Below are 55,714 nucleotides of genomic sequence, written 5' to 3'. Positions count from 1 at the left end.
CCGGTACTCGTCGGCGCGCAGCCCGACCGAGGCCGCCTTCACCCGCAGCGGCATGTCCTTGCTCACCAGGGTCACGTCCCGCCCCTCGGCGGCCAGGTTGAGCGCGACCGAGAGGATCCGGGCGTCGTTGGACTCGTTGCGGAAGCCGGGCGGCAGCACGCCGTCGTCGGTGTGGTTCAGCTCCACCCGCAGGGTGCCGCCGGCGTCGTTGGCGGGCACCGGCCGGTCCAGCCGGCCGTGGCGCACGCGCAGCTCGTCCAGCATGCGCAGGGACTGCCGGGCGAACCAGCCCAGCTCGGGGTGGTGCCGCTTGCCCTCCAGCTCGGAGATGACCACGAGGGGCAGGACCACCTCGTGCTCGGCGAACCGGTGGAAGGCCGCCGGGTCCGAGAGCAGGACCGACGTGTCCAGGACGAACGCCTGGCCGGCTGGTCGGGGCTCCTCGGGCTCGACCGGGGTCGCCGCGCGGCGGCTCCGGGTGGCGCGGCGGGTCGTGGCAGTCGCGGCCGGGGTCTGGTCGGCACCGGCGGGGGTACGGCGAGTCGTCACAGGCCTGCTCCGGCGAATGGGCACCCGGCCATCCGCGTTCCGCCTCGTCCGGTGCCCGGGGACACGGGGTCGGATGCGGGCCCCGTGCGCGAGGTCGCAGATCCGGGCTGGCCGGCTGGCCCGGGGGGAATCCCGCGCCATGACTAGACGCTAGCCGCGCCACGGCGTCCCGGCTAGAGGTTGACCCGTGGATCTCGGGAGTCGGACCGGTGAACGGGCACGGCGGACCGGCCGGGATGCATGCCCCCTGCGCGCATCCCGGCCGGTGGGACCACCGTCACCGGTCTGACGTGGCCCCGGCGGTGCGCGTCCGCCGCGGACGTCGCACCGGGTTCGTCGGCCGGCTCAGTTCTGCCACCGGACCAGGACGGCGGGGTGCCGGCCGCCGACGGCCGCCGTGGTCCCGGCCGTCGCCCGGACAGCGGCGGTCGCCGTGGTGGCGACCGCGACGGCACCGGCCGGGTGCGCCGGCGGGCCGGGGACGGGCGCCGCGGAGACGGCGGGCGCGGCGGAGGCGGCGAAGGCGGAGCCGGTGTACGTGGTGCCCTGCCGCGCGGTCGGGCCACGCCGGACGGCCTGCGGAGGGCCGGCGAGGGCCGAGGCGATCGCGGCCTGGGCCTCCCGGCGGCGGCGGTTCCAGGCGCCCCGGTCGCCGTCGAAGTAGCCCTGCCGGTAGCCGAACCGGTAGCCGATGCGGTAGCTGAGCTGGCCGTGCAGCCGTCCGGCGGCGTAGCTGGCCGAGCCGAGGACGAGGACGAGGACGACTGCGACGAAGGGGCTCACCGCTCCTCCGGTCCGGTGCCGGCGGGGTCGGCTCCGGGATTGGTGGGGCCGGCTCCAGGGCCGGCGGGGTCGACCTCGGGGTCGGCGGGGTCGGCGGTCAGGAGCCGCTCCAGGTCGTCCGTGCTGACCTCCTCGACCAGCTCGACGCTGATCCGGCAGCCGTCGAGCACGAGCTCGGCGACGGAGCAGCGGCGGATCTCGCCGCCGGCGTCGTAGACCCGGACGCTGAGCTCCGGGCAGTTGAGGTGGGTCCGCCAGGCGTCCCACTCCGCCCGGTCGCCCACGTTGAGCGACAGGTAGCGGCAGCCGCGGGCGAGGTAGAGCCGCCAGGGGGCGTTCAGCCCCGCGGCCACTCCCTCCGCGACCAGGCCGAACGCCTGCTCACGGGTGGCGAGTTCGGTCACCGCGCCCCCCTGAGGACGGGGAAGGGACGCAGGCGAGCACCAGTCGTCTCGTGCACGTGACACACGGTAAACTGTCCCATGGGCGTGACAGTATCAGCTTTTCGTCCGATTACCCCGCCACTGACGTGCTCCTATCCTGCGCAGGTGATACGCCTTGAAATCGCCCTCACGAAGGGCCGGGAACGGCCAGTTACGCGTGTCTCATTCACGTGACATAGGCGTGCCCGGCGTCCCCAGTGGATCCGGCTGGCCGTACCGTCACGGGGTGACCGAGAGCGCTCACGCCAGGAAGATCGCCTTCGCCGCCTTCGTCCGCCGGGCCCTCGACGACGCCCGGGCCATGCGCGCCTGGAGCGGCACCGAGGTCTCCCGACGCACCGGGGTCTCCCGGCAGACCATCAACCGCTGGGTGCGCGGCGACTGGGCCAGCGACCCCGAGGCCGAACGGGTGGTCGCCTTCTGCGAGGGGCTCGGCCTCAACCCGACGGCCGCCTTCGCGGCCCTGGGTTGGGAGCGCGCCGCCACCCCACGGGCGGCCACCGCACCGCCCCCGATGGACCCGGACGTGGAGGCGCTGCTGCGCCGGCTGGTCGACCCCAACGTCTCCGACGCGGAGAAGTTCCACATCCGAGAAACCATTAGATACCTCGCGTATCGCCCAAGTCTCCCGGTAGATGTCCGAAAAAGGGGTAATCGGGCGGGCTAGTTCCTCAGATGGCGAAAGAACGGCAAGCCGTACCCAATCGTTTCGCTCCGGGGCCGGAACGGGCACGCTAGCGTCCTATCCGTACTGCTTGGGCTCGTCGTCGGCGGGGGGACGGGACAAGGCCGAACCCAGCCCTGCGGGACAGAAGGAGGGGTCTGTCGATGACCCTGAAGTGGTTCGCAGTCGTGGTCGCGGCGGTGGCGCTGACCTCGGCCGTGACCGGCAACGTGGTGATCGGCGTGGTCGGCGACGGGGAGCTTCCCGTGGTCGCCAACCTCCTCGCCCTCACCACCGCCGGCACCGCGGTCGTCCTGGCCGTCGTCGCCGAGCTGCACGAACGGCTCAACGACCGGATCAGCGCGCTCACCGAGTTCCTGGTGGCCCGGCTCACCGAGATCGAGACGCGCACCGGCGACCGCAACGCCGGCTTCGTGGAGGGCTACCTGCTCAGCCACGGCCAGGACGCCGAGGTCCTGCCGTTCGGGCGCCGGGGCCGGGGGGCCGCCGAACGCTGACCTAATCCTGGCCGTAGCGCCTCGTCTCGACCACGAATGAGTGGCCCGCGCCGGGGTACGCTGTCGCGCGTGCCGCCGTTGAATCTGGGCAACCAGCAGCCGAAGACCCCGCTGGACGCCGACCAGGCCTGGCAGGCGACCGCCGGCCGGGCGTCCGACACCGTCCTCTTCTTCGACTTCGACGGCACACTCGCGCCCGTCGACGACGACCCGACCGCCGTGCAGCCCGCGCCGAAGGTGCTGGCCGCGATCGAGGCCCTCGCGCCGCTGGTGCGCCGGGTCGCCATCGTCTCCGCCCGCCCCGTGGAGTTCCTCCGCGACCACCTCGGCGGGCTGGCCGGCGTCGACCTCTACGGCCTCTACGGCCTGGAGCACAGCCACTCCGGCGGCGAGACCGTCACCGAGCCCGCGGCGCTGCCCTGGGTGCCGACGATGCAGGAGCTGGCCGACCTCGCCCGCGCCGAGCTGCCGCCCGGCGCGCTGGTGGAGTTCAAGCGGCTCTCCGTGGCACTGCACTGGCGCACCGCCCCCCAGCTCCGCGAGGTCGTGGAGAAGTGGGGGCAGGCCCAGGCCGAGCGGCTCGGGCTACGCGTGCAGGCCGGCCGGATGGTGCTGGAGATCAAGCCCCCGGTCGACCGCGACAAGGGCATGGTGATCGGCGAGGTGGTCCGGGACGCCGGCGGGGCATGGTATTTCGGCGACGACGTCTCCGACATCAAGGCGTTCGCGGCGCTGCGCGCCCGCGCCGCGGCGGACCCGGAGTTCCTCGGGGTCTGCGTGGCCGTGGCCAACCCGGAGACCGGCCACGAGGTCGCCGAGGCCGCCGACCTGACGATCGACTCCCCCGCCGCCCTCGGCGACTTCCTCACCGAGGCCCTGCCGCGCCTGCGGTGAGCCCGGCCCCGCCCGGTCGGGCTCGGGGCCGGGCGGGTCACACGCCGAAGCGGCGCTGCCGGTTGGCGTACGAGCGCAGGGCGCGCAGGAAGTCGACCCGGCGGAAGTCGGGCCAGTTCAGCTCGCAGAAGTAGAACTCCGAGTGGGCCGACTGCCAGAGCATGAAGCCCGACAGGCGCTGCTCGCCGCTGGTCCGGATGATCAGATCCGGGTCCGGCAGGCCCCGGGTGTAGAGGTGCTCGGAGATGTGGTCGACGTCGAGGGTCTCGGCCAGTTCCTCCAGCGTGCCGCCGGCCGCCGCGTGCTCGTGCAGCAACGAGCGGACGGCGTCGGCGATCTCGCGCCGGCCGCCGTACCCGACGGCGATGTTGACCTGCGCGCCGCCGGTGCGCTGCCGGGTGCGTTCCTCTGCGGCCTTGAGCGCCGCCGCGTGGTGCGCCGGGAGCACGTCGAGCGCGCCGACCATGCGCAGCCGCCAGGGGTTGCCCTCCTCGGCCAGCTCGGTCGACAGATCCTCGATGATCTGCAGCAGCGGGTCCAGCTCCTCCGCCGGGCGGGACAGGTTGTCCGTCGACAGCAGCCACAGCGTCACGTGCCCGACGCCGGCGGCGTCGCACCAGCGCAGCAGCTCCTTGATCCGCTCCGCGCCCATGCGGTGCCCGTCGTTGGGGTCGACGAAGCCCATCTCCCGCGCCCAGCGACGGTTGCCGTCGCACATGACGCCCACGTGCCGGGGCACCGGCTTGCCCGCGAGCGTGGCCGTCAGCCGCCGCTCGTACACGGAGTAGAGGAGATTCCGCAGAGTCATCACTTGCAGAGTAGCGACCCCGCGCGCGCTTCAACCCTTCGGTGGCCGATGCCGCGCCGAGAGACCGGCACCGATCATCGCGAGGGTCCGCGCGTCCAGCCGGCCGTCGCCGAGGCCCAACTCGACGACGGTGCCGAAGACCCGCTCGTCGCGCCGGGCCGCCCGCACCGCCGCGTCGACGACCCACCGGCGGCGGGCGAGCCAGGCCGCGGCCGAGCTGTGCCGCAGGTGTACGCCGAGGCGGCGGCGCAGCGCGGCGACGTAGTCGCGGGCGGCGTGGGCGGGGTCGCCGGCCGCCGCCGCGCCGGCCAGCGCGCCGGAGAGCAGCGCGTAGAAGATCCCCTCCCCGGTGAACGGGTTGATCAACGACAGGGCGTCCCCGGCGAGCAGCAGCCGCCCCCGGCCGGGCGGCGGGCGGTGCGTGGACAGCGGCAGGTGGTGGGCGCGCAGCCCGGTCACCGTCGCCGGGTCGACGTCGGGCAGCAGCGCGGCCAGCCGGTCCAGCAGGTGCGCCCGGGTCAGCGGCTCGCCGCGCAGCACCTCCCCGTACCCGACGTTCGCCCGCCCGTCGCCGATCGGGAACGACCAGGCGTACGCCGGCCAGCGCGGGCCGGAGGTGACGATGAGCTGCTCGGGCGGGCCGGGGCGGGCCGGCGCGTACCCCCGGATCGCCAGGGCCAGGTGGCGGTCCGGGTTCACCGGGTGGCCGAGCGCCCGCCGCAAAACCGACGACGCGCCGTCCGCCCCGACCACGGCCCGCGCGGTGATCTCGCCGTCGAGCACCACCCGCCCGCCGCGCGGCTCGACCCGCCGCACGGCGTGCCGGCGCAGCTGCGCGCCGGCCGCGACCGCCGCCGCCACCAGCCGGGCGTCGAACACCTCCCGGGGCACCGTGTACGCCGGCCGGGGCAGTGCCCGCGCCACCGCGTCCCCGCCGGGGCCGACCAGCCGGATCCGGGGCAGCGGCGCGTACCCGTCGACGGCCCCGGTGACGCCCAGCCGGGCGAGGACGTCCAGCGCGTGCGCGGCGACGCCGTCCCCGCACGCCTTGTCCCGGGGGAAGTCGGCCCGGTCCAGCAGCAGCACCCGGGCACCGGCCCGGCGGGCGGCCAGCGCGGCGGCCGCACCGGCGGGACCCGCCCCGACCACCGCCACGTCGTACTCGTCGCTCATGGCGCCTCCCCTGTCCCCGGGCGGCTCACCCCCGGTGTCGGCGTGGCCTCCGCCCGGCCGGCGCGCCACAACCCGTACAACGCCAGGACGGCGGCGGCGAGCAACGGGGCGCCGTCGCGGACCAGGCCGTCGACGCCGAGCAGCCACCAGCACAGCGGCAGGTCCACGGCGAGCACGCCGAGGGTGACCGCCACCAGCAGGCGGCGGGCCCAGCGCCGGCCGCGCAGCAGGAAGGCGGTGCAGAACAGCACGACGTAGCTGACCGCGATGCCGGCGGCGAACCAGAACAGCACGGCGGGGACGGCGGCCGGCCGGCCGTCGAACACGACGCCGACGGCCACCAGGGCCGGGACGAGCATCAGCGGGCTGTACGTGAACGCGGCGGCCCGGCTGGTGAGCAGCCAGCCGGTGACCGGGGGCCGCTTCGGGGCGACCTCCCGCCAGGCGATTGTCCCGCCCTCGACGACAAGGCCCCTGCGGTGCCGGACGAGGTGGCCGGCGACGGCGTCGGAGCGGTACAGCAGCCAGACCACGGCCACGCAGAGCGCGGTGAGCAGGGCGAAGCCGAGCAGCCCCGGCAGCGGCGGCACGCCCTGCCTCGGCACGACCAGCCGGCCGACGGCGAAGACGGTGGTGACGGCGAGGATCAGCCCGAACGGCCGGGCCACGGTGCGGCCCCGGTTCACGTGCCCGATCAGCAGCAGGAAGCCCAGCGAGCGCAGCATCGCCCAGCCGGTGCGCACGGCCAGCCCGAAGCCCTGCTCCGGGGCGTACCACCAGTTGAGCAGCTCGACCACGACGGTGGCCGCCGCCGTGACGGCCAGCAGGGTGGTCAGGGCCCGGACGGCGGACGGCCGCCGGACCTCGGTGGTCGCGGCGGCCGTCCTCATGGCATCCGATGGTGCCCGGTGCGGGCAAGCGTCACACCTACCGGCGGGGCTGTTCCTGGTCGAGCCGGGCGCGCAGCGCGTCGAGCTCGGCCCAGAGGACGCCGGGCAGCTTGTCGCCGAACTTCTCGAACCACTCGGTGATCAGCGGCAGCTCCTCGCGCCACTCGTCCGGGTCGACCTTCAGGGCGATCCGGACGTCCTCCGGGGTCATGTCGAGGCCGTCGACGTCCAGCGCGTCCTGCGCGGGAACCATGCCGATCGGGGTCTCGACGGCGTCGGCGCGGCCCTCGATCCGCTCGATGACCCACTTGAGCACCCGGGAGTTCTCGCCGAAGCCCGGCCAGAGGAAGTTGCCCTCGGCGTCCTTGCGGAACCAGTTGACGTAGTAGACCTTGGGCAGCTTGGCCTCGTCGCCGTCGGTGCCCTTGCCCATCTCGATCCAGTGCCGGAAGTAGTCGCCGGCGTGGTAGCCGATGAACGGCAGCATCGCCATCGGGTCGCGGCGCACCACGCCGACCGCACCGGACGCGGCGGCGGTGGTCTCCGAGGACAGGGTCGCGCCCAGGTAGACGCCGTGCACCCAGTCCCGGGCCTCGGTGACCAGCGGGATGGTGTCCCGCCGCCGGCCGCCGAACAGGATCGCGTCGATCGGCACCCCGTTGGGGTCGTAGTAGTCGTCGGCGAGGATCGGGCACTGCGTGATCGGGGTGCAGAACCGGCTGTTCGCGTGCGAGGACAGGCCCTCGCTCTGCGGCGTCCAGTCGTTGCCCTTCCAGTCGACCAGGTGCGCCGGCGGCTCACCCATGCCCTCCCACCAGATGTCGCCGTCGTCGGTGAGGGCGACGTTGGTGAAGATAGAGTTGCCCCGGTCGAGGGTGCGCATCGCGTTCGCGTTGGTCTTCCAGTCGGTGCCCGGGGCGACGCCGAACAGGCCGTACTCCGGGTTGACCGCATAGAGCCGGCCGTCCGGGCCGAAGCGCATCCAGGCGATGTCGTCGCCGATGGTCTCGACCTTCCAGCCGGGGATGGTCGGCTCCAGCATGGCCAGGTTGGTCTTGCCGCAGGCCGACGGGAACGCCCCGGCGACGTGGTAGACCTTCCCCTCCGAAGAGGTGATCTTGAGGATCAGCATGTGCTCGGCGAGCCAGCCCTCGTCCCGGCCCATCACGCTCGCGATACGCAGCGAGTAGCACTTCTTGCCGAGCAGCGAGTTTCCGCCGTAGCCGGAGCCGAAGGACCAGATCTCCCGGGTCTCCGGGAAGTGCGAGATGTACTTCGTCTCGTTGCACGGCCACGCCACGTCCTGCTGGCCCGGCGCGAGCGGGGCGCCGATCGAGTGCAGGGCGTACACGAAGTCCGCGTCGTCGCCCATCGCGGCCAGGACCTTCGCGCCCATCCGGGTCATGATGCGCATCGAGGCGACCACGTACGGGCTGTCGGTGATCTCGACGCCGAACATGGGGTTCTCGGCCTCGACGGGGCCCATGCAGAAGGGGATGACGTACATGGTGCGACCGCGCATGCAGCCGCGGTAGAGCTGCGTCATCGTCCGCTTCATCTCGGCCGGCGCCATCCAGTTGTTGGTGGGGCCGGCGTCCGCCTCGTCCACCGAACAGATGAACGTGCGCTCCTCGACGCGGGCGACGTCGGAGGGGTCGGTGCGGGCGTAGAACGAGTTCGGCTTCTTCTCCGGGTTGAGCCGGATCAGGGTGCCGTTGGCGACGAGTTCGTCGGTGAGGCGACGCCACTCCTCGTCGGACCCGTCCACCCAGACGACCCGGTCGGGAGTGGTCAGTTCCGCTACCTCACGGACCCAGGCGAGCAGTTTGGGGTGGGACGTCGGGGCCTGATCGATCCCCCGAACGGTGGCCGGAGCAACCATGACACATCTCCTTGTGGTCGACGCTGACCGGACTGCGGCATGCACGAGTGGTGACGGCGCGAGGCGTCGCCTTCGTGGAAACCTGGGATTGGCCTCAGCGTAAACCGGGCGACGTCGCGAGTCAGTGGGACTGGTTGTGAAGAACTGCACAAGGTGCGGTCACGCTGCGGCATCGCGATCTGATACCCGCTTTCACGCGCAGTTTCACGCAAATTCTTCCGCGACCTTCGCCGAGGTCCGGGCCCTGCGGGAACCGAAGGGCCGCGCGCGACGGGTGGTGCGGATGAGGGTTGCGGTGACATCGGCGAAGTGCCGACGGAATGCGCGAAGCTGTGCGCGGATGCGCATTCCCGAAACGATCCGCGAATAATCACCCGGCCGGTTACGCTCCGCCCGGCCCCGGCCCGCCCGGTCACGCCACCGGCCCGCCCGGTCGCTGCTACACGCCCGCGCAGCGGGCAACCGGTACGCTCAGCGGGTGGCCGCGACGATGACCGGTGACCAGCCAGGGTCCCCGCCGACCCGACCCGGCATGGTCCGTGCCCTCATCGACCGCTTCGGTCACCTGATCCGCGAGCTGAGCAAGTTCGCCACCGTCGGCAGCGTCGCGTTCGTCGTCGACATCGCGCTGTTCAACTACCTCGCCAACGCCCGGGGCGTCGAGCAGGTCACCGCGAAGACGATCTCCACGGTGATCGCCGCGAGCGTGGCCTTCGTCGGCAACCGGTTCTGGACGTGGCGGCACCGCCAGCGCTCCAACCCCGCGCGCGAGTACGCGCTGTTCTTCTTCTTCAACGGCGTGGGCATGGGCATCGCGGTGGCCTGCCTCGCCATCAGCCGGTACGGCCTGGGCGCCATCTGGCCCGGTGTCTTCCAGACCGCCCTCGCCGACAACATCGCCAGCTTCGTCGTGGGCACCGGGCTCGGCACGCTGTTCCGGTTCTGGTCGTACCGACGGTTCGTCTTCGCCGAAGCGGGAACCCCGAAGGTCGCGGAAGCGGGAACCCGGACGGCCACGGAGGCGGCGACCGACCGGGATCCTCCGGCGTGACCCGCCGCCCATCTCGTCCGGCCGGACCGGCCCGGCCCGCCCACTCGCCTAAGGTGTTGCGCATGCGTCTTGTCCGTCTGCTGCCTGAGCGCTGGCAGAAGTTCATCCACGAGGCGCTCAAATTCGGCGTCGTCGGCGGCATCAACACCGCCATCAATTACGCGGTGTTCAACGCGCTGGCACTCACGGTGTTCCGCGACGGCCAACTCAAGGCGACCGTCGTCGCCACCATCGTGGCGACGATCACGTCGTATCTGATGAACAGGCACTGGACGTACCGGGATCGCCCGAAATCGGCATTGCGTCGCGAGTACGCCCTTTTCTTCCTGTTCAACGCGACCGGCCTCCTCATCGAACTCGGCGTTCTGGCGGCGGCCAAGTACGGCCTCGGCATGACCAGCCTGCTCGCCCTCAACGTGGCGAAGACCGGCGGTGTGCTGCTGGCCACCCTGTTCCGCTTCTGGTCCTACCGGACGTTCGTCTTCCAGCCCGCCCCCGCCGAACCGGCGGCCGACACCTGGCACACCATCCCGCGCGACGAGTGGGACACGATGGCCGAGCTGGACCCGGTGGCCGAGCTGGCCGAGTCCGTCACCGAGCTGGAGGAGTCCGAGCCGAAGCCGGGCCCCGCCGGGCGGCCGGCGGTCGGCCCCGACGAGCCCGCCACCGCGTACGGGGTCCCGACACCCGCCCAGGGCCGGCCCGCGCCGGCCGACGCGGGGCTCGGCAACACGGGGCTCGGCAACGCGCTCGACGGCGAGCTGGCGGCCGAACTCGCCGAGGAGATGCACGCCGGCACCCGCCGACGCCGGCGCTGAGTGAGGTGGCAGAGGTGACGAGGGTGACCGCAGCTCCCGAGCCGACCGCGCCCGCCGGGGCCGCAACCGCTCCCGAGCAGGCCGCAACTCCCGGACCGACCGCACCTCCCGAGGTGACTGCGGCTGCCAAACCGGCCGTGGCTCCCGAGCAGGCCGTGGCTCCCGAGCAGGCCGTGGTTTCCGAGCAGGCCGTGGTTCCCGCACCGGCCGGGGGGAACGGGGCGGTGGCCCCGAACGAGGGGGCGGGCGCGACGGAGACGACGGGAGCGAACGAGGCGACGGGCCCGGCGGAGGTGACCGGACCGGCCCGGTCGGGCACCGGCGCGCCGGCCGAGCTGTTCTTCGAGGACCTGACGCCCGGGCGCACCTTCGACCTCGGCGAGGTGCGCGTCGACGGCGCCGAGATGGTCGCCTTCGCCCGCCGGTTCGACCCGCAGTGGTACCACGTCGACGCCGAGCGCGCCGCCGCGAGCCACCACGGCGGGCTGATCGCCAGCGGCTTCTACACGGTCAGCCTCTTCATGCGCGCGTACGTCGACCACGTGCTGGCCCGGGCCGCGGCGGACGCCTCCCCCGGCCTGGAGGAGCTGCGCTGGCTGGCCCCCGTCCGCGCCGGCGACCGCCTGGCGGCCCGCCTCGACGTGATGGGCGCCCGCCCGTCCACCGCCCGCCCCGGGCTCGGCACCGTCAGCCTCAGCGGCACCATGTTCCGCCTCGGTCCCGACGGCCAGCCGGCACAGGAGGTGCTGCGCACCCGCTTCCGCGGCTGGTTCACCCTCCGTCCCGGCTGACCGCCTCCCGCCCTCCGCTCAGCGCGGCGGCGGGCAGAGGCGGCGGGATCAGGCCGACGGGTCCCGCAGCGGCTTGCCCTCACGCATGTCCGCGAGGATGTCGCGCATCTCGCCGTCGCCGAGGGAGTGCCGGTCGTGGTGCGCCTCGACCAGCTCGTACAGCTTGGTCTGGACCTTGTCGACGTGCGGGACGTCGGTCAGCACCGACTGGCCCCGCTCCCCGGCCGACTCGATGGTCAGGGTGCCGCAGCCGAGCAGCCGCTCGACGAAACGCTGGCTCATCGCGTGGTCGTTGATCCGGGTGAGCGGGATGTCCCGCCGGTCCCGGGAGAGGACGCCCTGCTGGAGCAGCACCCGTTCGTTGGTGAACAGGTAGTGGGTGCTGCGCCAGACCAGGAACGGCCAGAGCCCGAACCAGAGCACCAGCAGCACCGCCAGCCCCGCGAGGACGTACAGCGCGATGGTCGCGGCGTCACCGTCCGGGAGCAGGATCCAGCCCGCCACCACCGCCGCGACGGCGAGCACCAGCACCAGGACCGGACGCACCACGGCCTTCCAGTGCGGGTGCAGGTGCAACACGACGTGCTCGTCCTCGGTGAGCACGTCTTCGGGAAACGCCACGCCGAACCTCCTCGCCAGAAACCGGACGAGCTGACCGTAGCGGGTCGACGCCCCCGCGCGGATCACCCGGTGCGGTGGTTCCCGGACGGGCCGACCTTCCCTTCACCGCAGATGCAGGACGTCGCCCGCCGCCAGGGTGCGCGGGCCGGCCGGCGTGTCGACCAGCAGCCGGCCGTCGGCGTCCACGCCGGTCGCCGTGCCGGTCACCTCCTGCCCGCCGGGCAGCAGCACCCGCACCGACCGGCCGACCGTCGCGCAGGCCGCCACGTACGCCTCGCGCAGCCCGCTGCCCACCGCGTCGCCGCCGGCGCAGCGCCAGCGGTCGTACCAGTCGGCGACGGAGCGCAGCAGGGCGCGCAGCAGCGGGTCCCGGTCGGTGGCGACGGCACCGGCGAGCTGGAGCGAGGTGGCCGGCAGGCCGGTCGGGTTCGCCGGCAGCTCGTCGGCGCGCAGGGTGACGTTGAGGCCGATGCCGAGGACGATCGCCGGGGGCTGCTCCGGTGTCGGGCCGGGCACCGCCTCGGCCAGGATGCCCGCGCACTTGGCGTCGCCGATCAGCAGGTCGTTGGGCCATTTCAGGGCGGCGTCCAGCTCGGCGAGCCGGGCCACCGCCTCGACGAGCGCGACGCCGGCGAGCAGCGGCAGCCAGCCGTACCCGGCGGCGGGGACCGCCTTCCAGCCGCGCTCCGCGACGGCCTCGCCGGGCCGCAGCAGCACGCTGGTCGCGATGCCGGCGCGGGCCGGCGACTGCCAGACCCGGTCGCGGCGCCCTCGGCCGGCGGTCTGCCGCTCGGCGACCACCACGAGGCCCTCCGGCTCGCCGGACCGGGCGGCCTCGGCCACGTCCGCGTTGGTCGATCCGGTCTCGGCGCGCAGCTCCAGCCGGGCCCACGGGCCGTGCGGGGCGGTCAGCGCGCGGCGCAGCCGGGCCGCCGACAGCGGCGGGCGGTCCAGGTCGGTGTACGGCGAGCCGGGCATCCCGCCAGCCTACGGCCCGCCGGTGCGCGGCGGCGCGTGCCGGCCGTTCGGCGACGGGTGCCGGCCGGCTGTTCGGTGGCGGACGCCGGCCGCGTGCGGGTGCGGTGCTGGTCCGGCGCGGTTACTGAGGCGTACTGCACACCGTCGGCCACCTGAACCATCGTTATATTCCGTGGGTGACCAACGAGACCGGGATCAACATCCACAGCACGGCGGGCAAGCTGGCGGACCTGGAGCGACGGGTCGACGAGGCGGTGCACGCCGGGTCGGCGCGCGCGGTCGAAAAGCAGCACGCCCGGGGCAAGAAGACGGCGCGGGAGCGGATCGAGCTGCTGCTCGACGAGGGGTCCTTCGTCGAGCTGGACGAGTTCGCCCGGCACCGGTCCACCAACTTCGGCCTGGAGCGCACCCGCCCGTACGGCGACGGGGTGATCACCGGCTACGGCACGGTCGACGGCCGGCAGGTGTGCGTCTTCGCGCAGGACTTCACGGTCTTCGGCGGCTCCCTCGGCGAGGTGTTCGGCGAGAAGATCGTCAAGGTGATGGACCTCGCCATGAAGATCGGCTGCCCGGTGATCGGCATCAACGACTCCGGCGGGGCCCGCATCCAGGAGGGCGTGGCGTCCCTCGGGCTCTACGGCGAGATCTTCTTTCGCAACGTGCGGGCCAGCGGCGTCATCCCGCAGATCTCCCTGATCATGGGCCCGTGCGCGGGCGGCGCGGTCTACTCCCCGGCGGTCACCGACTTCACCGTGATGGTCGACCAGACCTCGCACATGTTCATCACCGGCCCCGACGTGATCAAGACGGTCACCGGCGAGGACGTGGGCATGGAGGAGCTGGGCGGCGCGCGGACGCACAACGCGCGCAGCGGCAACGCGCACTACCTCGGCGCGGACGAGGACGACGCGATCGACTACGTCAAGGCGCTGCTGTCGTACCTGCCGTCGAACAACCTGGACGAGCCGCCGGTCCTCGACGCCCCTGCGCTCCTCGACATAACGGACGCCGACCGGGAGCTGGACACGCTCATCCCCGACTCGGCCAACCAGCCGTACGACATGCACCGGGTCATCGAGCACGTCCTCGACGACGGCGAGTTCCTGGAGGTCCAGCCGCTGTACGCGCAGAACCTCGTGGTCGGCTTCGGCCGCGTCGAGGGCCGGCCGGTCGGCGTGGTGGCCAACCAGCCGATGCACTTCGCCGGCACCCTCGACATCGCCGCGTCGGAGAAGGCGGCCCGGTTCGTGCGCACCTGCGACGCGTTCAACGTCCCCGTGCTGACCTTCGTGGACGTCCCCGGGTTCCTGCCCGGCACCGGCCAGGAGTGGGACGGCATCATCCGCCGGGGCGCGAAGCTCATCTACGCGTACGCCGAGGCCACCGTCCCGAAGGTCACCGTGATCACCCGCAAGGCGTACGGCGGGGCGTACGACGTGATGGGCTCCAAGCACCTCGGCGCGGACCTGAACTTCGCCTGGCCCACCGCGCAGATCGCGGTCATGGGCGCGCAGGGCGCGGTGAACATCCTGTACCGGCAGGAGCTGGCCGCCGCCGAGGACCCGGCCGCCGTGCGCGCCGAGAAGATCGCCGAGTACGAGGACACCCTCGCCAACCCGTACATCGCCGCCGAGCGCGGGTACGTCGACTCGGTGATCCCGCCGCACGAGACGCGTACCCAGATCGTCCGGGCGCTGCGGGTGCTGCGCACCAAGCGCGAGACGCTCCCGCCGAAGAAGCACGGCAACATCCCGCTCTAGGTGCAAGGAAGGGCCCCTGTCAACGCATTCTGCAGAGCAGGGGCCCCTTCCTGACGCCCCGGCACCCGCGGGCCGCGCCACCCGCGGGCCAGCTGCGGCGGGGGCGGCGGACGTCAGCAGGCCGGGTTGGCGGCGAGGCACATCCGGCGGGCCGCCGCGCGGCCCAGTTCGAGCAGCTCCGTGTCGCTCGCCCGGCGGTCGGCCGGCAGGTCGAAGCCGAGCCCGCTCGCCGGCACGATCACGGTGACCAGGTCACCGACCCTGACCAGCAGCAGGGTCTCCGTCGACGGCTGCAGATCGAGCGGCTTCCCCGTCGCCACGTCCACGGGAGTCGACGAGGTGCGCTGCAGAACGACGGCCTGGTCGCCGGCGAAGTTGCCCGAGGCGGCCCGCCAGGTGTGCGTCACCGAGACCGTGACAGCCCCGCCGACCCACTGCATCGGCCGCGACTCGTGCCAGGTGTCGCACGCCGCCATCGTCGCGGTCAGGTCGACGAACAGCCGGGTGGCGGCCCTCGGGGGAAGGCGGTAGACGTCCTGGGTGAGGACCCAGAGGCCGGCCGGCTGGTCCTGGTCGGGCGCGGCCCTCTGGAGCAGGGTCTGCGACCGGGAGTACCGGGACACGGGCGGCTCCGCCGCCAGCCCCCTTTCCCCGGCGCACGACTGGAGCAGCGGGTCGATCCGTACCGGCTCCTGGAGCCCCGAGTCGCCCAGCCGCACGTTGCTCGGCACGCCCACCTCGGTCGGGTCCAGCAGGGCCTCCTGCGGGATCTCGGCCCGGCCGGCCGGCTCCGCGCCGTTCGAGGAGAGCCGCTGGCCCGCCGGTGGCGCGAGGTGCCCGGCCCGGCCGCCGGCCGCCACGGCGAAGCCCGAGAGCACGGCCAGCACGGCGGTCGCCGCCGCCAACGCCGTACGCCGGCTGCGGCGGCGGGCCCGGGCGCGGATCTCCGCCGGTTCGAGCCAGCGTACGTCCCGCAGGTCCCGCCGCATCCGTTCGGCGAACGTCAGGTCGGTCGGCTGGTCAACGTCGTGGTCGTCAAGCATCGGCGGCCTCCTCCAGGTCAGAGACGGCGAGCAGCCCGGCGAGCGCGGTGCGCCCCCGGGAGAGTCGAGCCTTCACGGTGCCGACCGGGGCGGCGGTCTCCCGCGCCACCTCGGTGACGGGCATGCCGAGCAGGTAGTACAGCGCGAGGGCGGTGCGCTGCTCCTCGGGGAGCTGACGCAGCGCGGCCACCACCGCGACGGTGTCGGTGCTCGGCGCGGGCGTGCTGTCGTCGGCGCCGTGCCGCAGGTACGCCCGCGCGCGGCTGCGCAGGCTGCGCCACCGGCTGACCGCGATGCGGGAGGCGACGACGCGTACCCATGCCTCCGGGTCGTCGTAGCCGGCCACCGTCGACCAGCGTTGCCACGCCCGGATGTACGCCTCCTGCACGGCGTCCTGCGCCTCGGCGAGGTTGCCGGTGAGCGCGTAGACGAAGCCGAGCAGCCGTTGCCGGCTGCCCCGGTAGAACTCGTCGAACCCGTCGACTTGCGGCATTCGTTGTCTCCCCCGCGTCCAATCGCAGGGGACACGCGCGGGACGGGTCGGTCGGTTGCCTGATCGCGCCGCCGGTTCGGGGCGGCACACCTGCCGGTCGGCCCGCCCGTTCCCGGTGGTGCGCCTTCCCGGGCGGGTCGGGGCCGTCAGACGGTCAGGCCGGCGTCGGCGAGGATCGGGCCGGCCAGCAGCGCCGCGCCGACGACCAGGGCCAACAGGTTCACCAGCGCGAACAGCGCGACCCAGAACAGCGGCGGGAACGGGGTGAGCCGGGCCAGCTGGTCGGCGTCGGACTCCGGCATCCGGCCCCGGGAGCGCAGCCGCTGGAGCTCGACGACGGGCCGTACGCCGCCGAGGAGCAGGAACCACACCGACGTCCAGGCGAAGGCGGCCTGGACGTCCGGCGAGGCGTACCAGGAGACGGCGAGCACCACCCCGCCGGTGGCCAGCAGCGACACCGCGCCGAAGGCGTTGCGGACCATCACCAGCATCGCCAGCAGCAGCGCCACGGCGATCCAGAGCAGCAGGGTGATTCGGTTGCCGCCGAGCAGCCAGGCGCCGGCGAGGCCGACCAGGGACGGCGCGACGTAGCCGGCGAGCAGGGTGAGGATCATGCCGGGGCCGGTGGGGCGGCCGGCGGAGAGGGTGAGCCCGGAGGTGTCCGAGTGCAGTCGGATGCCGTGCAGCCGGCGGCCGGTGAGCAGGGCGGCGAGGGCGTGTCCGCCCTCGTGGGCGATGGTGACGGCGTTGCGGGCGATCCGCCAGGGCAGCCGGGTGGAGACCACCGCCAGCGCCACCGCGGCGGTGACGACGACGAGCAGCGGTGGCGGGTCGGGCTGCGCGGAGAACAGCTTGTCCCAGAGCGTGCCCAGCTCGTCGATCGCCACCATGGGGCGCGAGCCTACCGGCCCCGGCCGGGGCCGGGTCGTACCGCGTCGAGGGTGAAAGTTTCCTTTGAACATCTTGTGATCTAGGGCAACTAGCTCCAAAGATGGATGTCAATCGAATGGCGTCCCTCTGGAGGAACCCATGATCCGTACCGGATTCACGCTGCGCCGACTGATCGCGGCGGGGATCACCGCCGTAGCGGCAGCGGCCACCGCCCTCGTCGCCACGACGGGCCCGGCGGCCGCCGCCACCACCGCCGGCGTCGATGTCTCCCACTACCAGGGGTCGATCAACTGGACGAGCGTCCGCAACGCGGGCATCGAGTTCGCGTTCATCAAGGCCACCGAGGGCACGAGCTACAAGGACCCGAACTTCAACGCCAACTACGTGAACTCCTACAACGCCGGGGTGATCCGGGGGGCGTACCACTTCGCCCGGCCGAACATCTCCTCCGGCGCCACCCAGGCCAACTACCTGGCCAGCAACGGCGGCGCGTGGTCGGCGGACAGCCGCACCCTGCCGGCCGCGCTGGACGTCGAGGCCAACCCTTACAGCGGCGGCACCTGCTACGGCCTCAGCACGTCCGGGATGCGCAGCTGGATCCAGGACTTCCTGAACACGTACCGGTCCCGCACCGGCCGGTACGCGGTCATCTACACCACCACGAGCTGGTGGAACCAGTGCACCGGCAGCTGGACCGGGCCGTGGGCCAACCACCCGCTGTGGCTCGCCCGCTGGTCGAGCACCCCCGGCACCCTGCCGGCCGGCGCACCGGTCTGGAGCTTCTGGCAGTACACGGCGTCCGGCAGCGTCTCCGGCATCAGCGGCAACGTCGACCGCAACTACTGGAACGGCGACCGCAGCCGGCTCATCGCCCTGGCCAACAACACCTGACCCGCGCCTGATCCGCACGTCTGATCGGCACGTCCGTGGCGACGGTCGGCGGCAGCGGGATCGACTGCGACCGTACGGTCGACGGTCGGTCCGGCTGCCGCCGGCTCGTCACTGCCCGGCACTCGTCAGCCGGCACTCCCCTACCAGGCCCGGGTGACGGTACGCGCCGGCAGCGCGTCCTCCCGCACCACCGTGGCCCGTCGCGTCAGGCGCCAGGCGGCCACCCCGGCGACGGTGACCGCCACGACACCGAACATCGCGAACAGCACCGGAAGCCCCACGCTGACCAGCAGCAGCACCACGTCACCGAGCGCGACGAGCATCCACAGTGCCAGCCGGGGCCGCGCGTCCCTGCGTCGGTATCCCATGTCGCACCTCCTTGCGTCGTCCGGGATCAGATACCCCGTTCGACGCAAGGTCATGCGAGCCGCTTTCACGGCGGTGGGAATCGCCTGCTCAGCGGGCCGGGTCGCGGGTCGCGGCAAGCGAACCGGCTCCGGCCGGGCGCTCTGTCCTTCCGGCCGGGCGCTCAGTCGACCCGGTCCGGCTTGAAGCCCTTGGCGATCCGGTCGAAGTCGGCCAGCCGCGCCTGCCAGTCCTTGTTGGCCACCTCCCAGCGGAAGGCGTACCCCCGGTTCTTGGCGGTGACGAAGCCCCGGTTGCGGACGTGGATGCGGGTGTTGTCCCGGGTCTCCAACCACTCCCAGTCCGCGCACGTCTTGTAGTAGTCGCAGCGCTCGATGCTCAGATACTGGTAGCCGTTGACGTAGTTCTTCCGGTTCGGTTCCTGCCGCTTCCAGTCGGCGTAGGCGTCGTCCAGCGGGGTGTTCGTCCACTGCACCAGCAGCTCGCCCACCCCGTCGCGCTCGTCGAACACGATCGTGTTCTGTCCGACGTTGCGCCGCGTCCAGCCCTTCGGCAGAGGCAGCGAGAAGCCCGCCGGGTCCTTGTGCAGGACCCAACCCTCGGGCAGAGCATTCGGGTCGACCGACGGGCTCGCCGACGGCGTCGGGCTGGGCGGTGCGGCGCTGCTGGTGGCCGGCGCGGGCGAGGACGGCGCGGCGGCCGACGGCGTCGCCGAGGACAGGCCCGCCTGCGGGTCGCCGGGCCCCGGGTCGTCGTCGCCGCCCCGGCCGAGCAGCGGCACCGCCACCAGCAGGCCGAGCAGCAGCACCGCGACGAGCGCGCCGACCAGCAGGCTGCGGCGGCTGCGCTCAGGCTTCGTACCCGAAACGACTGCGGCCCGGCCCGTCGACGAGGGTGCCGGGCCGGCGGCCGCCGGCAGCACCGACGTCGGCGTGGCCCGCTCGCGGGCCCGGTCGGCCCACTCGCGCGGCGGCCCGGCCTTCCCGCTCGACGAGCCGGTCTTCTCGCTGGACGGGCCGGCGTCCTCCTGCGGCCGGTCGGCCTGGTCGCGCGACCGGTCGGCCTGATCGCCGGAGGCGTCGGCCTGGTCGCCGGAGGGTTCGGCCCGCTCGACGGACGACGCGGACGACGCGGGCGGCGACACCGGCACGGCGGGGCCCGGGTCGACCCGGGTGTCGTCGACCTGCCCGGCCGGAACGGCGTCGACCTTGTCGACCCCGTCGACCGCGCCCCCGGTGCCCGTGACCTCGCCGGAACCGGCCTCGTCGGCCTCCTCGGCCGGTGACTCCTCGCCCCCGTCGACCGGTGCCCCCGCGACCCGGTCGGCGCCGGTCGCGGCGACCGGACCGGGGAGCTTCGCCGTGGGGTCGGCCGCCCGTGCGCCGGTGTCCGCGACCTTCGCCGTCGGCGCGGCGTCCGTGCCCGACGCCGGAGGGTCGACCTTCGCGGTCGGCGCGGCGTCCACCCCGGGCGAGGGGACCTTCGCGGTCGGCGTGGCGTCCGTGCTCGGCGGGGAGACCTTCGCGGTCGCGTCGTCGCCGGCCGCCGCCGCCGCGCCGCCGGCGACGAGGCCACCCCCCGGGGTACGCGGCGCGGGCGGCACGGCCGGCCGGCTCGTGCGCGGCTCGGCGGGGCGGGGTGCGGGCACCACCGGCGGTCGCGGCTCGCGCGGCCCGTTGGGCCCCGGCCGGCGTACGCCGTCGAGCAGCGAAATCGTCTTGGAGCGCCGCCCGGCGGCCTTCCGCAGCAGCCGCTCGGCCACCTCGGCGTCGATCCGCTCGGCCGGATCCTTGCGGAGCAGCCCGTTCAGCACCGGCTTCAGCGGGCCGGCGTTCCTCGGCGGCGGCATCGGCTCGGTGGCCAGCGCCGCCAGGGTGGCGATCGCCGACGGCCGGGCGTACGGCGACTTGCCCTCCACCGCCGCGTAGAGCGTCGCGCCCAGCGACCAGAGGTCGGCCTCCGGCCCCGCCGTGCCGTCGCGCGCCCGCTCCGGGGCGATGTACGCCGGGGAACCCAGCACCATGCCGGTGCGCGTCACGTTCGGGTCGCCCGGGATCGTCGCCAGGCCGAAGTCGGTCAGCACCACCCGACCGTCGGTGCCCATCAGCACGTTGCCCGGCTTGACGTCCCGATGCATCACGCCGGCCTTGTGCGCCGCCTTCAGCGCGCCCAGCACCCCCAGGCCGATCTCGACCGCCTTGGCCGGCGTCACCGGCCCGTCCTCGGCGATGGTGTCCTGAAGGGACTTCGACGCCACGTACTCCATGACGATCCACGGATCGCCGTCGGTGCGCAGCACGTCGAAGATGCGGACCACGTTGATGTGGTTGAGCCGCGCGATCGCGCGGGCCTCCCGCAGCGAGCGCTCCCGCATCTCGCGGCGCTCCTCCGGGGTGAGGCTGGGCGGCGGGACCAGTTCCTTGATCGCCACGTCCCGGTGCAGCACCTCGTCGCGCGCCTTCCACACCCGACCCATGCCGCCCTGGCCGAGCGGCGAAATGAGCCGGTACCGGTCGGCGACGAGTTGGGGAAGCGCGTTCGACATCGGTGGAGACGGTACCCGGCGGCGGCCCGCCGCACACCGCCGGCACGCCACTGTGCGACGAAGGTCAAGTTCGCGACGCGTACGCTGGATGGCATGTCTGCCGATGAGCCGCTGTTCCGGGTGACCCGGGGCGTGCCGACCGCCGAGGAACTGGCCGCGCTGGTCGGCGTCATCGTGGCCCGGACCCGCCCCACCGCCGCCCCCGCACCGGCCGCGCCAGGCGCCTGGGCACGCAGCGGCCGCCCCCGCGGCACGGCGCTCGCCGCCGGCCCGGGAGCCTGGCGCGCCTCCGGCCTGCCCCGCTGATCCTCCGGCCGCCGTCCGGCACGCCCCGCCGCCGTCGGGGGCTCCCGGAGGTCGGCGACACCCGTTAGCCTCACTCAGGGAAACGGTGTCGTGACGGGTAGGGAGGGCCGATGATCCCCGAGGAGGACCGCCCAGCGCCCTGGTTGAGCGGCTACGGCAGCATCGAGGCCGACATCCGCCAGATGCGCGAGTTCGCCGACAAGCTCCAGGCAGAGGTCGAGCGAAACTACGCTCCGCACCTGTCGTACATCGCGGACGACATGAAGGCGCAGATCCCCAACCCCGCCGACGCCTTCGTCGAGCTGGTGCAGTTCCTCAAGGCACACAACGAGACCCAGCAGGCCACCGCCACCATGGTCTGGTCCGTCGGTGGGGCCACCGGCCACCTGGCCGCCGCAGCCGGCCGGATCGCCACGCAGTACGCCGACTCCGACGCCTTTTCGGCCGCCCGCGTCTCCGACGTGGAACGGGCCCTCGCCAACCCCGGCGGGGCCGGGCAGGGCCGGCCCAGGCCAGCGCTGCCCGACCCGACCGGCCCGGACAGCGGGCCGGGGCGGGCGGTGCTGCCATGATCGAGCGGGGCAGCGGCCGGACGTCCGGCCTCACCGACTGGCGGTTGATGGACCTGCTGAGCATGTGGGCCTGCGTCCAGGACCACGACACCGCCGGGCACTGGAAGCAGGTCGCCGGCTGGCGCAAGGTCTGCGACCTCGCGCAGGCACACCTGGGCCGGCTCAAGGAATACCGGCGCGGGCTCGCCGAGGCGTGGCCCCCGGCGACCAACGCCGCCGCCCGGGCGTACCTCGGCGAACTGGACGACCTGATCGACAAGGTGCAGCGCACCCACGACGCGGCAGCCGCGAACTACGACGCCCTCGCCGCCGCCACCCGAGCGATCAGCAGCGCCCGCGCCGAACTGAAGCCCCTGCACGACGAGTACGTGGAGAAACTCCAGCAGAAGCGGACGTACGAGGCGACCGCCGCCGATCCGAAGGCGGCGATGGGCGCCCGGGTGCCGGACAAGCCGGTGACCGACGCCGACCTGGAGCGACTCAACGTCCAGGCCCGGAACCTGATGTACGGGTTGAGCGGCGAACTACAACAGGCCCAAGTAATGCTCCGCCAACCTCCACCTTCACCCAAGACACCGCGGCAGCCAGACAATCCCGACACTTATGGCGACAGTGCACCAATAATTCCACCCATAACGCCTGTCCCGCTCGCAGGTTCCGGCCTACAAACCTCGCAGGCGCAAATCAAGAAACCAAATCCCGCACCTCTAGCACCTCAAGGCGTAGGGCCAATACTCGGCGGAAACAATTCCCCCTCAGGCTTAAAAAGTCAAGCCTTGCCCTCGATATCATCGAACACACCGAGCAGCGCATCACATTCCATCGGAACGCCACCAACCATTCCGCCTAATCCCACCCCCCTTCGACCCAACTTGCCGAAACCTGGGCCTGGACAGTTCGGCTTTTCACCCCGGCCGACTACTGGAGGAACCAGTGGTACTTCACCCTCCAACCCGAACCGCCCTTTCCCGCCCAATGGCCTGATCGGAGGCATGCCTGGGGCGAATACTGGGCAGCCTGGAGGGACTCCGCCCTCTCGCAGGGTCAACCCCATCGGCGGCGTGATCGGAGGCGGCGGCGCAGGAACAACCCCGACAGGAGCAGCAGGCTCCAGACCCGGAGGCGGACGCAGTAGCCCGGGAGGCTTGTTTGGGCAACCCTCCAACAACGGAAGTCTCACCTTCGGGGCGACACCTCGTCAGGACGGAGATCGACGAAACCCCGAAGAAGATCGAGGCTGGGACCCCGATCACCCTTGGGAAACCGTGAATGGGGTTCCTCCCGTCGTTAAGTCAACAGACGATGAGGGGCCAATAAACCCGGGCCCAGCCATCGGCCTTGATCGGTGAATCGCTACATCTCAGCCAGTTTCACATTGACCCTGGCACTCATTGGTGGCACAACACCACCTTCCATCAGCCAACGGCAGGCAGCCACAATCTCGGATGGAGCAAGTCGGATCCGGGGCGACCAATGGCATCTTCGTTTCCTGAGAGCCACCGAAGCTCAGAGAATCACCCAGGGAAATGGAGTCATTGTCGCCGTTCCCGATACCGGAGTGGACCCCCATCCCGACCTTCGACGAAACCTGCTTCCCGGAATAGATATCTCAGAAGGCAGAGATGGCCGCATAGATAATGACAGCCATGGCACTGCCATGGCTGGGCTTATTGCAGCACACGGGCAGAAAGTAGGAATGGGAGCACTTGGCATCGCCCCCGAGGCCAAGATACTACCCATAAGATCGAAGCAGATTGACGGCAAGGGTGATACCGAAGACCTTGCAAGCAGCATCGAATGGGCCACTCTTCACGGCGCTGACATAATAAGCATATCTGCAGTCTCCGGCGCCAGCCGGCGACTGCAACAGGCCATCCGCGCCGCACTTCAAGCGAATATCGTGGTTGTAGCCGCTGCAGGCAACAGGCCATTCGACATAGGTGTCGGATACCCCGCATCAGAGGATGGCGTACTAGCAGTAGGCGGCATTGACACGACGGGCAATCTTGCAGCGGTATCGGTTACAGGATCTGCTATAGACATCACAGCTCCGGCGGTCGATATTTACAGCACTAGCTATGGCGGCAAGTACTCCAAAGGGACCGGCACTTCCAGTGCCACTGCGATAGTCGCGGGGGCCGCTGCTCTTGTCCGGTCCAAGTACCCCGACCTGCCGGCCTCGGAGGTCGTCCACCGCCTCACTGCCACCGCCGTCGACAAGGGGCCGCCCGGCCGTGACGACGAGTACGGCTACGGAGTCGTCGACCTGGTGGCGGCGCTCACGGCAGACGTACCCCCTCTGGGTTTCGAGTCGGCGACGGCGGGTGCGCCAGGCGCGGGCGGGCCGACCACGACGGCGGTCGCGGAGCCGGCCGACGATGGTGACGACGGGTCTACGGCTCGTGGCCTGGCCACGTTGGGGGTGATCGTGGCCGCTGCGGGAGCCTGGGCGCTGGTCGCACGGCGCCGACGACTGAGCGACGACCCGCCGCCGCGGATTAGCCGGTGAGCCGTCAGCAGTGACGCCATGTCGGCGACATTGGGGGGTTGGAGCGGGCGGGATACCGCGATGTCGGCGACATGGAGTCGATCAACGGGCAGGGCAGCACCCGCCGGCCCGGAGTCGATCAACGGGCAGGGCAGCACCCGCCGGCCCCGAGTCGATCAACGGGCAGGGCAGCACCCGCCGACATGGAGTCGATCAAGGCGACAGCGAGGGTCGCGGCCAGGCAGAGGCGGCGCAGGTGGTGGAGGCGGTAGCGTCGGCGGCGTGTCGAACTCGATTGCGCTCCGACTCGTGCTCGCGTCGGCGAGCCCTGCCCGTCGCAAGCTCCTGCATGCCGCCGGCATCGAACCCGATGTGCTGGTCAGCGGGGTCGACGAGTCTCAGGTGGTCAGCGAACGGGCCGAGGACCTGTGCCTGGAGCTGGCCCGGCTGAAGGCGCAGGCGGTCGTCGGCCGGCTGCGGCCCTCCGCCGACGAGCGGACGCTGGTGCTCGGCTGCGACTCGGTGCTCGCCTTCGACGGCGAGATCCTCGGCAAGCCCGCCGACGAGGCCGACGCGACGCGGCGTTGGGAGCGGATGCGGGGGCGCACCGGGGTGCTGCACACCGGGCACTGCCTGATCGACGTCATCCACGAGACGCGCGCCGAGGCGGTCGCTTCGACCACCGTGCGGTTCGCCGAGGTCAGCGACGAGGAGATCGCGGCGTACGTCGCGACGGGTGAGCCGCTCGCGGTGGCCGGCGCGTTCACCATCGACGGGTTGGGCGGGGCGTTCCTGGAGGGTGTCGACGGGGATCCGGGCACGGTGGTCGGGCTTTCCCTGCCGCTGCTGCGTCGTCTCCTCGGCGAGCTGGACCTGCGGATCATCGACCTGTGGACGAAGGTCGCGCCGGGCGGCCAGGAGGTCGAGGCGCTGGGTACGGTCCGGTCATGACGACGAAGTCGCTGCCGCTGACCCCGGAACTGCACGCGTACGTGGTGGCCCACGGCTCCGCCCCGGACGAGGTGATGCGGGACCTGGTCGAGGAGACCCTCGCCGCGCTGCCCGCCGAGGCGAGGATGCAGGTGGCCCCGGAGCAGGCGGCGTTCCTGACGTTCCTCACCCGGCTGGTGGGGGCGCGGCGGGCGGTGGAGGTGGGCACCTTCACCGGGCTGTCCTCGCTGGCGATCGCGCGCGGGCTGGCCGAGGGCGGGCGGTTGACCTGCTTCGACATCTCGGCGGAGTACACGGACGTGGCACGGCGGTACTGGGCGCGGGCCGGGGTCGACGACCGGATCGAGCTGCGGATCGGGCCGGCCGGGGACACGCTGCGGGAGCTGCCGTACGAGCGGCACCTGGACTTCGCGTTCATCGACGCGGACAAGGTCGGCTACCCGGTCTACTGGGCGGAGCTGGTGCCGCGCATGCGCCCGGGCGGGATCGTCGCCGTGGACAACACGCTGCGCGGGGGTCGGGTGCTCGCCCCGAGCAACGCCGACGACCGGGCCGTCGCCGCGTTCAACGACGAGGTGATGGCCGACGTCCGGGTGGAACCGGTGCTGCTGCCGATCGCCGACGGGCTGACGCTGGCCCGGGTGCGCTGACGACGGCCCTCGGCCGACCGATCGCTCCCGCTCACCGACGCTGGGCTGCCCCGCCACACCCCGATCACGGTGGGGTGCGGCGGGGCACGGGTGTTTGGAGGGGGCCCTTCTTTGCAAGTTCAGCGGACGCTGCGGGCGAACTGACGGGCGGCCCAGGCGACGCCGGCGGCGGCCAGCACCGCGATGATGCTCAGGCCCTGCCAGACCTTGTCGTTGCCGAGGTCGCCGGCGAAGAGGGCCCGGGTGCCGTCCACGGCCCAGGAGAACGGGTTCCACTCGGCGACACCCTGGAGCCAGCCGGGGGCGAAGGTGAGCGGCAGCAGGATGCCGGAGAGCAGCAGCACCGGCTGGGCCACGGTGTTCATCAGCGGGGCGAGCGCGTCCTCGCTCTTGACCTTGAGCGCGACGCCGTAGGAGACGGCCGAGGTCATCAACGCGATGAGGGCGAGCATCAGGTACGCCAGGAGCAGGTCGCCGATGAACACGCGCAGCTCGAACAGGAGCGCGAGCACGGTGATGATGACTGCTTGGGCGAGCAGCGACACGACGTCGCGCAGGGACCGGCCGAGCAGCAGCGCGAGCCGGCTGACCGGGGTGACCCGGGACCGTTCGATGACCCCGGCGCGCAGCTCGGCGATCAGGCCGAAGCCCTGGAAGAGGCCGCCGAAGATGGCCAGCAGCACCAGCAGGCCGGGCACGAAGATCTTGTACGCCTCGGCCTGGGTCGGCGCGTTCAGCGCCGGCTTGAGCAGCGGGGCGAAGAGCAGCAGGTACATCACCGGCTGGAAGACGCCGACGAAGACCCAGACCGGGTTGCGGAGCAGGAGCTGCGTCTGGCGCTGGAAGACGAGCCAGGTGTCGCGGGCGAACTTCATGATCGACTCCGGGGAGGTCAGGACTCGCGCAGCGAGCGGCCGGTCTTGGTGAGGAAGACGTCGTCGAGGCTGGGGCGGTGCAGCTCGATGGAGTTGAGCGCGAGACCGGCGTGGTCGAGCCGGCGCAGGACCTGCGGGATGGCGGTCGCCCCCTCGTCGACGGTCAGCCGCAGGCCGCCGCCGTCGACGGTCTCCAGCTTGGCGACGTACGGCTCGGTGTCGAGCAGTTGGGCGGCCTGGCCGGTGGTGGCGACGTCGAGCCCGACGAGCAGCACCTCGCCGGAGATCTCGCGCTTCAGCCCGGTCGGGGTGCCCTCGGCGACCACCTCGCCGTGGTCCATGATCGCGATGCGGTCGCAGAGCGCGTCGGCCTCGTCGAGGTAGTGCGTGGTGATGAAGACGGTCATCCCCTCGGCGCGCAGCCGGCGGATCTCGTCCCACATGTGGGCCCGGCTCTGCGGGTCGAGGCCGGTGGTCGGCTCGTCGAGGAAGACGATGCGCGGGTCGTGGATGATGCCGAGGGCGATCTCGACGCGGCGACGCTGACCGCCGGAGTAGGTCTTGCACTTGCGGTCGGCGTACTCGGTGAGCTGGAAGGCGGCGAGGGCGCGTTCGGCGCGGCGGCGGGCGTCGGCCTTGCTGATGCCGTACATCCGGGCGTGCAGGACCAGCTCCTCGCGGGCGGTGGAGTCGTCCCAGGTGCTGCCGCCCTGGGCGACGTAGCCGATGCGGCGGCGCACCTCGGCGGGGTCGCGCAGCAGGTCGGCCCCGGCGATGGTGGCCTGGCCGCCGTCGGGGGCGATGAGGGTGGCCAGCATCCGCAGGGTGGTGGTCTTGCCTGCGCCGTTGGGGCCGAGGAAGCCGAAGATCTCCCCCTCGGCGACGTCCAGGTCGACGCCGCGGACGGCGTCGACGGTCTTGTGCTGTCGACCGGCGCGGGAGCGGAACGACTTCCGCAGCCCTCTGGTCTCGATCATCTTCGCTCCTGGTCGTCCTTGGCCGGACGGGACCGGCCTTTCCCCCGGGGACGCCACGCGACACGGGTGGCCCCGAAACTCCGGCGAGGCTAACGCGATATAACTTCTCTAGTCAACTTTGATTATTCTCCTCGCGCGCCCCTTCCCCGACGCTCCAGTCGTCCCGCCCGGCCAGCCCCTCCGGCAGGTACGGCACGCCGGCCTCGATCCGGTCGGCGACCCGCTCGCACCAGTCCGCCTCGGCCTCGCCCCGGGCGATCCACAGCTCGTACGTCCAGCTCACGCCCACCGGCTTGGAGTCGCGGATCCAGGCGGACGCCATCGAGGCGCGCATGCTCTCCACGCCGGCCCGCAGCACCTGCCCCCGGCTGCGCAGCGCGGCCGCCGCCTCCGGCCTGGGCAGCGCCGGCAGGAACGCGAACGCCGCCATGAACGGGTCGTTCGTCTGATGATTGCCCCACCACAGGTCGCGCAGCAGGGTCTCGAACTCGTCGACCCCCTTCGGGGTGATCTCGTACGTCGTCCGGGCCGGCCGGACGCCGACCTGCTCGGTGGCGACCTCGCGCAGCAGCCCCTCCTCGCCGAGCTTGCGCAGCGCGTGGTAGATCGAGCCGGGCTGCACGTTGGCCCACTTGTCGGCGCCCCAACTGAGCAGCTCGCGGCGGACGTCGTAGCCGTGCACCGGCTGCATCCACTTGACCAGGCCGAGAATCATCATCCGAGTGGCAGACACCGGAGAAGCGTATTAGGCAAGTTTGACTATCGGCGGCGGGACAGTGCCACATCCCACACTGAGCGATCGTTAGGGTCGCGACCTCGGCCGATAAACTCCCCGTCAGTAACATCCCGGGAGGAGGCACGAGGTGCGCAAGGTACTCATCGCCAACCGAGGCGAGATCGCCGTCCGCGTCATCCGCGCCTGCCGCGACGCCGGCCTGGGCAGCGTCGCCGTCTACGCCGACTCCGACCGGGACGCGCTGCACGCCACCCTGGCCGACGAGGCGTACGCCCTGGGCGGCGACACCGCCGCCGAGACGTACCTGCGGATCGACAAGCTGATCGCCGTCGCCGCGCAGGCCGGGGCCGACGCCGTCCACCCCGGGTACGGCTTCCTCTCCGAAAACGCCGACTTCGCCCAGGCCGTCCTCGACGCGGGCCTGACCTGGATCGGCCCGACCCCGCAGGCGATCCGCGATCTCGGCGACAAGGTCACCGCCCGGCACATCGCCCAGCGGGCCGGCGCGCCCCTGGTCCCCGGCACCCCGGACCCGGTCGCCGGCCACGACGAGGTGACCGCGTTCGCGGTCGAGCACGGCCTGCCGGTGGCCATCAAGGCCGCCTTCGGCGGCGGCGGGCGCGGCCTCAAGGTGGCCCGCACCCTGGAGGAGATCCCGCACCTGTTCGAGTCGGCCACCCGCGAGGCGGTCGCCGCGTTCGGCCGGGGCGAGTGCTTCGTCGAGCGCTACCTCGACCAGCCCCGGCACGTCGAGGCGCAGGTCCTGGCCGACCAGCACGGCAACGTGGTCGTCGTCGGCACCCGCGACTGCTCGCTCCAGCGCCGGCACCAGAAGCTCGTCGAGGAGGCCCCCGCGCCGTTCCTCACCGACGCCCAGCGCGCCCAGATCCACGACAGCGCCAAGGCGATCTGCCGGGAGGCCGGCTACCACGGCGCCGGCACGGTGGAATACCTGGTGGGCGCGGACGGCACGATCTCCTTCCTGGAGGTCAACACCCGCCTCCAGGTCGAGCACCCGGTCACCGAGGAGACCGCCGGCATCGACCTCGTGCGTGAGCAGTTCCGCATCGCCGACGGCGAGCGGCTGCGGCTGACCGCGGACCCGACGCCGCGCGGGCACGCCATCGAGTTCCGAATCAACGGCGAGGACCCGGGCCGCAACTTCCTGCCCGCCCCGGGCACGGTCACCGCGCTGCGGCTGCCCACCGGGCCCGGCGTCCGGGTGGACACCGGCATCTCCGCCGGCGACGTGATCGGCGGCAACTTCGACTCGCTGCTGGCCAAGGTGATCGTCACCGGCGAGACCCGCACCGAGGCACTGGAGCGGGCCCGGCGGGCGCTGGACGAGATGGTCGTCGAGGGCATGGCCACCGCGCTGCCGTTCCACCGCCTGGTGGTGCGCGACCCCGCGTTCACCGCCGCGCCGTTCACCGTGCACACCCGGTGGATCGAGACCGAGTTCGACAACACCGTGCCGCCGTTCACCGCCGTCGCCGGCCCCGCCGAGGGCCCGGCCGAGCGGGAGACCATCGTGGTCGAGGTGGGCGGCAAGCGGCTGGAGGTGACGCTGCCCGCCGGCCTCGGCGCGGGTACGTCCACCGCCGCGCCCGCCGCGCGGAAGCCGGCCCGCCGGGGCGGCGGGGCCAAGGCCGGCGCGGCGGTCGACGGCGACGCGCTCACCTCGCCGATGCAGGGCACGATCGTGAAGATCGCCGTCGCGGACGGGGACACCGTCGCAGAGGGTGACCTGGTCGTCGTGCTGGAGGCGATGAAGATGGAGCAGCCGCTGCACGCGCACAGGGCGGGCACGGTCAGCGGGCTGTCCGCCGAGGTCGGCGCGGTCATCACCGCCGGCTCCCCCATCTGCACGATCGCCTGAGGCGCACGGAGGAGCCGCGTACCGGCCCGGGGTGTTTTCCGCGACCACCGCGGGCGGCGAAGCCCAGGTCCGGCAATGATGGCCGGGTGCGGTTCCTTCATGGCGCGGTCCCCGCGCACGACCTGACCTACAACGACGTCTTCATGGCGCCGGCCCGATCCGAGGTCGGCTCCCGGCTGGACGTCGACCTGGCCACCTCGGACGGCACCGGCACCACCATCCCCCTGGTGGTGGCGAACATGACGGCGGTGGCCGGCCGGCGGATGGCCGAGACCGTCGCCCGGCGTGGCGCGATCGCGGTGATCCCGCAGGACATCCCGATCGACGTGGTGGCCAACGTGGTCGGCTGGGTCAAGCGGCGGCACCTGGTGCACGACACGGCGATCACCCTCGGCCCCACCGACACCGTCGGCGACGCCATCCACCTGCTGCCGAAGCGGTCGCACGGCGCGGTGGTGGTGGTCGACGAGGCCGGCCGCCCCCTGGGCGTGGTGACGGAGGCGGACACCCTGGGCGTGGACCGGTTCGCCCAGCTCCGGCACGTGATGTCGACCGAGCTGCACACGGTGCCGGCGGATGCGGACCCGCGTACCGGATTCGACCGGCTCTCGGCGGCCCGGCGGCGGCTCGCGCCGGTGGTGGACGGCGACGGCCGCCTGGTCGGGGTGCTGACCCGCAAGGGCGCGCTGCGCGCGACCCTCTACCGGCCGGCGGTGGACGACCGGGGCCGGCTGCGGATCGCGGCGGCCGTCGGCATCAACGGCGACGTCACCGGCAAGGCCGCCGCGCTGCTGGAGGCCGGGGTCGACACCCTGGTGGTGGACACCGCGCACGGGCACCAGGAGCGGATGATGTCCGCGCTGCGGGCGGTGCGCAAGCTCGACCCGGGCGTCCCGGTCGCGGCCGGCAACGTCGTCACCGCCGACGGGGTACGCGACCTCGTCGAGGCCGGTGCCGACATCGTGAAGGTGGGCGTCGGGCCGGGCGCGATGTGCACCACCCGGATGATGACCGGCGTGGGGCGGCCGCAGTTCTCGGCGGTGCTGGACTGCGCGGCGGCGGCGCGGGAGCTGGGCCGGCACGTCTGGGCCGACGGCGGGGTGCGGCACCCGCGCGACGTGGCGCTGGCGCTGGCCGCCGGCGCGTCGAACGTGATGATCGGGTCCTGGTTCGCCGGCACCTACGAGTCCCCCGGCGACCTGTACACCGACGCGGACGGCCGGCGGTACAAGGAGAGCTTCGGGATGGCCTCGTCGCGGGCGGTCAGCGCGCGTACGGCCGAGGACGGCGCGTTCGACCGGGCACGCAAGGGGATCTTCGAGGAGGGCATCTCGTCGGCCCGGATGTATCTCGACCCCGACCGTCCGGGCGTCGAGGACCTGATCGACGAGATCATCTCCGGGGTACGCAGCGCGTGCACGTACGCGGGTGCGCGCACTCTGGCGGAGTTCGCGGAGCGGGCGCTGGTCGGGGTGCAGAGCACGGCCGGCTACACCGAGGGGATGCCCCTCCCGACGAGCTGGTGAGCCCGCCGAGGTGCGCGCCAGGTGAATTACTCGCCTGTCTAACTATTATCGGGTGCTAACTTTTACCCATGGAGCACGTTTCGCCCGCATCACCGGCGCGGGCAGTCGCGCCCGGCACCCAGGCGAGCCCGGCGGACAGCGGGACGACGCGCAACGGGGCTGCGGGCCGGCCGGCGGCGGACACCGAGACGGTGGCGGCGCTACGCGACATGCTCCGGATCGCCGGGGACACCCGCGCCGCGCTGGCCCGGCGGCTGGGCATCGGGGCGACCGACGCCGCCGCGATCGAGCACCTCGTCGCCAGCACGGAGCCGCTCGGCCCCGTCGAGCTGGGCAACCGGCTGGGCATCCGGTCGGCGTCGGCGACCAGCCTGGTCGACCGGCTGGTGCAGGCCGGGCACGTGGCGCGGGCACCGCACCCGCGCGACCGGCGGCGGCTGTGTCTCCAGGTCACCGACCACGCCGCCGAACAGGTGGTCGAGGCGCTGCGGCCGATGCTCGTCGGGGTGGAGCGGGCGGTCGGTCGGCTCTCTCCGGAGCAGGCGGCGGCGACCGCCGCGTTCCTGCGCGAGATGGCCGAGGTGATGCGCGAGTACATCGACGCGACCCCGGCCGAGCCGGCGCAGCGGCGCGCTCCGCGCTGAGCCGGCGTCAGCCGAAGCCGAAGCCGGGGCGTCGGTCGAAGCCGGGCCGGCGTCAGCCGAAGCCGAGGGGCGTCAGTCGAGGCCGGGCCGGCGTCAGTCGAAGAGGCGGCGGATGACGTTCCGGGCGGCGGCCTCCGGGTCCGGGCCGGTGCGGGGCGGGAGCGCCCCGGCCAGCCAGAGGGTCGCGAATCCGTGCACGATCGACCAGGCGGCGAGGGCGTCCGCTTCCTGGTCCGGGTCGGTGCCGTCGCGCGGGAGGGCGGCCACTCCGGCCCGCAGCGCCGCGCCGGCCCGCTCGCGGGCGGCCGCCACCTCCGGGTCGTCGCGGCGGTAGAGCTCCGGGCGGAACATCACCTCGAAGTGGGCGCGGTGCCCGACCGCGAAGCGGACGTACGCGACACCGGCGTCGAGCAGGTCGCCGGCCTCGCGCAGCGCCCCGGCCAGCAGGTCGAAGCCCTCGACGGCGAGCGCGGTGAGCAGCCCCGCCTTGTCGCCGAAGTGGTGGGCGGGGGCGGCGTGCGAGACCCCGGCGCGGCGGGCCAGGTCGCGCAGGCTCAGGGCCGCCGGCCCGGCCTCGGTGATCGCCTCGACGGCGGCGGCGAGCAGGGCGCGACGCAGGTCACCGTGATGGTAGCCACGCTGTCCGGTCATGGCCGAAGCCTAACTTGTCGTTGACAAGATGGCGAGGCGGGCGCAATCTAGCCAGTGACAAGTTACCCCTGACCGAGGAGGTTCCCATGGCACCCCTGATCGCCCTCGTCGCCGGATTCACCCTGGCCCGGCTGGCCGGGCTGCTCGGCGTGGACGCCCTGGACGGCTGGCACCCCGCGCTGCGGGTCGGGCTGGCGGCCCTGTTCGCGCTCACCGCGTTCGCCCACTTCACCGGCCGCCGGGCCGACCTGATCGCCATGGTGCCGCCCCGACTGCCCCACCCGGGGCTGCTGGTGACCGTCACCGGCGTGCTGGAGCTGGCCGGCGCCGTGGCGCTGCTCGTGCCGGCCACGGCGGGGTGGGCGGCGGCCGGGCTGGGGCTGCTGCTGCTCGCCATGTTCCCGGCCAACGCCTCGGCCGCCCGGCGCGGGCTGACCCTGGCCGGTCGGCCGGTGACCCCGCTCGTGCCTCGCGCGTTGCTCCAGGTGGTCTTCCTCGCCGCCGCCGCCGCTATTTCGTTTGGGGCCTGACTATCAGGGGGCTAACATGAGCGCATGGACCTGATCGGGCTGCGGGACGTGCCGCTGGGCCGGCTGCTGGTGACCGCCGGTCACATCGTCGGCCAGCGGTGGAACCGCTACCTCGCCGAGGAGCACGGTCTGACCCAGGCGGGCATGGCCACCCTGATGACCCTGGCCCAGCACGGCGAGCTGCCCCTCCGGGCGGTCGCCGAGGCCGGCTTCATCCGCCCGGCCACCCTCACCGGCATCGTCGACACGCTGGAGCGGGACGGCCTCGTCGAGCGGCAGCGCGACGACACCGACCGGCGCAGCGTGCGGCTCGTCCTGACCCCCGCCGGCCGGGAACGGGTCGCCGCACTCATCACCCTCATGCAGTCCGGCCGACCGCTGACCTCGGTCGACGCAGACCCGGCGAAGGCGGCCGTGATCCGGCAGTTCCTGCTCGAGGTCATCGGCAGTGGAGAGGAACCACAGATGACGCCCCACGACACGAGACCGGAGACCTCTGCGTGCTGATCCGGCTGCTCCGCGCGTACCTGCGCCCCTACCATCGGCCACTGGCGGCGGTGCTGGCGTTCCAGTTCGTCGGCACGATGGCCTCGCTCTACCTGCCGAGCCTCAACGCCGACATCATCGACCAGGGCGTGGCCCGGGGCGACACCGGCTACATCATGCGTACGGGCGGCTGGATGCTGCTGGTCAGCCTGGTGCAGATCACCTGCTCCACCGCCGCGGTCTACCTCGGCGCGCGCACGGCGATGGGCTTCGGGCGGGACGTCCGCGCCGAGCTGTTCGCCCACGTCAACCGGTTCTCCGCCCGCGAGGTGGCCCGCTTCGGCGCGCCCTCGCTGATCACCCGCAACACCAACGACGTGCAGCAGGTGCAGATGCTCGTGCTGATGAGCTGCACCATCCTGGCCGCCGCGCCGATCATGAGCGTCGGCGGGGTGGTGATGGCGCTGCGGGAGGACATCGGGCTGTCCTGGCTGATGCTGGTCAGCGTCCCGGTGCTGGCGGTCGCGCTCGCGCTGATCATCCGGCGGATGGTGCCCGGGTTCCGGCTGATGCAGACCCGCATCGACGTGGTCAACCGCGTGCTGCGCGAGCAGATCACCGGCATCCGGGTGGTCCGGGCGTTCGTCCGGGAGCCGTACGAGACGGAGCGCTTCGGCCGCGCGAACGCCGACCTCACGGCGACCGCCCTGCGCACCGGCCGGCTGATGGCCCTGATCTTCCCCATCGTGATGCTGGTGCTCAACGTCTCCAGCATCGCCGTGCTCTGGTTCGGCGCGGAACGCGTCGACGCCGGTCAGATCCAGGTCGGTGCGCTCACTGCCTTCCTGCAGTACCTCATGCAGATCCTGATGGCCGTCATGATGGCCACCCTCATGCTGATGATGGTCCCCCGCGCCGCGGTCTGCGCCGAGCGGATCGTCGAGGTGCTGGACACCGACTCGACGGTCGTCCCGCCGGCCGCACCGGTGACCGAGGTGACCGTCCGAGGCGAGCTGGAGCTGCGCGACGTCCGGTTCCAGTATCCGGGGGCGAGCGCGCCGGTGCTGCACGACATCTCGTTCACGGCGCGCGCGGGGCGCACCACGGCCGTCATCGGCAGCACGGGGGCCGGCAAGACGACCCTGCTGACGCTGATCCCCCGACTGGTCGACGCCACGGCCGGGGCGGTGCTGGTCGACGGGGTGGACGTGCGCGACCTCGCCCCGGACGAGCTGTGGCGGCGGATCGGGCTGGTGCCGCAGCGGCCGTACCTGTTCAGCGGCACGATCGCCAGCAACCTGCGGTACGGCAACCCGGATGCCACCGACGACGAGCTCTGGGCCGCCCTGGAGGTCGCCCAGGCGCGCGACTTCGTCGCCGAGCTGCCCGAGGGGCTGGACGCCCCGATCGCTCAGGGCGGCACCAACGTCTCCGGCGGGCAGCGGCAGCGCCTCGCGATCGCCCGCGCCCTGGTGCGCAAGCCGGAGATCTACCTGTTCGACGACTCGTTCTCGGCGCTCGACCTCGGCACCGACGCCCGGCTGCGGGCGGCGCTGCGGCCGGTCACCAGGGACGCGGCGGTGGTGATCGTGGCCCAGCGGGTCTCCACGATCGTCGACGCCGACCAGATCATCGTGCTCGAGGACGGGGGCATCGTCGGGATGGGCCGGCACGCCGAACTACTGGAGAACTGCCCGACGTACGCGGAGATCGTCGCGTCCCAGCAGACGGCGGGGGTGCCGGCATGACGGCCGTACCGGACCAGCGGCCCGTCGGGGCGGCGAAGGCGGAGCCGGCCACGCCGAAACGGCTGCCCCCCGGCGGCCAGCGCGGCGGCCCGCCGTGGATGGGCGCCGGCATGCCGGCCGAGAAGTCGATGAACTTCGGGCCGTCGGCCCGGCGGCTGCTGCGCCGGTTGCGGCCCCACCGCCTCCAGCTGATCGTCATCGTCACCCTCGCGCTGGTCAGCGTCGGTTTCAGCGTGTACGGGCCGAAGGTGCTCGGCCACGCCACCGACCTGATCTTCAGCGGGGTGATCGGCCGGCAGCTACCGGCCGGGACCACCGCCGAGCAGGCGGTCGCGGCGGCCCGCGCGGCCGGCAACGACAACTTCGCCGACATGCTGGCCCGGATGGACGTGGTGCCCGGGGTCGGCATCGACTTCACCGCCCTGGGCCGGGTGCTGCTGTTCGCGCTCGCCCTCTACCTGGCGGCCAGCGTGCTCATGTGGTGGCAGGGCTGGCTGCTCAACGGGGTGGTGCAGCGCACGGTGCTGCGGCTGCGCGCCGACGTCGAGGACAAGCTGAACCGGCTGCCGCTGCCGTACTTCGACCGGCAGCCCCGGGGCGAGCTGCTCAGCCGGGTCACCAACGACATCGACAACATCTCGCAGACCCTCCAGCAGACGCTGAGCCAGCTGCTCACCTCGCTGCTGACCGTGGTCGGCGTACTGGCCATGATGTTCTGGATCTCGCCGTTGCTGGCGCTGGTGGCCCTGGTCGCGGTGCCGCTGTCGGTGGTGGTCACCGGCGCGATCGCGAAGCGTTCGCAGCAGAGGTTCATCGCCCAGTGGACGCACACCGGCGAGCTGAACGGCCAGATCGAGGAGGCGTTCACCGGCCACGAGCTGGTGAAGGTCTTCGGCCGGCAGCGCGAGGTGGAGGCCGCCTTCACCGCCAAGAACGACGAGCTGTTCCGGGCCAGCTTCGGCGCCCAGTTCATCTCCGGGATCATCATGCCGGCGATGATGTTCATCGGGAACCTCAGCTACGTCGCGATCGCCGTGGTCGGCGGGCTGCGGGTGGCGTCGGGCACGATGAGCCTCGGCGACGTGCAGGCGTTCATCCAGTATTCGCGGCAGTTCACGCAGCCCCTGGCCCAGGTCGCCTCGATGGCCAACCTGCTGCAGTCCGGGGTCGCCTCCGCCGAGCGGGTGTTCGCGGTGCTCGACGCCGAGGAGCAGAGCCCCGACCCGGCCGTGCCGGCCCGGGTCGCCGACCCGCACGGCCGCGTCGAGTTCGACCGGGTCTCCTTCCGGTACGAGCCGGACAAGCCCCTGATCACCGACCTGTCGCTGGTCGCCGAACCGGGCCACACGGTGGCCATCGTCGGGCCGACCGGGGCCGGCAAGACCACCCTGGTCAACCTGGTCATGCGCTTCTACGAGCTGGACGCCGGCCGGATCACCCTCGACGGGGTCGACATCACCACCCTGCGCCGCGACGACCTGCGCGGCCGGATCGGCATGGTGCTCCAGGACACCTGGCTCTTCGGCGGCACGATCCGCGACAACATCGCGTACGGCAGGCCGGGCGCGAGCGAGGAGGAGATCGTGGCCGCCGCGCGGGCCACGTTCGTGGACCGCTTCGTGCGCAGCCTCCCCGACGGCTACGACACCGTCATCGACTCCGAGGGCAGCAACGTCAGCGCGGGCGAGAAGCAGCTCATCACCATCGCCCGGGCGTTCCTGGCCGAGCCGTCGCTGCTGATCCTCGACGAGGCGACCAGCTCGGTGGACACCCGCACGGAGGTGCTGCTCCAGCGGGCCATGGCGGCGCTGCGCTCCGACCGGACCAGCTTCGTCATCGCCCACCGCCTGTCCACCATCCGCGACGCGGACCTGATCCTGATGATGGAGAACGGCCGCATCGTCGAGCAGGGCACCCACGAGCAGCTGCTGGCCGCCAGGGGCGCGTACCACCGGCTCTACCAGGCCCAGTTCAGCCAGCCGGACCCGGTCGCCGTCGGCGACCCGGGGCCCCGGCCCGCCCCGGTCCAGGGCTGAGCGTCGTGACACGGGCGGGCCGCCGGCACGGGACCTGCCGGCGGCCCTGGCGGCCCGGACGTCGGGAACGAGGGCCCGACGTGCGGGGCCGCGCCCCGACAACGGTACGCCGCTCGTCACGGACGCGCCGACCGCCTCCACCCGTACGCCGAGGTTGCCGGCCCGCCGGCCGTGTCGGCGGTCACCACCGGCCGGGGTGGGCTGCGGTGACGCCGGGCACGCCGGCAGGCTCGGTGCATCCGATCGGCCGGACCCGGCGAGGGGGTTGTCGTGCCTGAGCTGCTCACCAACGTCGCCTCGCCGCTCTGGGCCTACCTGGTCCTGCTCGGGTTGCTGGCGGTCGACGCCTTCGTGCCGGTCGTACCCACGCAGGTCCTGATGATCACCGGCGGCGCGCTCACCGTGTACGGCGGGCTGAGCCTGCCGGTGACCATCGGCGTCGGCGCGCTCGGCGTCTTCGCCGGCGACCTCGCCTGCTACCTGCTGGGCCGGCGCGCGCCGGACCGCCGGCCGGCACCGACCGCCGCGCCGGGCCGGGCCCGCCGGATCGCCGGCCGGGTGACCCGAGGGCTGCGCCGGCCGGGGCCGCTGGTGATCCTGCTCTGCCGCTTCGTGCCCGGCGGCCGGATGGCCGCCTGCTTCGCCGCCGGCCGCAGCCGGTACCCGTACCGGCTGTTCCTCGCGTACGAGGCGCTGGCGGCGGCCGGCTGGGCCACCTACGGGACGCTGATCGGGCACCTCGGCGGCACGGCGCTGACCGAGTCGGCGTGGCAGCTGCTGGTGATCGCCGGGGCGGCGGCGGCCGGCTTCGCGGCGGCCGGGTGGGCGATGACCGCCTTCGGCACCCGCCGAGCCCGCCCCGAACCCCCGACCGACTGACCACGAGGGGTGGCAGGGGAGCCGCCTCGGCTACTCCAGCTCGTGGAGCATGAGCTGGCGGGCCGCCTCGGTGATCGAGCCCGACAGGCTCGGGTAGATCGTGATGGTCTGGGCCAGCTCGTTGACCGTGAGGTTGTTCTCCACCGCCATCGTGATCGGCAGGATCAGCTCGCTGGCCTTCGGGGCCACCACCACGCCGCCGATCACCTGGCCGCTGGCCGGGCGGCAGAACAGCTTCACGAAGCCGTCGGCGAGGTCGTCCATCTTCGCCCGCGCGTTGCCCGACAGCGGCAGCATCACCTGGCGGGCCGGGGTCCGGCCCGCGTCCACCTCGTCCTGGGAGACGCCCACGGTGGCCAGCTCCGGGTCGGTGAAGACGTTCGCGGCGACCGTACGCAGCCGCAGCGGCCGGACCGCCTCGCCGAGGGCGTGCCACATCGCGATCCGGCCCTGCATCGCGGCGACGCTGGCCAGCGGCAGCACCCCCGTGCAGTCGCCGGCCGCGTAGATGCCGGGGACGTTGGTGCGCGACACCCGGTCGACGGTGACGTAGCCGCCCCGGGCCAGCTCCACGCCGTACTCCGCGAGGCCGAGGCCCGCGGTGTTGGGGATCGAGCCGACCGCGATGAGCGCGTGCGAGCCCTGCACCAGCCGGCCGTCGGCCAGCTCCACCTCCACCCCGTCGGCGGTGCGCCGCACGCCCTCGGCGCGGGAGTTGTTGAGGATCGTCATGCCCCGGGAGCGGAACACCCGCTCGATCGCCATGGCGGCGTCGGCGTCCTCGTGCGGCATCACCCGGTCCCGGCTGGAGACGAGGGTGACCGGGACCCCCATCGCCAGGTATGCGCTGGCGAACTCGGCACCGGTGACGCCGGAGCCGACCACGATCAGGTGCTCGGGCAGCTCGGGCAGGTCGTACACCTGCCGCCAGGTCAGGATGCGCTCGCCGTCGGGCACGGCCGTGGGGAGCTGACGCGGGGTGGCCCCGGTGGCGACCAGCACGGTCGACGCGTCGATCGTGTGCTTTCCGGAGCCGTCGGCCGGGGTGACGACGACGCGGTGGGTGTGGCCCAGCATGTCCTCGCCGAGCCGGGCCGTGCCGGCGACGAAGGTGACGCCGGCCTTGACCAGCTTGGCGTGGATGTCGGCGGACTGGGCCAGCGCGAGCCGCTTGACCCGCTCGTGCACGGTCCGCGCGTCGACCGTTACCGCCTCCAGCCCGTCGGAGTGCACCCCGAACTCCTCGGTGTCCCGGTAGCCGGTGACCACCTCCGAGCTGGCGATGAACGTCTTCGACGGGACGCAGTCGGACAGCACGCACGCGCCGCCGGCCCCCTCGGCCTCCACCACGGTCACATCGGCGTCCAACTGGGCGGCGACCAGAGCCGCCTCGTACCCGGCCGGCCCACCGCCGATGATCACGATCTGGCTCACAGCTGTCGCCCCTCGTCCATGCTCACAGTGACTTTCTTCTCCCCGACACGTCCGACACGCACCGTCGTATTCTCCCCCACCCGTCCGCCGGGCTATCGTCATCGCCGTGCGTCATTACGCCGCCTACGGCTCAAACCTGGATCCCGCCCGGATGCGCGCCTACTGCCCGCACTCCCCGATGGTCGGCGTCGGCTGGCTGGAGGGCTGGCGGCTCACCTTCGCCGGCGAGGGCGTGATCGGCTGGGAGGGCGCGGTCAGCACCGTCGTCGAGTCCCCCGGTGACCGGGTGTTCGTGGCGCTCTACGACATCCACCCGTACGACGCCGCCCAGCTCGACGAGATCGAGGGGGTGACCTCCGGGACGTACCGGAAGCTGCACGTCCGGGTTTCCACCCTCGACGGGGACGTGACCGCCTGGGTCTACGTCTTCGACGGCTACGAGGGCGGCCTGCCGACGGCCTGGTACCTGTCGGAGATCGCCAACGCCGCCGAGAAGGCGGGCGCGCCCGACGACTACGTCAGCGAGCTGCGGTCCCGCCCCACCGGCACCGCGTCGGCATAGCGCGTCTCCCACGCCCTCAGTCTGCTCTCCCCCGGATCGGGGCGCACGGCGGCCCGGGGCGGGGTCGCCTGGCCCACACCGGCGGGCCGCCCGTCACGCGGCGGCGGGGTTCCTGTCACGCGGCGGGGACGGTGCGCTCGTACATGTCGGCCCAGTGCAGCTCCCGCAGCCCTACCGAGCGGTAGAGCGTCGCCGGGGAGGTCGGGTTGGCGAGGTCCACGCCGAGGCCGGCATGCCGCCGCCCCTTGGCCGCGTAGACCGCGAAGGCCCGGCGCAGCAGCGCGGCCCCCACCCCGCGCCGCCGGTGCGTCGGCAGCACCGACAGGGTGCGCACCCAGCCCATGTCCTGCTCCAGCGCCTGGTCGGACGACTGCAACGCGCCGGCCGGCTCCCCGTCGACCTCGGCGACGAACCACTCGTCCCAGGTCCTGGCGTACGCGGGCAGGTGCTCGCGCCACTGGTCGTACCCGACCGGCTCGTAGTCCGGGGTGTCCCGGAACGACGTGTCGAAGATCCGGTGGAACAGCCGCAGGTCCGCCTCGTCGCCGGCCCGCAACGGGCGGACCGTCACCCCCGGCGGCAGCGGCGGCTCGGCGGGCAGGTCGGCCAGCTCCCGGCTCATCCGCAGGTACCGCTTCACCCGGGTGAACCCGGCCTCGGCCAGCTCTGCCGCCCACCGGGTCTCCGGCCCGTACGCCGACACGCGGACGGTCAGCGCGGGCAGGCCCCGCTCGGCGGCCCGTTCGGCGACCCGGTCCAGCATCCGGGCGAGCAGCGGCGCACGGACCGCCGCGCCGTGCTCCGGGTCGACGAGGACGTCGACGAACTCCCGGCCCACCCCGGTCGGGTTGTCCACCAGCGACCAGGCGACGAGCCGGCCCTGGGGGTCGCTGACCAGCCAGGAGTCGCGCGCCGGGTCGAAGTACGGTGCCGTCAGCGCGGCCTTGACGTCCTCGGCGTCGAAGTCCGGGTGGCCGATCGAGAAGGTGTCGGCGGCGTGCACGACCGCGAGGATCGCGGGTACGTCGTCGAGGGTGGGGCGGCGCGCCGCCCAGCCGGCGGGAAGAGTCACGGGGCGATCCTGGCAGCCACCCCTGCGCCCGCGCCCCCCATTTTCCTCCCGCCGCTCCCGCTCCCCCTGGCGCGCCCGGCGCCCCGCAGCGCCCCGCGCGCCGCTCGGCGCGGGGCGGCGTGGTGAGCTGCACCTCAGGCGTCAGGAAGGGGCCCTTCCTTGCACCAGGGTGTGCGCGCTGGTCAGCAGGTCGAGCAGTTCGGTGCCCTCGGCCGGGGTGAGGGCCCGGAAGCCGACCGACGTCAGGCGGTCGGTCACCGCGTCGGCCCACAGCCGCCGGCGCACCAGGGGCCCGGCCGGGGGATACGGCGGCGGCCAGCCACAGGCGAGCGCGGCGGACTCCCCGTCCGGGCCGGACAGCACCGACTCCAGCGGCGTCAGCCCGCCGGCCCGCGACGCCAGCAGGCACGCCCCGATGACGTGTTCCCGGAGCAGCAGCAGCCCGACGGCGGCGCGGGCGGCCGGTGAGTCGGCCGGCGGCGGCGTGGCCCGCCAGGCGGCGAAGAGCGGCATCGCGCTGGCGTCGGCCGCGTCGGCCACCCGGTGCAGCAGGGTCGCCAGCCGGGTCACCCCGGCCATGGCGGCCAGGTGCTCGATGCCCCACCGGCAGCATTCGGCCAGGTACGCCGCCGCCACCTCGGGCGGGCGGAGCACGCGGGCGGCGGCGTCCCACCCGTCGGCGACGGCGTCGGGGGCGACGAAGCCGAGGGCGGCGGTCACCGTGGCGACCCGGACGTCGCCGAGCACCCCGGCCCGGCCGGCGACGTGGAAGGCCCAGCCGGGGATGCCGAGCCGGCCGGCCCGGCGCAGGGTGGCCGGGCAGCGGGTGAACGCCGCCCCGAGCCCCAGCACCAACGGCTTGCTCGCGGCGGCGACCTGCTCCGGCGTCATCGGGATCAGTCTGCCCCGCCGGGGCCCTCCGCCGCAGCCCCCTCTTCGGCGTCCACCGCCTCGATCGCGCCCTCGACCTCGCCGGTGCGGCGGCGGGCGGCGGTGACGGCCCGCTCCGCCGCCCGGCGGGCCAGCTTCCGTCGGCTCAGCTCCTGTTCGGCCCGGGCGCGCCGCCGTTCCAGCTCGGCCAGCGACCGTTCGATGCCGGCCAGTTCCTCGGCGCCGTCGTGCTCGGCCTCCGCCGCGCCGGCCAGCTCCGCCTCGGCCCGCTCCTGGTCGGTACGCGCCCGCGTCAGTTCCCGCTCCAGCGCCCGGCGCTGCCGGGCCCGCTCGGCCCGCGCGGCGCGCTCCGCCTCCCGGGTGGCACGGGCGGCGTCCCGCTCGGCACGGTCGGCCTTCCGGGCGGCACGCTCGGCGCGGTCGTCCTCCCGGGTGGTGCGGCCCGCCTCGCGGGCGGCGTGATCGGCGTGATCGGCGCGGCCGGCCTTCCGGTCGGCCTGATCGGCACGGCCGGCGTGCTCGCCACGACCCGTCCTCCGGTCGGCGGCGCGGTGCCCGGGGCCGGCGGGCGGGCCGGCGGGTGGTGTCGGCTCCTCGCCGCCGGTGACCAGGCGGAGCTGGGGGCGGGGCACCTCGCCGAAGCCGGCGTAGCTGGCGGCCCGCAACAGCCGGCCCGAGCGCACCTGCTCGGCCATCCCCGCGTCCGAGAGGGCGGCGTTGAGGGTTGCCTCCACCTCGCCCAGCGGCAGCTTCCCGGCCGGCGGGCCGCCCTCGACGTCGGCGGCCAGCCGGCGCGCCTCGGCGACCAGTGCGGCGACCGCCGCCCGCCGCTGGGCGGACAGCTCCCGCAGCCGGGGGCCGCGCAGGTCGCGCTGGGCGGCGCGCAGCGCCTCGGCGAGCTGGGTCAGGTCGGCGACCAGCTCGGGGCGGCGCAGGGCGAGCAGGTTGACCAGCCAGGCGGCCACGGTGGGCCGGCGCAGCCGGGCGATCTCGCGGGCCGTGGCCGGGTCGCCGGAGCGCCGGGCCTCGGCGACGGCCGCGTCGCGGGTGGCGACGAACCCCTCCGGCGGCTCGGTGTAGAGCCGCCGGAGGAGGTCCTGCGGGAGCGGCACGGCTCAGGCGTCGAGCCGGCTGCCCGGCTCGAGGCGCTGGTAGTCGGTGCCGGACAGGGCGGCGTACTGGCGGTCGAGGACGGCGAGCCCGTTGTCGTTGAGCAGCCCGTCGTGCAGGGCGAAGGCCCGGCGCGGGGCGACGGCGCGGATGAAGTCGACGACCTCGGAGAACTTCGACCAGGGGGCGTGGATCGGCGCGAAGAGCGTGTCCACCTGGACGTCCTCGGGTGCCACCAGCGAGTCGCCGGGGTGGTAGACGACGTCGTCGAGCAGGTATCCGAGGTTGTCCACGACCGGGATGTCGGGGTGGATGACGGCGTGCCGGCCGCCGTAGGCGCGTACCGGCACGCCCGCGGCCGTGAACGACTGGCCGGGCGCGACCGGCTCCAGGGCCTCGGCCGCGTCGCCGAGGACGCCGGCCAGCGAGGCCGGGCCGTGGATGCGCAGCGGCCGACGGTCGAGCTGCCGGGTGAGGGCCGCGACGTCGACGTGGTCGGGGTGCTCGTGGGTGATCAGCACCGCGTCCGCCCCGTCCAGCGCTCCCGGGTCGCTGAAGACGCCGGGGTCGACGACCAGCACCCCACCGTCGTGCTCGACGCGGAGGCAGGAGTGGGCGTACTTGGTGAGCTGCATCGTGACTCCTCGATTGACCTAATCGTGATGTCTCAGAGCGCAGTCTGCCGGAACCGGCCCGGTGCCGCGTCGCGTCTGACGTATCGCCCGACGGGGGGCGCAGACGATCGGAGCTGTTGATGGACGGACACGCGAGACGCAGGCTGTGGACCGCGGTGGGGTTGGTGGCGTTGCTGGCGGTCGGCGGGTGCAGCGCCGACGGCGGCAGCGGCGGCGCCGAGGACTCGGCGGCGGTGGCTCCGCAGCAGGAGGCGCCGGCCGGCGGGGCGAAGGCGGAGCAGGGGGCCGACGCCGGTGGGGCGCGCTCGGGCGCGGGCGGCGGGTCACCGGACCTGCGGGTCGACCAGCGCTCGATCATCTACACCGGAACCATGCGGGTACGGGTGGACGATGTGGACGCCGCCGCCCGGTCGGCCGTCACGGCGGTCACCGGCATCGGTGGCTTCGTCGGCGGCGACGAGCGCAGCAGCGGGGGGACCGCCGACGCCCGGGCGGAGCTGCAGCTGCGGGTGCCGGCGGAGCGGTTCACCGCCGTGCTGGAGGAGCTGGCGCGGCTCGGCCGGCAGGAACAGCGGGCGATCCGCACGGAGGACGTGACCGAGGAGACCGTCGACCTCGACGCGCGGATCGCCACCCAGCGGGCCCGGGTCGAGAGCGGTCGCAAGCTGCTGGCGCGGGCCACCTCGATCGGCGACCTGGTGACGCTGGAGAGCGAGGTGGCCCGCCGGGAGGCCGACCTCGCCTCGCTGGAGGCGAAGAAGCGCCGCCTGGCCGACCTGACGGCGCTCTCCACCATCACCCTCACCCTGGTCGGGCCGGAGGCGGACGTCCGGGACCCGGAGCCTGACACCGGCTTCCTGGTCGGCCTGCGCGGCGGCTGGACGGCGTTCGTCGCCTCGCTGGGCGTGCTGCTCACGGTGCTCGGGGCGCTGCTGCCGTTCGCGGTGGCCATCGGCGTGCCGGTGGCCGTGCTGGTGACGGTGCTGAGGCGGCGCCGGCGGCGGGCGCCGGCGCCGGTCGTCAGCGCGCCGCCGCCAGTGCCCGCAGCGCGGTCTGCACCATGACCCGGACGCCGACAGCGATGGCCCGCTCATCGACGTCGAACGAGGCCCGGTGCAGGTCGACGTTCGGGCCGGACCGGCCGACGCCGAGCCGGGCCAGCGCGCCGGGGACGTGCTCCAGATACCAGGAGAAGTCCTCGCCGCCCATGCTCTGCGGGGTCTCGGCGACCCCGTCCGGGCCGAGCGCGGCGTGGGTCGCCGCCGTCAGCACCTGGATCGCCCTGGCGTCGTTGGTGACCGGAGGTCGGCCGCGCAGGTACTCCAGGTCGACGGTGGCGCCGGTGGGGGCGATGACGTCCCGCACCACCTGAGCGACGATCTTGGGGGCCTCGTCCCAGGTGTTGCGGTCCATCACCCGCAGGGTGCCGGACGCCGTCGCCTCGGACGGGATCACGTTGTACCGGGTGCCGGCCGAGGCGTGGCCGAACACCAGCAGCAGCCCGCTGTTGGCCGGCACCCGGCGGCTGACCAGGGCGGGCACCTCGGTGACCAGCCGGCCGAGCGCGTCGACCAGGTCGACGGTCAGGTGCGGACGGGCGGTGTGCCCGCCCGGGCCGGTGAGCCGCACGGTGACGTTGTCGGCGGCGGCGGTGATCGGGCCGACCCGCAGGCCGACCTTGCCGACGGGCTGGTTGGGGTCGCAGTGCAGCGCGAAGATCTGCACGACGTCGTCGAGGCCGCCGGCCTCGATGACCTCCAGCGAGCCGCAGGGCAGGATCTCCTCGGCCGGCTGAAAGATCAGCCGGACCCGGCCGTCCAGCTCGCCGAGGTCGGCGAGCTGGGCCAGCAGCATGCCGACGCCGAGCAGCACGGTGGTGTGCACGTCGTGGCCGCAGGCGTGGCAGACGCCGTCCTTCGTGGACCGGTAGGGCACGTCCTTGACGTCGGTCAGCGGCAGCGCGTCGATGTCGGCGCGCAGCGCGACCACCGGGCCGTCGGGGCGGCCGTCGATGTCGCAGATGACCCCGTTGCCCTTCGGCAGCATGCGGGGCCGCAGGCCGGCGAGGGACAGCTCGCGGGCGATCAGGGCCGCTGTCTCGAACTCCTCGCCGGAGAGCTCCGGGTGGGAGTGGATGTGCCGGCGGGTGGCAACGAGGCCGGGCACCCGGAGGGCGAGCAGATGGTCGAGCTCGAAGGGCAAAGGCTGCGACCCGGACGGCGACTCCGGCCAGGCCGACGACGCCAGGTGGCTGCCGTTCGGCAGCGTCAACGCACTCGTCACGTCGAAATCTCGATCACTAGGAATGGATGGATCTTCGGGGATGACAGCCGCCAGCCTAGACCTTCGACGGTGACTCTGTGCAACATCATTCCCGTAGTGATCGGACCGCGCAGCGTCACGAAAGCCCTGGTGGGAGGGCTCCATAATCTGCGGGACAGCAGGTAGATCGCGGTTGAACGCCGTCATCTGCCCCACACCTCCTACAACCCGTAACCGACTCGGCGGTCACGAAATCACCCTCGATCCGGGGCCGTCGCTACCGAATTGTCGCATTAGTCGCTTCGGCTAACCGCCGCTCAGACAATTAACCGACCGCACTCGGCGGCCGGACGACTCCCGACGGTGACACGACGGGTCGGCATGCTCCCGCACACGCTGTCCGTCCCGTTCACGCGGACGGGTTACCCACTGCCCCGGGTGGCACACACCGGGCCGCCCCGGCTGGGCTCACACCGGCGACCCTAGCCCCGCCCGGTTACGCTTCGCGACCCCTCAACCGACGGATCAGGGGTGGGTCAGAACCTGTCGCTGGGGCGGTACGTGCCCCAGACCTGGCGCAGGGTGCCGCAGACCTCGCCGACCGTGGCCCGGGACCGCAGCGCCTCCTTCATCGGGTGCAGCACGTTCGCCGTGCCCTCGGCGGCGGCGCGCAGCTCGCCCAGCGCCCGCTCGACGGCGGCGTTGTCCCGCTCGACCCGCAGCTTCGCCAGCCGCTCGGCCTGGGCCGCCTCGATCGTCGGGTCCACCCGCAGCGGCTCGTACGGCTCGTCGGCGTCGACCGTGAACCGGTTGAGGCCCACCACGACCCGCTCGCCCGAGTCGATCTCCTGGGCCATCCGGTACGCCGACTGCTCGATCTCCCGCTTCTGGAAGCCCGCCTCGATGGCGTCGACCACCGAACCGTGGTCGGCCACCCGCTCCATCAGCTCCACCACCGCCGCCTCGATCTCGGCGGTCATCGCCTCCACCACGTACGACCCGGCGAACGGGTCGACGGTGGCGGTCAGGTCCGTCTCGTACGCGAGGACCTGCTGGGTGCGCAGCGCCAGCCGGGCGGCCTTCTCGGTGGGCAGCGCGATGGCCTCGTCGAAGCTGTTCGTGTGCAGCGACTGGGTGCCGCCGAGCACCGCGCCCAGCCCCTGGATCGCCACCCGGACCAGGTTCACCTCGGGCTGCTGGGCGGTGAGCTGCACGCCCGCCGTCTGGGTGTGGAAGCGCAGCATCATCGACTTCGGGTTCTTCGCGCCGAACTCGTCACGCATGAGCCGGGCCCAGATCCGCCGGGCGGCGCGGAACTTCGCGACCTCCTCCAGCAGGGTGGTGCGGGCGACGAAGAAGAACGACAGCCGGGGCGCGAAGTCGTCCACGGCCAGCCCGGCGGCGAGCGCCGCCCGGACGTACTCGACGCCGTTGGCCAGGGTGAACGCGATCTCCTGCGCGGGCGTCGCGCCGGCCTCGGCCATGTGGTAGCCGGAGATGGAGATGGTGTTCCACTTCGGCACCTCCGCCCGGCAGTAGGCGAACGTGTCGGCGACCAGCCGCAGCGACGGCTTCGGCGGGAAGATGTACGTCCCCCGGGCGATGTACTCCTTCAGGATGTCGTTCTGGATGGTGCCGTTGAGCGCCGCGCCCGGCACCCCGGCCTCCTCGGCGACGAGCTGGTAGAGCAGGAGCAGCACCGACCCGGGCGCGTTGATCGTCATCGAGGTGGAGACCTTGTCCAGCGGGATGCCGTCGAACAGCAGCCGCATGTCCTCGATCGAGTCGATCGCGACGCCGACCTTGCCGACCTCGCCGTGGGCGATCGGGTCGTCCGAGTCGTACCCCATCTGGGTGGGCAGGTCGAAGGCGACGGACAGGCCCATGGTGCCGGCGCGCAGGAGCTGGTGGTAGCGCGCGTTGCTCTCGGTGGCGGTGCCGAAGCCGGCGTACTGTCGCATCGTCCACGGTCGGGAGGTGTACATGGTGGAGTAGACCCCACGGGTGTACGGGAACTCCCCCGGCCCGCCCAGCCGGTCGGGCAGGTCCTCTGGCAGGTCCGCCTGGGTGTAGACACCCTTGATCGGGAAGCCGGACTCGCTCGACCGCGGTTCGCTCATCCCCGGATGGTAGGACGTGCCGCCGCGCCGGAGGGTGAGGGATTCCGCACACCGGACCCCTGTCTTTCCCGGCGCCCCCGAGGGTGAACGCCTGGCCACGTAGGGTCCGGTTCGGTAAACGTCCGTCGCGTCGGGTTTCGCATCGGGCGTCGGAACCAGCAAGATAGGGGTGTTGTGTCCCAGCCCCCTCGATTTCCCCCGGTGGCTTTTCTGTGACTCAGATCCCGACGTGGAGCGGCGGACCAGTCAGCCCACCCCACGGACGTGCGGCAGCCGGCACCACCATCGGTGACCGATACTCCCTCCGGTCCGCGGTGGGCAACGGCGGCATGGGCACGGTCTGGCGTGCCACAGACACCCTGTTGCGGCGCGACGTGGCGGTGAAGGAGGTCGTCCTCCCGCCGGGCCTGGCCCCGAGCGACCGCGACGCCATGTACGAACGCACGCTGCGCGAGGCCCGCGCGGCGGCGGCCATCCAGCACCCGGCCGTCGTCCAGGTGTATGACGTGGTCACCGAGGGTGGCCGCCCCTGGATCGTGATGGAGCTGCTGGACGCCCGCAGCCTCGCCGACATGGTGATCGAGGACGGGCCCGTGGCCCCCCGCGCGGTCGCCAAGATCGGCATCGCTCTGCTCGGCGCGCTGGAGGTGGCCCACGCGATCGGGGTGCTGCACCGCGACGTCAAGCCGGCCAACGTGCTGATCTGCACCGACGGCCGGTGCGTGCTCACCGACTTCGGCGTGGCCAAGCTCCCCACCGACGTGCAGCTCACCACGCCGGGGATGGTGCTCGGCTCGCCGCACTTCATCTCGCCCGAGCGGGCCATGGGCCAGGATTTCGGCCCGCCGAGCGACCTGTTCTCGCTCGGCGTGACCCTCTACACGGCGGTGGAGGGCCGGCCCCCGTTCGACAAGGGCGACCCGATCGAGACCATGCACGCCGTGGTCGAGGACCCGCCGGCCACACCGCAGCGCAGCGGCCCGCTGACCCGGGTGCTGATGGGGCTGTTGGAAAAGGACCCGGCCCGCCGCCTCGACGTGCACACCGCCCGCGCGATGCTGCGCGAGCTGCTCGCCGGCCCGCTGACCAGCACCGCCACCGCCGTCAACTCGGTCACCGACCCGTACGCGGTGGTGCCGGTCAAGCCGCGCCCGCCCGTCGTCACGCCGCCGCCCGCCGAGGAGCCGAAGCCCAGCGGGCAGATCGGCGGCCGGGCGATGCTCGCCCCCGGCGAGTCGCTGACCGACCGGCTGGCCGCGCTGCGCCGGGGCGAGAAGGGCAAGAACAAGAAGAAGACCGCCGCCGCCGCGAGCGCCGCCGCGCTGGACGACACCAGCGCCGACGCACTCGCCGGCCCGCTGCACACCCCCACCGGGGCGATGCCCACGCCGCCCCCGCCGCCGGCCGGCCGCACGTACGGCGGCCCGCCTGCGGCGACCCAGCGGGTCGACGCGGGCGCCGCGCCGGAGGCCACCCAGCGGATGACGTACGGCGGCTCGCCCGACGCCACCCAGCGCGTGCCCCAGGGCGGCGCCTCGCCCGACGCCACGCAACGGGTCTCCGGCCTCGGCGCCTCGCCCGACGCCACGCAACGGGTCTCCGGCTTCGGCGGGGGTGCGGCCGACGCGACGCAGCAGGTGCCCGGCTTCCGCGGCGGCTCGCCGGACGCCACCCAGCAGGTGCCGTTCGGGCCCCGACCGGACGCGACGCAGCGGGTCACCTACGGCAGCCAGCCCGACGCCACCCAGCCGGTCCCCGGCTTCGGCGGCTCCCCCGACGCCACCCAGCGCGTCGGCGGCGGCGCGTACGGCGGCGGCCAGTGGTCGGTGCCCGGCACCGGCCAGCCGTGGACCGCCCCGGCCGCCGGCGCGCCCGCCCCGGCCACCGGCGGCGGCGCAGCCGGCCGCCTCGTCGCCACCGTCAAGGGCTGGCCGCGCAGGACGCAGCTCGCCGCGGCCGGCGGCCTCGCCGTGCTGCTGCTGATCGCCGTGTTCGCCTTCACCGGCGGCGACGACCCGGAGTCGCCGGCCACCCCGCAGGGGCAGCCGAGCGCGGGTGCGCCCGCCGGTCCCGGGGTGGAGATGCAGGAGCAGTCGGCCAAGGGCGTCACCGTGCAGGTGCCGAAGGGCTGGGAGCGGCGCAGCGCCGACGGGGCCGTGTGGGTCGACTACGTCGACCCGGAGGACAACGGCCGCAAGGTGCGCATCCTCTCCGAACGGTGGAGCACCTCGTCGATGCGCTGGGCCGAGTCCGCCGCGAACGGCCTGCGCAGCCGGTCGGCCTCCTGCCAGAAGCCGTACAACCAGGTGTCGATGACCGAGCAGGAGCTCGACGGCAAGGCGGCGGCCGAGTTCGAATACACGTGCGGCGAGGGCGACACCAAGCGGCACGGGGTGTGGCGCGGGGTGGTGCACGAGGGCAAGGTCTACTCGTTCTACCTCTCCTCGACCGACGCCCGGTTCGCCGAGAGCAAGCCGATCTTCGACCAGATGGTGGCCTCGTTCAAGCTCGGCGGCGGCAGCAACTGACACCGACGGGGCGACCCGACGCCGGCCGGGCCCGGGCCGGCGCGACACCGGCCCGGCCGGGCCGACGCGACGTGGTGATCCGCCGCCGTGCTATCAAGAGCCATGGCGGCGGAACCCACTGACCTTGACGAGACCCGCGACCGCGACGACGCGCGCGGGCTCGACGACCTTCGCGACCGGGCCCGGCGGTGGCTCGACGACGACCCCGACCCGGCCAGCCGCGACGAGCTGCAGGCCGTGCTCGACGGGCTCCCGGGGAGCGCGCCCGAGCTGGCCGACCGGTTCGCCGGGCCGCTGACCTTCGGCACCGCCGGGCTGCGCGGCCCGCTGCGCGCCGGCCCCAACGGGATGAACCTCGCCGTCGTCACCCAGGCCGCCGCCGGGCTCGTCGCCTGGCTCGCCGCCCAGGACGCCACCGGCCCGCTGGTCATCGGGTACGACGCCCGGCACGGCTCGCGGGAGTTCGCCGAGCGCACCGCCCAGGTCGCCACCGGCGCGGGCCGCGCCGCCCTGCTGCTGCCCCGCCCGCTGCCCACCCCCGTGCTCGCGTACGCGGTGCGGCAGCTCGACGCGGCGGCCGGCGTGATGGTGACCGCCAGCCACAATCCCCCGCAGGACAACGGCTACAAGGTCTACCTCGGCGCGCAGCTCGGCGGCGAGCTGGGCGCGGGGGCGCAGATCGTGCCGCCCGCCGACACCGGCATCGAGGCCGCCATCCGGGCGGTCGGTCCGCTCGCCGACGTGCCGCTGGGCCCGGCCGGTCAGGTCGTCGGCGACGACCTCGTCGTCTCGTACGTCGACCGGGCCGCCGCCGTGGTCGACCCGGCGGGGGCCCGGCGGCTGAAGGTGGCCTACACGCCGCTGCACGGCGTCGGCGCGGCCGTGCTGACCGCCGCCTTCGCCCGCGCCGGCTTCGGCATCCCCGGCGTGGTGCCCGACCAGGCGGTGCCGGACCCGGACTTCCCCACCGTCAGCTTCCCCAACCCGGAGGAGCCGGGGGCGATCGACCGCCTCGTCGGCCTCGCCCGGCGCACCGACGCCGACCTGGCCATCGCCAACGACCCCGACGCGGACCGCTGCGCGGTGGCCGTCCGCGATCGGGGTGCGGCGGGAGCTGCTGGCGTGGCGGGTGTTGCCGGCCCGGCGACCGTTGCCGGCTCGGCGGGCGCGAACGGGTCCGGCGGCTGGCGGATGCTGCGCGGCGACGAGGTGGGCGCGCTGCTCGCCGACCACCTCATGCGCCGGGGCGTGCAGGGTCTCTACGCCACCACCATCGTGTCGTCGTCCCTGCTGCGGGCCATGTGCGCCGCCCGGGGCCTGCCCTACGACGAGACGCTCACCGGGTTCAAGTGGATCGTCCGGGCCGGCGGCGGTTCCGCTCCCCTCGTCTACGGCTACGAGGAGGCGCTGGGCTACTGCGTCGCCCCGGAACACGTACGCGACAAGGACGGCATCACCGCCGCGCTGACCGTCGCCGAGCTGGCCGCCGGCCTGAAGGCGCAGGGGCGCACCCTCACCGACCGGCTCGACGAGCTGGCCGCCGAGTTCGGCGTGCACCACACCGACCAGCTCTCCGTGCGGGTCGACGACCTGCGGATCATCGCCGACACGATGGCCCGGGTGCGGGCGGCCACCCCGACGACGCTGCTCGGGCAGCCGGTGACCGAGGCGCGGGACCTGCTCCCCGAGGCGGACGTGGTGATCCTGCGCAACGAGGCGGCCCGGGTGGTGATCCGCCCGTCGGGCACCGAGCCGAAGCTGAAGGCGTACCTGGAGGTGGTGGAGCCGGTCGCGGACGGCGACGTGCCGGCGGCCCGGGGCCGCGCGGCGACGGCGCTGGCGGCCCTCCGCGCGGAGATCGCCGCCGCCCTCGGCGTGTAAGGCCGCACGCCCGCCCCCTCCGGCCTCCTGACCGGCACCCGCGGCCGGGCCCGCCGCAGCTCGGTGATCAAGAGGTTTGCGTCATCGTCGAGGCCGACGATGACGCATTTCTCTTGATCACCGAGGCTGGGTGGGTGGGTCAGTGCCTCAGGGGCGCTTGCCGAGGGCGGCGTCGACCGCCTGGCCGAGGGCGGTGACGACCAGGGCCACCGAGGGGCGCACCACCGAGTCGTCCAGGCTGACGGTGCCGGAGAAGCCGGCCCCGCCCGCGATCTCCTCCAGCCGCCGCCGGGCGTCGACGGCGGCGTCGCCGGTCAGGCCGAGCGCCGGCTCCATCCGGAGCACCGCGACCAGGGTGGCCAGCGCCGCCGTCGCCTCGTCGGGGAGCTGCCCGCCGGCCAGCGCCTCGGCGAGCCGCCGCCGGGTGTCCTCCTCCACGCTGGCGTCCGCCGTCGGGTAGCGGTGCACGTGGATGAAGCCCAGCTCCGTCTCCTCGACGTCGCGCACCACGCCCCGGGCGACCAGGTCGCCGAGGATCCGGTCGCGCAGGCCGTGCCGCAGCCGCTGCACCCACGACGACGGGCTGTGCGGGGTGTCGGCGGCCATCCGGCCCAGGACCTCGTCCAGGATCGGCTCGCCGGTGGGCGCCGGGTCCGTGACCACCAGGTTCCCGTCGGCGTACGCGACCCGGCCGGCGAGGGCCAGCTCGATCAGTACGGCGGCGGCCATCCCGAGGTCGAGGCTGATCCGCGGCATGGTCGCCTTGCCGGATTCATCGTCGTACGCGAGGAGCAGCAACTCCTCGGCCAGCGCAACACCAGTCATGGCCGGAGACGGTAGCGCCTGAGCGCACCCCCGCGCGCCCCAACTCGCGCCTCAGAAGCGGGGCATGCCGCCGAACTGGCGGTCGCCGGCGTCGCCGAGGCCCGGCACGATGAACATCTTGTCGTTGAGGCCCTCGTCGATCGAGGCGGTGACCAGGCGCAGCGGCAGGCCGGACTCCTCCAGCCGCCGGATGCCGACGGGCGCGGCGAGCACGCAGAGGACGGTGATGTCGGTGCAGCCCCGGTCGGCGAGCAGCCGGCAGCAGTGCTCCAGGGAGCCGCCGGTGGCGAGCATCGGGTCGAGGACGAGCACGGGCAGGCCGGCGAGGTCGCGGGGCAGCGACTCCATGTAGGCGCGCGGCTCGTACGTCTCCTCGTCGCGGGCGAGGCCGACGAAGCCCATGGACGACTCGGGGAGCAGCCCGAGCGCGGCGTCGGCCATGCCGAGGCCGGCCCGCAGCACGGGCACGAGCAGCGGCGGGTTGGCCAGCCGGGTGCCCTCGGCAGCCGTGACGGGGGTCTGCACCGGGTACTTCTCGACGGGGAAGGAGCGGGCGGCCTCGTACACGAGCATGGTGGTGAGCTCGTGCAGCGCGGCCCGGAAGGAGGAGGAGTCGGTGCGCGCGTCCCGCATGGCGGTCAGCCGCGACTGGGCGAGCGGGTGATCGATGACGTGTACGTCCACGATCGGTCAACCTACCGAACGGTCGGGTCCCGGGACATGGGGAGCGACGCCGCTCACCTCCACGGCCGACAGCGCGGTCGCGTGACCAAGATCACGGGGCGCGCGGGTGCGTAGACTTCCGGGCATGACGGCGACAGCGACGTCGGCCCGGTCGGACCTCTCCGAGCTGGGACGATCCGAGACCGCTCTGCGGACCTTCCTGCACGGCCTGCCGGGCGTGGACCAGGTCGGCGCGGAGCAGCGGGCGGCCCAGCTCGGCACCCGCTCCATCAAGACCACGGCCAAGGCCCAGGCGATCGACCTGGCCATCCGGATGGTCGACCTGACCACCCTCGAAGGGGCCGACACCCCCGGCAAGGTGCGGGCCCTCGCGGCCAAGGCGCTGCGCCCCGACCCGGCCGACCCGTCCTGCCCGCACGTCGGCGCGGTCTGCGTCTACCCGGCGATGGTGCCGCACGTGGCCGAGGTGCTGCGCGGAAGCGGCGTGCACCTGGCCAGCGTGGCGACGGCGTTCCCGTCCGGGCAGGCGCCGCTGGAGGTCAAGCTCGCCGACACCCGGGCGGCCGTGGCGGCCGGCGCGGACGAGATCGACATGGTGATCAACCGGGGCGCGTTCCTGGCCGGGCGTTACCAGGAGGTCTACGACGAGATCGTGGCCACCAAGCAGGCGTGCGGGGACGCCCACCTGAAGGTGATCCTGGAGACCGGCGAGCTGGCCACCTACGACAACGTGCGCCGGGCGTCGTGGCTGGCGATGCTGGCCGGCGGCGACTTCATCAAGACGTCCACGGGCAAGGTGCCGGTCGCGGCGACCCTGCCGGTGACCCTGGTGATGCTGGAGGCGGTCCGCGACTTCCGCGCCGCCACCGGACGGCAGGTCGGCGTGAAGCCGGCCGGCGGGATCAAGACCACCAAGGACGCGAT

The 55,714-nt window shown here is 73.3% G+C and carries 53 protein-coding genes and 1 pseudogene (2 of these 54 cut by a window edge); 27 read left to right on the top strand and 27 right to left on the bottom strand.

The features are described 5' to 3' along the window. The 3 genes and pseudogenes from LPU61_RS00505 to LPU61_RS00495 form a co-directional block, all read right to left on the bottom strand. Positions 1-549, bottom strand: the start of a protein-coding gene (locus tag LPU61_RS00505) for a PhoH family protein (protein WP_043961895.1). 861 nt of this gene lie to the left of the window's left edge; 549 of the gene's 1,410 nt are visible here — the first part of the coding sequence; the start codon lies at positions 547-549; its stop codon lies off the left edge, out of view. Between the two features lie 345 nt (positions 550-894). Then, positions 895-1,332, bottom strand: a complete 438-nt coding sequence (locus LPU61_RS00500; protein WP_043961894.1) for a hypothetical protein — start codon at positions 1,330-1,332, stop codon at positions 895-897. 74 nt (positions 1,333-1,406) lie between these two features. Next, positions 1,407-1,736 (bottom strand): annotated as a pseudogene (locus tag LPU61_RS00495) (hypothetical protein); the annotation flags it as partial. A 265-nt stretch (positions 1,737-2,001) separates the two neighbouring features. Here LPU61_RS00495 and LPU61_RS00490 point away from each other — a divergent pair. From LPU61_RS00490 to otsB, 3 genes are all read left to right on the top strand, one after another. Next, the gene (locus LPU61_RS00490) at positions 2,002-2,442 is read left to right on the top strand and encodes a helix-turn-helix transcriptional regulator (protein WP_043961893.1); all 441 of its coding nucleotides are present in this window, start codon (positions 2,002-2,004) and stop codon (positions 2,440-2,442) included. Between the two features lie 161 nt (positions 2,443-2,603). Beyond that, complete coding sequence (locus LPU61_RS00485; protein WP_043961892.1) at positions 2,604-2,957, top strand: hypothetical protein; 354 nt, start codon at positions 2,604-2,606, stop codon at positions 2,955-2,957. A 69-nt stretch (positions 2,958-3,026) separates the two neighbouring features. Beyond that, on the top strand, positions 3,027-3,851 hold the full coding sequence (gene otsB / locus LPU61_RS00480) for a trehalose-phosphatase (RefSeq protein WP_043961891.1): 825 nt from the start codon (positions 3,027-3,029) through the stop codon (positions 3,849-3,851). 37 nt (positions 3,852-3,888) lie between these two features. On the opposite strand, the gene LPU61_RS00475 is transcribed toward otsB, so the two are convergent. From LPU61_RS00475 to LPU61_RS00460, 4 genes are read right to left on the bottom strand one after another with little or no spacing between them, the layout of a single operon-like run. After that, positions 3,889-4,659 (bottom strand): isoprenyl transferase, encoded by a 771-nt coding sequence (locus LPU61_RS00475; RefSeq protein ID WP_043961890.1) that lies wholly within the window; start codon positions 4,657-4,659, stop codon positions 3,889-3,891. A 30-nt stretch (positions 4,660-4,689) separates the two neighbouring features. After that, positions 4,690-5,832: a geranylgeranyl reductase family protein gene (locus tag LPU61_RS00470; protein WP_229403756.1), complete on the bottom strand. Its 1,143-nt coding sequence runs from the start codon at positions 5,830-5,832 to the stop codon at positions 4,690-4,692. Beyond that, positions 5,829-6,722 carry a hypothetical protein gene (locus LPU61_RS00465; protein WP_229403755.1) on the bottom strand — a complete coding sequence of 298 codons (894 nt, stop codon included), beginning with the start codon at positions 6,720-6,722 and terminating at the stop codon, positions 5,829-5,831. Before LPU61_RS00465 ends, LPU61_RS00470 begins: the two co-directional genes overlap by 4 nt. A gap of 37 nt (positions 6,723-6,759) precedes the next feature. Further along, positions 6,760-8,604: a phosphoenolpyruvate carboxykinase (GTP) gene (locus LPU61_RS00460; protein ID WP_229403754.1), complete on the bottom strand. Its 1,845-nt coding sequence runs from the start codon at positions 8,602-8,604 to the stop codon at positions 6,760-6,762. 490 nt (positions 8,605-9,094) lie between these two features. Here LPU61_RS00460 and LPU61_RS00455 point away from each other — a divergent pair, with 490 nt between their 5' ends. The 3 genes from LPU61_RS00455 (at position 9,095) to LPU61_RS00445 (ending at position 11,264) form a co-directional block, all read left to right on the top strand. Continuing rightward, a complete protein-coding gene (locus tag LPU61_RS00455) occupies positions 9,095-9,655 on the top strand; it encodes a GtrA family protein (protein WP_043963945.1) in 561 nt (186 codons plus the stop codon). Between the two features lie 62 nt (positions 9,656-9,717). Then, positions 9,718-10,473 carry a GtrA family protein gene (locus LPU61_RS00450; RefSeq protein ID WP_043961887.1) on the top strand — a complete coding sequence of 252 codons (756 nt, stop codon included), beginning with the start codon at positions 9,718-9,720 and terminating at the stop codon, positions 10,471-10,473. 137 nt (positions 10,474-10,610) lie between these two features. After that, positions 10,611-11,264, top strand: coding sequence for a MaoC/PaaZ C-terminal domain-containing protein (locus tag LPU61_RS00445; protein WP_229403753.1), 654 nt, complete (start codon positions 10,611-10,613; stop codon positions 11,262-11,264). Between the two features lie 48 nt (positions 11,265-11,312). On the opposite strand, the gene LPU61_RS00440 is transcribed toward LPU61_RS00445, so the two are convergent. Both LPU61_RS00440 and LPU61_RS00435 read right to left on the bottom strand, forming a co-directional pair. Continuing rightward, the gene (locus LPU61_RS00440; protein WP_043961886.1) at positions 11,313-11,885 is read right to left on the bottom strand and encodes a PH domain-containing protein; all 573 of its coding nucleotides are present in this window, start codon (positions 11,883-11,885) and stop codon (positions 11,313-11,315) included. A gap of 102 nt (positions 11,886-11,987) precedes the next feature. After that, positions 11,988-12,863, bottom strand: a complete 876-nt coding sequence (locus LPU61_RS00435) for a biotin--[acetyl-CoA-carboxylase] ligase (RefSeq protein ID WP_043961885.1) — start codon at positions 12,861-12,863, stop codon at positions 11,988-11,990. A gap of 176 nt (positions 12,864-13,039) precedes the next feature. On the opposite strand from LPU61_RS00435, the gene LPU61_RS00430 reads away from it, so the two are divergent. Next, complete coding sequence (locus LPU61_RS00430) at positions 13,040-14,623, top strand: acyl-CoA carboxylase subunit beta (RefSeq protein ID WP_229403752.1); 1,584 nt, start codon at positions 13,040-13,042, stop codon at positions 14,621-14,623. Between the two features lie 113 nt (positions 14,624-14,736). Here LPU61_RS00430 and LPU61_RS00425 read toward each other — a convergent pair whose 3' ends face one another. The 3 genes from LPU61_RS00425 to LPU61_RS00415 form a co-directional block, all read right to left on the bottom strand. Continuing rightward, positions 14,737-15,666: a hypothetical protein gene (locus LPU61_RS00425; protein ID WP_229403751.1), complete on the bottom strand. Its 930-nt coding sequence runs from the start codon at positions 15,664-15,666 to the stop codon at positions 14,737-14,739. Then, complete coding sequence (locus LPU61_RS00420; protein ID WP_043961881.1) at positions 15,659-16,159, bottom strand: SigE family RNA polymerase sigma factor; 501 nt, start codon at positions 16,157-16,159, stop codon at positions 15,659-15,661. The genes LPU61_RS00425 and LPU61_RS00420 overlap by 8 nt, the downstream gene beginning before the upstream one ends. Before the next feature lie 146 nt (positions 16,160-16,305). After that, positions 16,306-17,049, bottom strand: coding sequence for a M50 family metallopeptidase (locus tag LPU61_RS00415; RefSeq protein ID WP_043961880.1), 744 nt, complete (start codon positions 17,047-17,049; stop codon positions 16,306-16,308). 139 nt (positions 17,050-17,188) lie between these two features. On the opposite strand from LPU61_RS00415, the gene LPU61_RS00410 reads away from it, so the two are divergent. After that, a complete protein-coding gene (locus LPU61_RS00410; protein ID WP_043961879.1) occupies positions 17,189-17,941 on the top strand; it encodes a GH25 family lysozyme in 753 nt (250 codons plus the stop codon). A 140-nt stretch (positions 17,942-18,081) separates the two neighbouring features. On the opposite strand, the gene LPU61_RS00405 is transcribed toward LPU61_RS00410, so the two are convergent. Together LPU61_RS00405 and LPU61_RS00400 are read right to left on the bottom strand one after the other, a co-directional pair. Beyond that, positions 18,082-18,309: a hypothetical protein gene (locus LPU61_RS00405; RefSeq protein WP_043961878.1), complete on the bottom strand. Its 228-nt coding sequence runs from the start codon at positions 18,307-18,309 to the stop codon at positions 18,082-18,084. A 161-nt stretch (positions 18,310-18,470) separates the two neighbouring features. Then, on the bottom strand, positions 18,471-20,852 hold the full coding sequence (locus tag LPU61_RS00400; RefSeq protein ID WP_229403750.1) for a serine/threonine protein kinase: 2,382 nt from the start codon (positions 20,850-20,852) through the stop codon (positions 18,471-18,473). A 93-nt stretch (positions 20,853-20,945) separates the two neighbouring features. On the opposite strand from LPU61_RS00400, the gene LPU61_RS00395 reads away from it, so the two are divergent. The 6 genes from LPU61_RS00395 (at position 20,946) to LPU61_RS00370 (ending at position 25,819) form a co-directional block, all read left to right on the top strand. Next, complete coding sequence (locus LPU61_RS00395; RefSeq protein ID WP_229403749.1) at positions 20,946-21,158, top strand: acyl-CoA carboxylase subunit epsilon; 213 nt, start codon at positions 20,946-20,948, stop codon at positions 21,156-21,158. Between the two features lie 110 nt (positions 21,159-21,268). Continuing rightward, on the top strand, positions 21,269-21,730 hold the full coding sequence (locus LPU61_RS00390; protein ID WP_043961875.1) for a hypothetical protein: 462 nt from the start codon (positions 21,269-21,271) through the stop codon (positions 21,728-21,730). Then, entirely contained in the window at positions 21,727-23,079 is a 1,353-nt protein-coding gene (locus LPU61_RS00385; RefSeq protein WP_229403748.1) for a hypothetical protein, read from the top strand. Before LPU61_RS00390 ends, LPU61_RS00385 begins: the two co-directional genes overlap by 4 nt. A 41-nt stretch (positions 23,080-23,120) precedes the next feature. Next, positions 23,121-24,239, top strand: a complete 1,119-nt coding sequence (gene mycP, locus LPU61_RS00380; protein WP_374199610.1) for a type VII secretion-associated serine protease mycosin — start codon at positions 23,121-23,123, stop codon at positions 24,237-24,239. A 261-nt stretch (positions 24,240-24,500) separates the two neighbouring features. Then, a complete protein-coding gene (locus tag LPU61_RS00375; protein WP_043961874.1) occupies positions 24,501-25,169 on the top strand; it encodes a nucleoside triphosphate pyrophosphatase in 669 nt (222 codons plus the stop codon). Next, on the top strand, positions 25,166-25,819 hold the full coding sequence (locus LPU61_RS00370) for an O-methyltransferase (protein ID WP_043961873.1): 654 nt from the start codon (positions 25,166-25,168) through the stop codon (positions 25,817-25,819). The genes LPU61_RS00375 and LPU61_RS00370 overlap by 4 nt, the downstream gene beginning before the upstream one ends. Positions 25,820-25,938: 119 nt before the next feature. Here LPU61_RS00370 and LPU61_RS00365 read toward each other — a convergent pair whose 3' ends face one another. The 3 genes from LPU61_RS00365 to LPU61_RS00355 form a co-directional block, all read right to left on the bottom strand. Next, entirely contained in the window at positions 25,939-26,694 is a 756-nt protein-coding gene (locus LPU61_RS00365) for an ABC transporter permease (RefSeq protein ID WP_043961872.1), read from the bottom strand. A gap of 17 nt (positions 26,695-26,711) precedes the next feature. Next, positions 26,712-27,671 (bottom strand): daunorubicin resistance protein DrrA family ABC transporter ATP-binding protein, encoded by a 960-nt coding sequence (locus LPU61_RS00360; protein ID WP_043961870.1) that lies wholly within the window; start codon positions 27,669-27,671, stop codon positions 26,712-26,714. Positions 27,672-27,783: 112 nt separating this feature from the next. Continuing rightward, positions 27,784-28,389, bottom strand: coding sequence for a PadR family transcriptional regulator (locus LPU61_RS00355; RefSeq protein ID WP_043961869.1), 606 nt, complete (start codon positions 28,387-28,389; stop codon positions 27,784-27,786). Between the two features lie 145 nt (positions 28,390-28,534). Between LPU61_RS00355 and LPU61_RS00350 the strand changes: the two genes are divergently transcribed. The 3 genes from LPU61_RS00350 to LPU61_RS00340 all read left to right on the top strand — a co-directional run bounded on the left by LPU61_RS00350 (position 28,535) and on the right by LPU61_RS00340 (position 32,456). After that, a complete protein-coding gene (locus tag LPU61_RS00350; protein ID WP_229403747.1) occupies positions 28,535-30,286 on the top strand; it encodes a biotin carboxylase N-terminal domain-containing protein in 1,752 nt (583 codons plus the stop codon). Positions 30,287-30,372: 86 nt separating this feature from the next. Continuing rightward, positions 30,373-31,812, top strand: a complete 1,440-nt coding sequence (locus tag LPU61_RS00345) for a GuaB1 family IMP dehydrogenase-related protein (protein WP_229403746.1) — start codon at positions 30,373-30,375, stop codon at positions 31,810-31,812. A 209-nt stretch (positions 31,813-32,021) separates the two neighbouring features. Then, positions 32,022-32,456: a MarR family winged helix-turn-helix transcriptional regulator gene (locus tag LPU61_RS00340; RefSeq protein WP_043961866.1), complete on the top strand. Its 435-nt coding sequence runs from the start codon at positions 32,022-32,024 to the stop codon at positions 32,454-32,456. A 93-nt stretch (positions 32,457-32,549) separates the two neighbouring features. Here the strand turns inward: LPU61_RS00340 and LPU61_RS00335 are convergent, their stop codons facing one another. Continuing rightward, on the bottom strand, positions 32,550-33,107 hold the full coding sequence (locus tag LPU61_RS00335) for a TetR/AcrR family transcriptional regulator (RefSeq protein ID WP_229403745.1): 558 nt from the start codon (positions 33,105-33,107) through the stop codon (positions 32,550-32,552). Between the two features lie 86 nt (positions 33,108-33,193). On the opposite strand from LPU61_RS00335, the gene LPU61_RS00330 reads away from it, so the two are divergent. From LPU61_RS00330 to LPU61_RS00310, 5 genes are all read left to right on the top strand, one after another. Continuing rightward, complete coding sequence (locus tag LPU61_RS00330; RefSeq protein WP_043961864.1) at positions 33,194-33,637, top strand: hypothetical protein; 444 nt, start codon at positions 33,194-33,196, stop codon at positions 33,635-33,637. A 24-nt stretch (positions 33,638-33,661) separates the two neighbouring features. Further along, the gene (locus tag LPU61_RS00325) at positions 33,662-34,144 is read left to right on the top strand and encodes a MarR family winged helix-turn-helix transcriptional regulator (protein ID WP_043961863.1); all 483 of its coding nucleotides are present in this window, start codon (positions 33,662-33,664) and stop codon (positions 34,142-34,144) included. Beyond that, positions 34,138-35,871, top strand: coding sequence for an ABC transporter ATP-binding protein (locus tag LPU61_RS00320; protein WP_043961862.1), 1,734 nt, complete (start codon positions 34,138-34,140; stop codon positions 35,869-35,871). Before LPU61_RS00325 ends, LPU61_RS00320 begins: the two co-directional genes overlap by 7 nt. After that, entirely contained in the window at positions 35,868-37,907 is a 2,040-nt protein-coding gene (locus tag LPU61_RS00315; RefSeq protein WP_305071826.1) for an ABC transporter ATP-binding protein, read from the top strand. Before LPU61_RS00320 ends, LPU61_RS00315 begins: the two co-directional genes overlap by 4 nt. Positions 37,908-38,177: 270 nt before the next feature. Then, positions 38,178-38,786: a DedA family protein gene (locus tag LPU61_RS00310; protein WP_229403744.1), complete on the top strand. Its 609-nt coding sequence runs from the start codon at positions 38,178-38,180 to the stop codon at positions 38,784-38,786. A 30-nt stretch (positions 38,787-38,816) separates the two neighbouring features. Here the strand turns inward: LPU61_RS00310 and LPU61_RS00305 are convergent, their stop codons facing one another. Then, positions 38,817-40,220 carry an NAD(P)H-quinone dehydrogenase gene (locus LPU61_RS00305; protein WP_043961859.1) on the bottom strand — a complete coding sequence of 468 codons (1,404 nt, stop codon included), beginning with the start codon at positions 40,218-40,220 and terminating at the stop codon, positions 38,817-38,819. Between the two features lie 106 nt (positions 40,221-40,326). Here LPU61_RS00305 and LPU61_RS00300 point away from each other — a divergent pair, with 106 nt between their 5' ends. Further along, positions 40,327-40,782 carry a gamma-glutamylcyclotransferase gene (locus LPU61_RS00300; protein WP_043961858.1) on the top strand — a complete coding sequence of 152 codons (456 nt, stop codon included), beginning with the start codon at positions 40,327-40,329 and terminating at the stop codon, positions 40,780-40,782. 115 nt (positions 40,783-40,897) lie between these two features. Here the strand turns inward: LPU61_RS00300 and LPU61_RS00295 are convergent, their stop codons facing one another. The 4 genes from LPU61_RS00295 to LPU61_RS00280 all read right to left on the bottom strand — a co-directional run bounded on the left by LPU61_RS00295 (position 40,898) and on the right by LPU61_RS00280 (position 44,490). Next, a complete protein-coding gene (locus LPU61_RS00295) occupies positions 40,898-41,854 on the bottom strand; it encodes a GNAT family N-acetyltransferase (RefSeq protein WP_229403743.1) in 957 nt (318 codons plus the stop codon). A gap of 141 nt (positions 41,855-41,995) precedes the next feature. Beyond that, entirely contained in the window at positions 41,996-42,745 is a 750-nt protein-coding gene (locus tag LPU61_RS00290; RefSeq protein ID WP_043961856.1) for a hypothetical protein, read from the bottom strand. Between the two features lie 5 nt (positions 42,746-42,750). Continuing rightward, positions 42,751-43,857, bottom strand: coding sequence for a hypothetical protein (locus tag LPU61_RS00285; protein ID WP_229403742.1), 1,107 nt, complete (start codon positions 43,855-43,857; stop codon positions 42,751-42,753). Positions 43,858-43,860: 3 nt separating this feature from the next. After that, a complete protein-coding gene (locus LPU61_RS00280; protein ID WP_043961854.1) occupies positions 43,861-44,490 on the bottom strand; it encodes an MBL fold metallo-hydrolase in 630 nt (209 codons plus the stop codon). A gap of 119 nt (positions 44,491-44,609) precedes the next feature. Between LPU61_RS00280 and LPU61_RS00275 the strand changes: the two genes are divergently transcribed. Beyond that, positions 44,610-45,554, top strand: a complete 945-nt coding sequence (locus LPU61_RS00275; protein WP_229403741.1) for a DUF4349 domain-containing protein — start codon at positions 44,610-44,612, stop codon at positions 45,552-45,554. On the opposite strand, the gene LPU61_RS00270 is transcribed toward LPU61_RS00275, so the two are convergent. After that, positions 45,511-46,773, bottom strand: coding sequence for an amidohydrolase (locus tag LPU61_RS00270; protein WP_043961852.1), 1,263 nt, complete (start codon positions 46,771-46,773; stop codon positions 45,511-45,513). The two genes, LPU61_RS00275 and LPU61_RS00270, sit on opposite strands and share 44 nt — an antisense overlap. Positions 46,774-47,288: 515 nt before the next feature. Continuing rightward, entirely contained in the window at positions 47,289-48,872 is a 1,584-nt protein-coding gene (locus LPU61_RS00265; RefSeq protein ID WP_043961850.1) for a methylmalonyl-CoA mutase, read from the bottom strand. A gap of 212 nt (positions 48,873-49,084) precedes the next feature. Between LPU61_RS00265 and LPU61_RS00260 the strand changes: the two genes are divergently transcribed. Together LPU61_RS00260 and LPU61_RS00255 are read left to right on the top strand one after the other, a co-directional pair. Further along, complete coding sequence (locus LPU61_RS00260; RefSeq protein WP_229403740.1) at positions 49,085-51,400, top strand: serine/threonine-protein kinase; 2,316 nt, start codon at positions 49,085-49,087, stop codon at positions 51,398-51,400. Between the two features lie 102 nt (positions 51,401-51,502). Continuing rightward, the gene (locus LPU61_RS00255; protein ID WP_229403739.1) at positions 51,503-53,281 is read left to right on the top strand and encodes a phospho-sugar mutase; all 1,779 of its coding nucleotides are present in this window, start codon (positions 51,503-51,505) and stop codon (positions 53,279-53,281) included. Positions 53,282-53,428: 147 nt separating this feature from the next. On the opposite strand, the gene LPU61_RS00250 is transcribed toward LPU61_RS00255, so the two are convergent. Both LPU61_RS00250 and upp read right to left on the bottom strand, forming a co-directional pair. Then, on the bottom strand, positions 53,429-54,106 hold the full coding sequence (locus LPU61_RS00250; RefSeq protein ID WP_229403738.1) for a GPP34 family phosphoprotein: 678 nt from the start codon (positions 54,104-54,106) through the stop codon (positions 53,429-53,431). A 51-nt stretch (positions 54,107-54,157) separates the two neighbouring features. Further along, complete coding sequence (gene upp, locus LPU61_RS00245) at positions 54,158-54,790, bottom strand: uracil phosphoribosyltransferase (RefSeq protein WP_229403737.1); 633 nt, start codon at positions 54,788-54,790, stop codon at positions 54,158-54,160. Positions 54,791-54,914: 124 nt separating this feature from the next. Here upp and deoC point away from each other — a divergent pair, with 124 nt between their 5' ends. Then, on the top strand, positions 54,915-55,714 hold the 5' portion of the coding sequence (gene deoC, locus LPU61_RS00240) for a deoxyribose-phosphate aldolase (protein WP_091279031.1). It continues 160 nt past the right edge of the window; the window shows 800 of its 960 coding nt (coding positions 1-800); it begins with the start codon at positions 54,915-54,917; its stop codon lies beyond the right edge, outside the window.

Source organism: Micromonospora sp. NBRC 110038, from assembly GCF_020884815.1.
In the GTDB taxonomy this organism is placed as follows: domain Bacteria; phylum Actinomycetota; class Actinomycetes; order Mycobacteriales; family Micromonosporaceae; genus Micromonospora; species Micromonospora haikouensis.
Note: the sequence above shows the minus strand (reverse complement) of the source record. Positions and strands in the feature narration are given on the sequence as shown.

What these genes read in the sequence shown, in the direction of transcription:
- LPU61_RS00485 (WP_043961892.1), top strand. Translation starts at nt 2,604, where the DNA reads ATGACCCTGAAGTGGTTCGCAGTCGTGGTCGCGGCGGTGGCGCTGACC.
- LPU61_RS00475 (WP_043961890.1), bottom strand. Translation starts at nt 4,659, where the DNA reads ATGACTCTGCGGAATCTCCTCTACTCCGTGTACGAGCGGCGGCTGACG.
- LPU61_RS00470 (WP_229403756.1), bottom strand. Translation starts at nt 5,832, where the DNA reads ATGAGCGACGAGTACGACGTGGCGGTGGTCGGGGCGGGTCCCGCCGGT.
- LPU61_RS00465 (WP_229403755.1), bottom strand. Translation starts at nt 6,722, where the DNA reads ATGAGGACGGCCGCCGCGACCACCGAGGTCCGGCGGCCGTCCGCCGTC.
- LPU61_RS00460 (WP_229403754.1), bottom strand. Translation starts at nt 8,604, where the DNA reads ATGGTTGCTCCGGCCACCGTTCGGGGGATCGATCAGGCCCCGACGTCC.
- LPU61_RS00455 (WP_043963945.1), top strand. Translation starts at nt 9,095, where the DNA reads ATGACCGGTGACCAGCCAGGGTCCCCGCCGACCCGACCCGGCATGGTC.
- LPU61_RS00450 (WP_043961887.1), top strand. Translation starts at nt 9,718, where the DNA reads ATGCGTCTTGTCCGTCTGCTGCCTGAGCGCTGGCAGAAGTTCATCCAC.
- LPU61_RS00435 (WP_043961885.1), bottom strand. Translation starts at nt 12,863, where the DNA reads ATGCCCGGCTCGCCGTACACCGACCTGGACCGCCCGCCGCTGTCGGCG.
- LPU61_RS00425 (WP_229403751.1), bottom strand. Translation starts at nt 15,666, where the DNA reads ATGCTTGACGACCACGACGTTGACCAGCCGACCGACCTGACGTTCGCC.
- LPU61_RS00420 (WP_043961881.1), bottom strand. Translation starts at nt 16,159, where the DNA reads ATGCCGCAAGTCGACGGGTTCGACGAGTTCTACCGGGGCAGCCGGCAA.
- LPU61_RS00415 (WP_043961880.1), bottom strand. Translation starts at nt 17,049, where the DNA reads ATGGTGGCGATCGACGAGCTGGGCACGCTCTGGGACAAGCTGTTCTCC.
- LPU61_RS00410 (WP_043961879.1), top strand. Translation starts at nt 17,189, where the DNA reads ATGATCCGTACCGGATTCACGCTGCGCCGACTGATCGCGGCGGGGATC.
- LPU61_RS00405 (WP_043961878.1), bottom strand. Translation starts at nt 18,309, where the DNA reads ATGGGATACCGACGCAGGGACGCGCGGCCCCGGCTGGCACTGTGGATG.
- LPU61_RS00400 (WP_229403750.1), bottom strand. Translation starts at nt 20,852, where the DNA reads ATGTCGAACGCGCTTCCCCAACTCGTCGCCGACCGGTACCGGCTCATT.
- LPU61_RS00395 (WP_229403749.1), top strand. Translation starts at nt 20,946, where the DNA reads ATGTCTGCCGATGAGCCGCTGTTCCGGGTGACCCGGGGCGTGCCGACC.
- LPU61_RS00390 (WP_043961875.1), top strand. Translation starts at nt 21,269, where the DNA reads ATGATCCCCGAGGAGGACCGCCCAGCGCCCTGGTTGAGCGGCTACGGC.
- LPU61_RS00385 (WP_229403748.1), top strand. Translation starts at nt 21,727, where the DNA reads ATGATCGAGCGGGGCAGCGGCCGGACGTCCGGCCTCACCGACTGGCGG.
- LPU61_RS00370 (WP_043961873.1), top strand. Translation starts at nt 25,166, where the DNA reads ATGACGACGAAGTCGCTGCCGCTGACCCCGGAACTGCACGCGTACGTG.
- LPU61_RS00365 (WP_043961872.1), bottom strand. Translation starts at nt 26,694, where the DNA reads ATGAAGTTCGCCCGCGACACCTGGCTCGTCTTCCAGCGCCAGACGCAG.
- LPU61_RS00360 (WP_043961870.1), bottom strand. Translation starts at nt 27,671, where the DNA reads ATGATCGAGACCAGAGGGCTGCGGAAGTCGTTCCGCTCCCGCGCCGGT.
- LPU61_RS00355 (WP_043961869.1), bottom strand. Translation starts at nt 28,389, where the DNA reads ATGATGATTCTCGGCCTGGTCAAGTGGATGCAGCCGGTGCACGGCTAC.
- LPU61_RS00340 (WP_043961866.1), top strand. Translation starts at nt 32,022, where the DNA reads ATGCTCCGGATCGCCGGGGACACCCGCGCCGCGCTGGCCCGGCGGCTG.
- LPU61_RS00335 (WP_229403745.1), bottom strand. Translation starts at nt 33,107, where the DNA reads ATGACCGGACAGCGTGGCTACCATCACGGTGACCTGCGTCGCGCCCTG.
- LPU61_RS00330 (WP_043961864.1), top strand. Translation starts at nt 33,194, where the DNA reads ATGGCACCCCTGATCGCCCTCGTCGCCGGATTCACCCTGGCCCGGCTG.
- LPU61_RS00325 (WP_043961863.1), top strand. Translation starts at nt 33,662, where the DNA reads ATGGACCTGATCGGGCTGCGGGACGTGCCGCTGGGCCGGCTGCTGGTG.
- LPU61_RS00315 (WP_305071826.1), top strand. Translation starts at nt 35,868, where the DNA reads ATGACGGCCGTACCGGACCAGCGGCCCGTCGGGGCGGCGAAGGCGGAG.
- LPU61_RS00290 (WP_043961856.1), bottom strand. Translation starts at nt 42,745, where the DNA reads ATGACGCCGGAGCAGGTCGCCGCCGCGAGCAAGCCGTTGGTGCTGGGG.
- LPU61_RS00280 (WP_043961854.1), bottom strand. Translation starts at nt 44,490, where the DNA reads ATGCAGCTCACCAAGTACGCCCACTCCTGCCTCCGCGTCGAGCACGAC.
- LPU61_RS00275 (WP_229403741.1), top strand. Translation starts at nt 44,610, where the DNA reads ATGGACGGACACGCGAGACGCAGGCTGTGGACCGCGGTGGGGTTGGTG.
- LPU61_RS00265 (WP_043961850.1), bottom strand. Translation starts at nt 48,872, where the DNA reads ATGAGCGAACCGCGGTCGAGCGAGTCCGGCTTCCCGATCAAGGGTGTC.
- LPU61_RS00255 (WP_229403739.1), top strand. Translation starts at nt 51,503, where the DNA reads ATGGCGGCGGAACCCACTGACCTTGACGAGACCCGCGACCGCGACGAC.
- LPU61_RS00250 (WP_229403738.1), bottom strand. Translation starts at nt 54,106, where the DNA reads ATGACTGGTGTTGCGCTGGCCGAGGAGTTGCTGCTCCTCGCGTACGAC.